49 protein-coding genes are annotated in these 57,008 nt (G+C 46.2%); 28 read left to right on the top strand and 21 right to left on the bottom strand.

The genetic code is table 11. From position 1 onward, the window contains the following. Window positions 1–155: 155 nt before the first annotated feature. Window positions 156–521, bottom strand: coding sequence for a phage holin family protein (locus QT987_RS19260; protein ID WP_333242998.1), 366 nt, complete (start codon window positions 519–521; stop codon window positions 156–158). 21 nt (window positions 522–542) lie between these two features. Continuing rightward, window positions 543–1,634, bottom strand: coding sequence for a redox-regulated ATPase YchF (ychF, locus tag QT987_RS19265; RefSeq protein ID WP_333243001.1), 1,092 nt, complete (start codon window positions 1,632–1,634; stop codon window positions 543–545). A 121-nt stretch (window positions 1,635–1,755) separates the two neighbouring features. Between ychF and QT987_RS19270 the strand changes: the two genes are divergently transcribed. After that, entirely contained in the window at window positions 1,756–2,115 is a 360-nt protein-coding gene (locus QT987_RS19270) for a hypothetical protein (protein WP_333243004.1), read from the top strand. Between the two features lie 137 nt (window positions 2,116–2,252). Here QT987_RS19270 and QT987_RS19275 read toward each other — a convergent pair whose 3' ends face one another. After that, a complete protein-coding gene (locus QT987_RS19275) occupies window positions 2,253–2,501 on the bottom strand; it encodes a gamma-aminobutyric acid A receptor, epsilon-like protein (RefSeq protein ID WP_333205858.1) in 249 nt (82 codons plus the stop codon). A gap of 358 nt (window positions 2,502–2,859) precedes the next feature. Here QT987_RS19275 and QT987_RS19280 point away from each other — a divergent pair, with 358 nt between their 5' ends. Further along, the gene (locus QT987_RS19280; protein ID WP_333243007.1) at window positions 2,860–4,422 is read left to right on the top strand and encodes an aminotransferase class I/II-fold pyridoxal phosphate-dependent enzyme; all 1,563 of its coding nucleotides are present in this window, start codon (window positions 2,860–2,862) and stop codon (window positions 4,420–4,422) included. 8 nt (window positions 4,423–4,430) lie between these two features. On the opposite strand, the gene QT987_RS19285 is transcribed toward QT987_RS19280, so the two are convergent. After that, on the bottom strand, window positions 4,431–5,642 hold the full coding sequence (locus QT987_RS19285; RefSeq protein ID WP_333243009.1) for an RNA-guided endonuclease TnpB family protein: 1,212 nt from the start codon (window positions 5,640–5,642) through the stop codon (window positions 4,431–4,433). A gap of 296 nt (window positions 5,643–5,938) precedes the next feature. On the opposite strand from QT987_RS19285, the gene cbiT reads away from it, so the two are divergent. Further along, window positions 5,939–6,532: a precorrin-6Y C5,15-methyltransferase subunit CbiT gene (cbiT, locus tag QT987_RS19290; RefSeq protein ID WP_190659397.1), complete on the top strand. Its 594-nt coding sequence runs from the start codon at window positions 5,939–5,941 to the stop codon at window positions 6,530–6,532. Window positions 6,533–6,867: 335 nt separating this feature from the next. Next, the gene (locus tag QT987_RS19295) at window positions 6,868–7,785 is read left to right on the top strand and encodes a phosphatidate cytidylyltransferase (protein ID WP_333243012.1); all 918 of its coding nucleotides are present in this window, start codon (window positions 6,868–6,870) and stop codon (window positions 7,783–7,785) included. 146 nt (window positions 7,786–7,931) lie between these two features. On the opposite strand, the gene QT987_RS19300 is transcribed toward QT987_RS19295, so the two are convergent. Next, window positions 7,932–8,795 (bottom strand): DUF2993 domain-containing protein, encoded by an 864-nt coding sequence (locus tag QT987_RS19300; protein WP_333243015.1) that lies wholly within the window; start codon window positions 8,793–8,795, stop codon window positions 7,932–7,934. A 546-nt stretch (window positions 8,796–9,341) separates the two neighbouring features. Between QT987_RS19300 and QT987_RS19305 the strand changes: the two genes are divergently transcribed. Further along, on the top strand, window positions 9,342–10,136 hold the full coding sequence (locus QT987_RS19305) for a pseudouridine synthase (protein ID WP_333243108.1): 795 nt from the start codon (window positions 9,342–9,344) through the stop codon (window positions 10,134–10,136). Further along, the gene (locus QT987_RS19310) at window positions 10,133–11,014 is read left to right on the top strand and encodes a RodZ domain-containing protein (RefSeq protein ID WP_333243018.1); all 882 of its coding nucleotides are present in this window, start codon (window positions 10,133–10,135) and stop codon (window positions 11,012–11,014) included. Before QT987_RS19305 ends, QT987_RS19310 begins: the two co-directional genes overlap by 4 nt. A 519-nt stretch (window positions 11,015–11,533) precedes the next feature. Here the strand turns inward: QT987_RS19310 and malQ are convergent. From malQ to QT987_RS19330, 4 genes are all read right to left on the bottom strand, one after another. Then, window positions 11,534–13,042 (bottom strand): 4-alpha-glucanotransferase, encoded by a 1,509-nt coding sequence (gene malQ, locus QT987_RS19315; RefSeq protein WP_333243021.1) that lies wholly within the window; start codon window positions 13,040–13,042, stop codon window positions 11,534–11,536. Between the two features lie 464 nt (window positions 13,043–13,506). Then, window positions 13,507–13,632: a photosystem II protein Y gene (locus QT987_RS19320; protein WP_333105443.1), complete on the bottom strand. Its 126-nt coding sequence runs from the start codon at window positions 13,630–13,632 to the stop codon at window positions 13,507–13,509. Window positions 13,633–13,807: 175 nt separating this feature from the next. Continuing rightward, window positions 13,808–14,566: a MinD/ParA family protein gene (locus tag QT987_RS19325; RefSeq protein WP_333205872.1), complete on the bottom strand. Its 759-nt coding sequence runs from the start codon at window positions 14,564–14,566 to the stop codon at window positions 13,808–13,810. 74 nt (window positions 14,567–14,640) lie between these two features. Next, complete coding sequence (locus QT987_RS19330; RefSeq protein WP_333243024.1) at window positions 14,641–16,431, bottom strand: CHASE2 domain-containing protein; 1,791 nt, start codon at window positions 16,429–16,431, stop codon at window positions 14,641–14,643. Window positions 16,432–16,767: 336 nt separating this feature from the next. Between QT987_RS19330 and QT987_RS19335 the strand changes: the two genes are divergently transcribed. The 5 genes from QT987_RS19335 to QT987_RS19355 all read left to right on the top strand — a co-directional run bounded on the left by QT987_RS19335 (window position 16,768) and on the right by QT987_RS19355 (window position 21,529). Continuing rightward, complete coding sequence (locus tag QT987_RS19335) at window positions 16,768–17,508, top strand: DUF928 domain-containing protein (RefSeq protein ID WP_333243027.1); 741 nt, start codon at window positions 16,768–16,770, stop codon at window positions 17,506–17,508. Between the two features lie 282 nt (window positions 17,509–17,790). Next, window positions 17,791–18,525: a DUF928 domain-containing protein gene (locus QT987_RS19340; RefSeq protein ID WP_333243029.1), complete on the top strand. Its 735-nt coding sequence runs from the start codon at window positions 17,791–17,793 to the stop codon at window positions 18,523–18,525. Between the two features lie 230 nt (window positions 18,526–18,755). Further along, window positions 18,756–19,550, top strand: coding sequence for an HAD family hydrolase (locus QT987_RS19345; protein WP_333243032.1), 795 nt, complete (start codon window positions 18,756–18,758; stop codon window positions 19,548–19,550). Between the two features lie 401 nt (window positions 19,551–19,951). Next, window positions 19,952–21,169 carry a DNA double-strand break repair nuclease NurA gene (locus tag QT987_RS19350; protein ID WP_333243035.1) on the top strand — a complete coding sequence of 406 codons (1,218 nt, stop codon included), beginning with the start codon at window positions 19,952–19,954 and terminating at the stop codon, window positions 21,167–21,169. A 141-nt stretch (window positions 21,170–21,310) separates the two neighbouring features. Continuing rightward, window positions 21,311–21,529, top strand: coding sequence for a hypothetical protein (locus QT987_RS19355; protein ID WP_333053030.1), 219 nt, complete (start codon window positions 21,311–21,313; stop codon window positions 21,527–21,529). Between the two features lie 277 nt (window positions 21,530–21,806). On the opposite strand, the gene QT987_RS19360 is transcribed toward QT987_RS19355, so the two are convergent. After that, window positions 21,807–23,861, bottom strand: coding sequence for an ABC transporter ATP-binding protein (locus QT987_RS19360; protein WP_333243110.1), 2,055 nt, complete (start codon window positions 23,859–23,861; stop codon window positions 21,807–21,809). Window positions 23,862–24,013: 152 nt separating this feature from the next. On the opposite strand from QT987_RS19360, the gene QT987_RS19365 reads away from it, so the two are divergent. Together QT987_RS19365 and QT987_RS19370 are read left to right on the top strand one after the other, a co-directional pair. Then, window positions 24,014–24,592, top strand: coding sequence for a GNAT family N-acetyltransferase (locus QT987_RS19365; protein WP_333243038.1), 579 nt, complete (start codon window positions 24,014–24,016; stop codon window positions 24,590–24,592). Window positions 24,593–24,903: 311 nt separating this feature from the next. Further along, window positions 24,904–25,191, top strand: coding sequence for a hypothetical protein (locus QT987_RS19370; RefSeq protein ID WP_333243041.1), 288 nt, complete (start codon window positions 24,904–24,906; stop codon window positions 25,189–25,191). 180 nt (window positions 25,192–25,371) lie between these two features. Here the strand turns inward: QT987_RS19370 and QT987_RS19375 are convergent, their stop codons facing one another. After that, entirely contained in the window at window positions 25,372–26,706 is a 1,335-nt protein-coding gene (locus QT987_RS19375) for a tetratricopeptide repeat protein (protein ID WP_333243044.1), read from the bottom strand. Window positions 26,707–26,967: 261 nt separating this feature from the next. Here QT987_RS19375 and QT987_RS19380 point away from each other — a divergent pair, with 261 nt between their 5' ends. The 4 genes from QT987_RS19380 (at window position 26,968) to hisC (ending at window position 30,949) form a co-directional block, all read left to right on the top strand. Beyond that, a complete protein-coding gene (locus QT987_RS19380; protein ID WP_333243047.1) occupies window positions 26,968–28,029 on the top strand; it encodes an esterase-like activity of phytase family protein in 1,062 nt (353 codons plus the stop codon). 178 nt (window positions 28,030–28,207) lie between these two features. Continuing rightward, complete coding sequence (locus QT987_RS19385; protein WP_333243049.1) at window positions 28,208–29,062, top strand: alpha/beta hydrolase; 855 nt, start codon at window positions 28,208–28,210, stop codon at window positions 29,060–29,062. Further along, window positions 29,059–29,772, top strand: a complete 714-nt coding sequence (locus QT987_RS19390) for a glycerophosphodiester phosphodiesterase family protein (protein WP_333243052.1) — start codon at window positions 29,059–29,061, stop codon at window positions 29,770–29,772. Before QT987_RS19385 ends, QT987_RS19390 begins: the two co-directional genes overlap by 4 nt. Before the next feature lie 130 nt (window positions 29,773–29,902). Then, a complete protein-coding gene (hisC, locus tag QT987_RS19395; protein ID WP_333243055.1) occupies window positions 29,903–30,949 on the top strand; it encodes a histidinol-phosphate transaminase in 1,047 nt (348 codons plus the stop codon). 90 nt (window positions 30,950–31,039) lie between these two features. Here hisC and QT987_RS19400 read toward each other — a convergent pair whose 3' ends face one another. From QT987_RS19400 to QT987_RS19430, 7 genes are all read right to left on the bottom strand, one after another. Beyond that, window positions 31,040–31,507, bottom strand: a complete 468-nt coding sequence (locus tag QT987_RS19400) for a type II toxin-antitoxin system VapC family toxin (protein ID WP_333243058.1) — start codon at window positions 31,505–31,507, stop codon at window positions 31,040–31,042. Next, on the bottom strand, window positions 31,501–31,797 hold the full coding sequence (locus tag QT987_RS19405) for an antitoxin family protein (RefSeq protein WP_333243061.1): 297 nt from the start codon (window positions 31,795–31,797) through the stop codon (window positions 31,501–31,503). The genes QT987_RS19400 and QT987_RS19405 overlap by 7 nt, the downstream gene beginning before the upstream one ends. A gap of 46 nt (window positions 31,798–31,843) precedes the next feature. Beyond that, window positions 31,844–32,644, bottom strand: coding sequence for a class I SAM-dependent methyltransferase (locus tag QT987_RS19410; RefSeq protein ID WP_333243064.1), 801 nt, complete (start codon window positions 32,642–32,644; stop codon window positions 31,844–31,846). A 143-nt stretch (window positions 32,645–32,787) separates the two neighbouring features. Next, a complete protein-coding gene (locus tag QT987_RS19415) occupies window positions 32,788–34,428 on the bottom strand; it encodes a 2-isopropylmalate synthase (RefSeq protein ID WP_333243069.1) in 1,641 nt (546 codons plus the stop codon). A 329-nt stretch (window positions 34,429–34,757) separates the two neighbouring features. Continuing rightward, window positions 34,758–35,279: a LabA-like NYN domain-containing protein gene (locus QT987_RS19420; protein WP_006633075.1), complete on the bottom strand. Its 522-nt coding sequence runs from the start codon at window positions 35,277–35,279 to the stop codon at window positions 34,758–34,760. Between the two features lie 338 nt (window positions 35,280–35,617). Further along, entirely contained in the window at window positions 35,618–36,268 is a 651-nt protein-coding gene (locus QT987_RS19425; protein WP_015174512.1) for a response regulator transcription factor, read from the bottom strand. Between the two features lie 650 nt (window positions 36,269–36,918). Beyond that, window positions 36,919–37,344, bottom strand: a complete 426-nt coding sequence (locus QT987_RS19430) for a ferredoxin (RefSeq protein ID WP_333243072.1) — start codon at window positions 37,342–37,344, stop codon at window positions 36,919–36,921. 451 nt (window positions 37,345–37,795) lie between these two features. Here QT987_RS19430 and groES point away from each other — a divergent pair, with 451 nt between their 5' ends. The 8 genes from groES to QT987_RS19470 all read left to right on the top strand — a co-directional run bounded on the left by groES (window position 37,796) and on the right by QT987_RS19470 (window position 42,966). Continuing rightward, window positions 37,796–38,107 (top strand): co-chaperone GroES, encoded by a 312-nt coding sequence (gene groES, locus QT987_RS19435; RefSeq protein ID WP_332945088.1) that lies wholly within the window; start codon window positions 37,796–37,798, stop codon window positions 38,105–38,107. Between the two features lie 145 nt (window positions 38,108–38,252). Next, window positions 38,253–39,893: a chaperonin GroEL gene (groL, locus tag QT987_RS19440; protein ID WP_333046934.1), complete on the top strand. Its 1,641-nt coding sequence runs from the start codon at window positions 38,253–38,255 to the stop codon at window positions 39,891–39,893. Window positions 39,894–40,107: 214 nt separating this feature from the next. Continuing rightward, entirely contained in the window at window positions 40,108–40,473 is a 366-nt protein-coding gene (locus QT987_RS19445; RefSeq protein WP_333243074.1) for a Tse2 family ADP-ribosyltransferase toxin, read from the top strand. 176 nt (window positions 40,474–40,649) lie between these two features. After that, the gene (locus QT987_RS19450; RefSeq protein WP_333243077.1) at window positions 40,650–41,030 is read left to right on the top strand and encodes a hypothetical protein; all 381 of its coding nucleotides are present in this window, start codon (window positions 40,650–40,652) and stop codon (window positions 41,028–41,030) included. An 87-nt stretch (window positions 41,031–41,117) separates the two neighbouring features. Continuing rightward, window positions 41,118–41,606: a hypothetical protein gene (locus QT987_RS19455; protein WP_333243080.1), complete on the top strand. Its 489-nt coding sequence runs from the start codon at window positions 41,118–41,120 to the stop codon at window positions 41,604–41,606. Continuing rightward, the gene (locus QT987_RS19460) at window positions 41,566–42,075 is read left to right on the top strand and encodes a hypothetical protein (RefSeq protein WP_333243083.1); all 510 of its coding nucleotides are present in this window, start codon (window positions 41,566–41,568) and stop codon (window positions 42,073–42,075) included. Before QT987_RS19455 ends, QT987_RS19460 begins: the two co-directional genes overlap by 41 nt. Before the next feature lie 46 nt (window positions 42,076–42,121). Continuing rightward, window positions 42,122–42,781 (top strand): glutathione S-transferase family protein, encoded by a 660-nt coding sequence (locus tag QT987_RS19465; RefSeq protein ID WP_333243086.1) that lies wholly within the window; start codon window positions 42,122–42,124, stop codon window positions 42,779–42,781. Further along, window positions 42,781–42,966, top strand: a complete 186-nt coding sequence (locus QT987_RS19470) for a hypothetical protein (RefSeq protein ID WP_333243089.1) — start codon at window positions 42,781–42,783, stop codon at window positions 42,964–42,966. The genes QT987_RS19465 and QT987_RS19470 overlap by 1 nt, the downstream gene beginning before the upstream one ends. Before the next feature lie 142 nt (window positions 42,967–43,108). On the opposite strand, the gene QT987_RS19475 is transcribed toward QT987_RS19470, so the two are convergent. Together QT987_RS19475 and QT987_RS19480 are read right to left on the bottom strand one after the other, a co-directional pair. After that, entirely contained in the window at window positions 43,109–44,050 is a 942-nt protein-coding gene (locus QT987_RS19475; RefSeq protein ID WP_333243091.1) for an SH3 domain-containing protein, read from the bottom strand. Between the two features lie 176 nt (window positions 44,051–44,226). After that, a complete protein-coding gene (locus tag QT987_RS19480) occupies window positions 44,227–44,481 on the bottom strand; it encodes a hypothetical protein (RefSeq protein ID WP_333243094.1) in 255 nt (84 codons plus the stop codon). Between the two features lie 319 nt (window positions 44,482–44,800). On the opposite strand from QT987_RS19480, the gene QT987_RS19485 reads away from it, so the two are divergent. Beyond that, the gene (locus tag QT987_RS19485; RefSeq protein ID WP_333243098.1) at window positions 44,801–45,682 is read left to right on the top strand and encodes a glycerol acyltransferase; all 882 of its coding nucleotides are present in this window, start codon (window positions 44,801–44,803) and stop codon (window positions 45,680–45,682) included. Window positions 45,683–46,145: 463 nt separating this feature from the next. Here the strand turns inward: QT987_RS19485 and QT987_RS19490 are convergent, their stop codons facing one another. Next, entirely contained in the window at window positions 46,146–47,555 is a 1,410-nt protein-coding gene (locus tag QT987_RS19490) for a 2-polyprenyl-6-methoxyphenol hydroxylase-like oxidoreductase (RefSeq protein WP_333243100.1), read from the bottom strand. Window positions 47,556–47,954: 399 nt separating this feature from the next. Here QT987_RS19490 and QT987_RS19495 point away from each other — a divergent pair, with 399 nt between their 5' ends. Beyond that, entirely contained in the window at window positions 47,955–51,059 is a 3,105-nt protein-coding gene (locus QT987_RS19495; protein ID WP_333243103.1) for an MFS transporter, read from the top strand. Between the two features lie 857 nt (window positions 51,060–51,916). Further along, window positions 51,917–56,458, top strand: a complete 4,542-nt coding sequence (locus tag QT987_RS19500) for a response regulator (RefSeq protein WP_333243105.1) — start codon at window positions 51,917–51,919, stop codon at window positions 56,456–56,458. Window positions 56,459–57,008 lie beyond the last annotated feature (550 nt).

Consider the following 57,008-nt stretch of genomic DNA (forward strand, 5'->3'; position numbering starts at 1 on the left):
CGCCTGAGTGACAGCTCGATCGCCTGAGTGACAGCTCGGTCGCCTGACTGACTCTTTTAAGATACAAGGGGCGGGTTTCACCCGAAATATTTGCTATAACTAACAGGATGAATAAACCCGCCCCTTCCTTCTTCCGCCCAGCGCGTTACCCGGCTCTACCTTACACTAGGCAGAGTCCGCAACAGCTCATAGAGCAAAGAGTTGATAAAACCGAGGGCGATAGCCCCCAGCAAAGCACTCCAAATTCCCCACCGCAAGCGAAATCCTTCGACTAGCCAAGCCGCCAATCCAAAGATAATGGCGTTGATAACAATTATCCACAAACCAAAAGTTACCAACACCAAAGGAAAACCCAAAACCACAAAAAGCGGCCGCACCAAAGCATTCAGCAATCCAAAAACCGCCGCCGAAATCATCGCTTTTCCAAAAGTGTCAATATCCACCCCGATGGGCAACTTGGAAATGATAAAAAAGCTCACGGAAGTAACTAGCCAAGCAATTACCAGCGAAATAATATCCATGTGCCAATCTCCTTAAAAAAGCTAAACATTAAATCGGAACAACAGCACATCCCCCTCTTGTACAACATACTCTTTACCTTCACTGCGAACTAAGCCTTTTTCCTTAGCCGCATTCATCGCGCCCGTAGCAACCAAATCTTCATATGCTACAGTTTCGGCCCGGATGAAACCCCGTTCAAAGTCCGAGTGAATCACCCCCGCAGCTTGCGGTGCTAACATTCCGGCGATAATTGTCCAAGCGCGAGTTTCCTTCGGCCCGCTAGTAAAATAAGTCCGCAAACCCAATAATTCGTAAGTAGCTCGAATCAGAGATTTCAAGCCACCTTCTTTGACCCCCAGAGATTCTAGGAAATCCGTTCGTTCTTCCTCAGATAACTCCACCAATTCTGACTCAACTTGCGCCGAAACAATAACAACCTTAGCATTTTCTTTAGCTGCTACTTCCCGCACTTGTTCGACATAGCTATTTCCTGTTGCTAAGTCGTCATCAGATACGTTAGCAGCATAGATAATTGGTTTGTTGGTCAGTAATTCCAAACCTTTAACTAATTCAGATTCTTCATCTGTGAAATTGTACTGCCGTGCTGGTTTCCCGGCATTCAAAACTGCGACCAATTTTTCGAGTACATCCACTTCTGCCTGAGCTTCCTTATTGTTGCGGGCTAGCTTGCGAGTGCGATCGAGCCTGCGTTCAATTTGAGCTAAGTCTGCTAAAATTAATTCGAGATTGATAATGTCAATATCTCGCTGGGGATCGACAGAACCGGCAACGTGAATAATATCATCATTGTCAAAACAGCGGACAACGTGGACGATCGCATCCACAGCCCGAATGTGAGACAAAAACTGATTTCCTAATCCTTCCCCCTGACTCGCCCCCTTCACCAAACCCGCAATATCCACAAATTCCATCCGCGTCGGCACAGTTTGCGCGGAATTGGAAATATTGCTCAGCACCTTCAACCGTTCGTCTGGCACTGCCACGATACCCGTATTTGGCTCGATCGTACAGAAAGGAAAATTAGCAGCAGTCGCCTTGGCATTAGCAACCAGAGCATTAAACAAGGTAGATTTGCCAACATTAGGCAGTCCGACAATTCCGGCAGTAAGCATAGCTATTTAGAAACATATCACTGTTTCAAAATATCATAAGCAATAGCAATATATATGACTTGTGTGTTTTAACTTCCACTGCTAAGCTTGAGTAAATATACAACTTAAGGTAGATGGCTCAATGGTTAACCGATGGTTAAGCAAAGTGACGATCGCTGCGGTGCTCTCGCTGCCTCTGTTAGGACTCACAGCAGCTAGCGTTTTCGCTGAGAGGGTCAAACTTTCGGTGATTAACAACAGCGGCAAGACGATGACAGTCCTCCAGTCGAGTAATTCCGACGATGATTGGGGAGAAAACCTGTTAGACGGTCCGCTTGCCGATCGGGGCACTGTCCCTTTTGAATTTGATTCAGCTGAGTACGAGGATGATATCTCGGATGGCTGTGTTTTTGATATCATGGCCACATACTCTGACGGCACACAGTCTGATTTGCGTGGTATTAACTTTTGTACAGCGCCGTCGATCAACTTCAGTAAGTAGTTAATCGATAATTTAGGCAAAAACCGAGTTTTTTCAAGTCTGATATTCCACAAAAATATTGGGGACTTTGGGGAAACTCGGTTTTTGCGATCGGCCTGACAAACAATCTTAAATTTCGCGATCGACTAAAACATAATTTAAACAGGTTCAGGGATTGTCTGAGGAATAGGTTCCGGCACTGTTTGAGGAATCGGAGAGGGTACAGTTTCCGGCACCGGTTCGGGAATTGGCTGCGGAATTGGCGCAGGTACGGGTTCCGGTACGAAGCCGGGAATCGGTTCGGGTACGGGGCCCGGCACTGGTGGCGATGCGGGTATAGTCGGCAGCCCCGGTTCGGTACTGGGAATCTGGGGGCCTGGAAACGGACTAGGGTTGGGAAAAATCATGTTAGTGTTTGGCTCGCTAATAGAGATGTTCCAAAAACATTTGGTCGCCACTTCTAGCTATATTTTTCAACAAAAATAACTGAGTTGTGGTATTGTTTTATCTCATAATTTTAAACTCAAGATTGCGACGGACACATCTATCTAAATAGCTATAATTAACTATTAAGTCAGCATAAAATTATACCTTTGGCATTAAACTAAGTAAGTGGTTACAAATAAACATTAGATGGGGAGGGCGCGTGAGTACAGCAAGAAACTGCCTGAGAGTAAAGGTACTCGATCAACCCGTCCCTACAAGATATTATGGTTTTTTCATATCGCTCTACTTAGATATCAAATACAGCAATCAAGATTAAGCGTGTCACCAGCAAACTCTCAACAACAAACGCCCCTATTAGATGCTTTGCGCGATCGCACAAATCATCCGCACGCCCCATTCTACGCCCCCGGACATAAACGCGGACAAGGAATCTCTCAACCCCTAATTGACTTATTCGGTGCGGCAGTATTTCGATCGGATTTGCCCGAATTGCCAGAATTAGATAATCTCTTTAACCCAGAAAGTGCAATTGCCGAAGCTCAAGACTTAGCCGCCGCAGCATTTGGAGCTCAATCAACTCGGTTTTTGGCTAACGGTTCAACTTGCGGAATAATCGCCGCCATCTTAGCAACTTGCGGCCCAGGAGATAAAATTATCCTACCTCGAAATATCCACTCCTCGGCGATTTCTGGTTTAATTTTATCGGGTGCAATTCCGATTTTTGTCAATCCAGAGTACAACTCGGATTGGGATATTGCCAACAGCATCACCCCAGAAGCCACAGCCTTCGCATTAGAACAACATCCCGACGCCAAAGCAGTAATGATGGTTTACCCAACCTATCACGGTGTCTGCGGGGATTTGCGGGCGATCGCCCAAATTACCCATCAATACAATATACCGTTATTAGTAGATGAAGCCCACGGCGCGCACTTTAACTTTCATCCAAACTTGCCAGAACCGGCACTATCAGCAGGTGCCGATTTAACAGTACAATCAATCCACAAAACCCTCGGTGCAATGACACAAGCATCGATGCTTCACGTCAAGGGTGATCGCATAGATATCCAAAAAATAAATAAAGCATTGCAGCTAGTACAATCCACCAGCCCCAGCTACTTATTATTAGCATCCCTAGACGCAGCCCGCCAACAAATCGCACTCCACGGCAAAGAGTTAATGGCGCAGACTTTACAGCTAGCAGAAAAAGCGCGATCGCGCATCAGTCAAATTCCCGGCTTATCAGTTTTAGAACCATTAAATACTCCGGGTTTTGCAGCATTAGACCGCACCAGGCTAACAGTAAAAGTATCAGATTTAGGAATCACAGGATTTGCCGCCGATGAAATTTTGCACTCTCAACTCGGCGTCACGGCAGAATTACCAATGGCCAGACATTTAACATTTATTATCAGCTTGGGAAATACAGAATTAGATATTGACAATTTAGTTAAAGCTTGTACTCTTTTAGAAGGAAGAAGGAAGAAGGAAGAAGGAAGTTCGGCAACGAGCACTGTACAAGATGTAACGGATGTCAGGAAGAAAGAAGAAGTCCGAGAGAAGAAGTCCGAGAGAAGAAGTCCGATGTCCGATGGAAGATTTGCCCACTCTCCCACTCTCCCACTCTCCCACTCTCCCCCTCTCCTCTCCCCCCGCGAGGCTTTCTTTTTTCCAGCGGAAACAGTACCAGCAGACAAAGCAGTCGATCGACTCAGTGCCGAACTCATCTGTCCCTACCCCCCAGGAATACCAGTCCTGATGCCCGGTGAAATCATTACCCCAGAAGCCGTTGACTACCTGCAACAAATCCTGGCCGCCGGCGGAAAAATCACAGGTTGTAGCGATCCCGGCCTCCAAACTCTCAAGGTTGTGCGACAGTAAATAGTGAACTACCCACCAGCAATCGGAGTACCGATATACTGGGGGCTTCCAACTTCACGGGGGATTGCGCCCGACAAAACCGAAGGCTTGCCACCACGACTTACATCCCCTCCATTGGCAGAAGCACTGGTTCCCAATGCCCAAATCCGCAAGGCTTCATCCCTGATATTTTTTGCTGCATTGATGTCTCTATCGTTGCAGCTACCACATTTAGGGCAATTCCAATGGCGAACGTCTAAAGGCATGGACGATACTTTATGGAGACAATTATTGCAAGTTTTAGAACTAGGAAAGAATCGATCGATCTCGATATAGAGTTTCCCGACTTTCTCAGCTTTATACTTGAGCATTGTCCCAAACATCCCCCATCCAGCATCGCTAATTGCTTTTGCTAGGCAGTGATTTCGTATCATGCCCTTTACGTTGAGATTTTCTACTGCGATAACTTGGTTTTTGTTGACTATCTTGCGGGATAGCTTGTGCAGGAAATCTTCGCGCACTCTTTTAACTTTAGAGTGAACTTTAGCCACTAATTTTCTAGCTTTATTTCTCCTGTTACTACCTTTTTGTTTGCGGCTGAGTTTCTGCTGTTTCCGCTTCAAATTGCGGCTATGCTTCTTGAGATGTCTGGGATTGGCATATTTACTACCATCGCTGGTCACGCAAAAATCTCTCAGCCCAACATCCAAGCCAATAGCTTTACCATCAGCATTCCCTTCAGGTGTTTCTTGCCCATCATCAACTAAGACAGAAGCATAGTATTTGCCGTCGGTATTTTGGGAGATAGTAACTGTTTTGATAGTACCTTCTATTGACCGATAAATACGACAATTGAGTTCACCAATGATGGGAAGCTTGATTATATTATCACCTAGCTTGACATTCTGAGGATAACTAATCGATTGCCTACCATGCTTTGATTTGAAACTAGGATAGCCCGCCCGTTTGTCAAAGAAGTTTTTGTAGGCAGTTGACAGGTTTAGAGCCACCACTTGTAAGCACTGAGAATAGGCTGACTTTAGCCAAGGATATTCCTTTTTGAGATGAGGAAGTAAACCTTGAATAGCACCTCTTGTCAAGCCCTTTCCAGTAGTTTTATAGGTTTCTTTGCACAGATTCAAGCTATAATTCCAGAACCATCTACAGCAACCAAAAGCACCAGCAAAATATATCTGCTGTTCGGCTGTGGGATAGATTCGGAGTTTATGAGCTTGGTACATTACCAGGAACTTAGGTTAGTGATAAATATCCTAACACGATGATTGGACAATGGTAAGGAATTTGCTCGTTTTCTCATGCCCCGCCTCATGCCGTCTAGGTACGAAGAGTCAGATTATTGGGCGGGGCAATCTTCAACTCGCTGGCCTTTCATCCCCCACTAAGCGGGTACGCTATAGTGGGGGAATTCCCGTCTGTCTTGTTAAGGCTTTGAGGAAATTGGCAGAATTTCTACTTCTTCCGCGAGTTCCAACTGCCGTCTTGCTTCAATCAAAAATCAAAAATCAAAAATATAACTATGCTTTGGCCCTACGTCACTCCAGGCATCCCGGATGACTTATTTGAACGTTTACCGGGCATTCCCATGAGTAAGCGAGAAGTCCGACTGCTGTTAATCTCCCACCTGCGGCTGCAAGCAGATTCAGTCGTGTGGGACATCGGTGCAGGTACTGGTACGATCGCCGTAGAAACAGGTTTGCTGTGTCCTAAAGGTCGGATTATTGCCGTTGAAAGGGACGAAGAAGTAGCAAGCTTGATTCGCAGAAATTGCGATCGATTCGAGCTCGACAACGTAGAAGTCATAGAAGGTAGTGCCCCGGAATGCCTGGAAAACCTGCCCCAACCCCCCCACCGAGTCTGCATCGAAGGAGGTCGCCCCATTAAAGCCATTCTCCAAGAAGTCTGGCGGTACTTGCAACCCCACGGTAGAGTTGTCGCCACAGCATCGAATTTAGAGAATCTTTACGCCCTTTCCGAAGGTTTCGCCGAGTTACAAGTCCGCAACATTGAAGTAGTCCAGTCCGCCGTCAACCGCTTGGAGACTCGCGGCCTCAGTCAAACCTTTGCCGCCGTCAATCCCATATTTATTCTCAGCGGCGAAAAGCTGGATTAGAAGTTAGTTGACAGTTGACAGTTAACTTTAACCTGGTTCCTCGGCACAGCCTGGGAATACATACCCAATGCCCCATGCCCTATGCCCTATGCCCATTCCTAAATGTAATTCTTAATCTTTTTTAAGTTCACTTAACCTTCATACTTAAGAATAGGGGCCACCATAGCTGGATTGACCGCCTGACTTGAGATATTGGATGACCGATGGGGGATGGGGGTTAGTTGTGCAAGGGATCAACTCGTGCTCTAGAAAAATCCCAAATCTCAAATCCAAAATCCAAAATCCAAAATCCAAAATCGAATGATCCACCGCCGTCTGCAAGAGAAATTCATTTTATGCCTTGGTCTCGTATCCTGAGTGGAATAGTTGCGATCGCCCTTGCTTTGGGAATGATTATTATGGGCGGATGGTACTTCACCGTCGGCTTTGGAGTCATCGTCTACCTAGGCCAATTGGAATATTTTCAATTAGCCAGGGCTAAAGGTATTGCACCCGCTGCCAAAACTACCTTAGCCGTCAGTCAAGGGCTATTAATTACTGCCGCCCTAGCACCGGAACTCGTAGATGCCATGTTCCCCTTAGCGGGAACCTTAATCTGTTTCTACCTGTTATTCCAACCTAAATTATCGACGATCGCCGATATTGCCTCCTCAGTTTTAGGATTGTTCTACGGCGGTTATTTGCCCAGCTATTGGGTACGGCTGCGAGTCGGCCTCGACCCAGCCAATCTTGCTACAACCCAATTTTCGCAAGCAGTAGCAAGCAATTTGCCCGTTAACATTTACTCGCCGCCGTCTTGGACAACTTCCAGCCATATATCTTTAGGATTGACTTCGCTGCTGCTGGCTTTCTTCTGCATCTGGGCCGCTGACATTGGGGCTTATTTTGTCGGCAAATTCTTCGGGCGCACTAGCCTATCCCACATCAGCCCCAAAAAAACCGTTGAAGGTGCCGTATTTGGAGTTTGCGGCAGCATCGCCGTGGCAGTCGCTGGTTCTTGGTATTTACACTGGCCGGGGTGGCAGTATACTGGGGCTGCTTTTGGTATGTTGATTGGGGTTGCTAGCCTGTTGGGAGATTTAACTGAGTCGATGATGAAGCGAGACGCCGGCGTTAAGGATTCGGGACAGTTGATCCCCGGTCACGGCGGCATTCTCGATCGCACCGACAGTTATGTTTTTACCGCACCGTTAGTCTACTATTTTGTCACTTTACTGTTGCCCGCGATCGACTCTTTTTTAATTAATCGGTAATTGGGAATTGGGAATTGGGAATTGGGAATTGGGAATTGGCCAAACAGGGCATTGGCCAAACAGGGCATTGGGTATGTATTCCCAGGATCTACCGAAGAACCAGGTTAAAGCCAACAGCCAACAGTCAACAGTCAACTGTCAACTAACTAAGGCAAAACTCTAATTCCCCCCCGACAAACAATCTCCCCCGGACTCAAAATCAATTCTTCTATCTCAACTTCCGGCCCAAAATCAATTTTAAAACCATTGAAATCACTGCTCTTTAATTCTCCATCCATTTCGATTTCTGGTGCTTCAAACATCAACTCGCGACCGCTGGCTATCCGCAAACCAGTCCGCAATACCAAAGGAATTTTCCTACCGCCAGCGCGCAAAATTGTCGCCGAAAGCGTTAACAAACCCGCCTCAATTGCAATCTGCGAATTTTGCAACTTCAGCGACTTTTCCCTATCTGTTAGTGGCAGCATTGGCAGCAAAAATTCGCTTAAAGCATCAGCCAGCAAAGGCGCTTTCAGCGACGCATTCAAATCCGCTTGGCTGACCCTCAAAACGCCTGTCACGGGAACGGATTCCAGGAGGCGCAGGGGTTGGCCTTTGAGAGCTTGACCGAGGTTGATGCGAATGCCACAGCCCTCTATGGCAACGTCAGTTAGGTGTAGTCCTTTATACACAGCACCGATCGCTGCCGCCGTGACTTTGGGGATCGCACCGCTGAAGATTTGTCGATCGCTCCCCTCAATTTTCACCTTCAACTCGTCCACATGCTGAACTTGCGATCGCAGCCACAACTGCACCGCCGGAGACAGCACCGCGCTCGCGATCCGGCTGCCTTGACTCGGCGAAGCTCTCCCCGGTTCCTCGCCCAGATTAACAGTCTCACCAGAGCCAGCAGCGCCATCTCTATTGTCAAATTGAAGAGAGTTTCGATCGACAGTCATAAACAATTTCAGAATATAAACCTTAATATTCAAGCACAGAAATTTAACTAGAACTTGCACATCTGGACTCAAAAACCCGATTTCTGCACAGATGTACTGCTGTCAACCTTTGATTTTTCTTAGAAACAGGGTTGATGAAAACCAGTCAGATTAACTCCAAAACCAAGCAGAAATCTGGCATCAGCAACGCCAGAAGCAGAAAAATTCTCACCTTTCCCCCCTTGGGATCTTTGGGTAGTTCACGAGTTGTGCGATCCCGATGAAAAATTCGCGATCGAGCGTATAAATTTAACCAGTAGTACGGAATTTATGGTAGTGTTGGTTTATGGTCGGGTCAGACCCACACCTTTCAAACCAGCCGCAAACCAACGGTGCAAACCTGTGCCTGCCGCGAGTCTTTTCGTCGTAGTTTTTGCACAGCATTCAGGGTAATGCCATCAGGACAATCTGCACCGGGCACAAGGACAATCTGCACTCTTGCCGGACGTCCTGTAATAATTGGTCAGCATTATAATTTATTCCCAACCAGGAATTGAGCATTGCTAGTACGGTTAATCAATTAACCGTGTCGTGTTTCCTCCCCACCGCTGGCTCGTTGGGGATTTCCACACTCCCGTCATGTCTGATGAAAGGCTGCAAAAAATCCTCGCCCAGTGGGGCATTGCCTCTCGCCGTCTTGCAGAACAGATGATTGTAGCTGGACGAGTCCGAGTTAATGGCAATATTGTTCACTTAGGAGAAAAAGCGAATCCCGATCGCGATCTCATCCAAGTCGATGGAGTCCCGGTGAAACCAACGGATAAACCCGCAAAGGTGTATCTGTTGCTCAACAAACCGGCAGGCGTAGTTTCTACTTGCAGCGATCCAAGATCCCGATCGAAAGTTCTCGACTTGCTGCCACCCCAACTGCGTTCGGGTCAAGGCATCCACCCCGTAGGACGCTTAGATGCAGATTCCACCGGCGCCCTCTTGCTCACCAATGATGGTAAGCTGACATTTTGTTTGACCCATCCGCGTCACTCGATCGCCAAAACTTATCAGGTTTGGGTGAGCGGCGATCCCCCGGAACCCATACTACAAACGTGGCGTCAGGGCATCATCTTGTCCGGCAGAAAAACTTTGCCCGCGAAAGTTAAAGTTATCGATCGCGCGCAAGACCAAACTCTGTTAGAAGTCATTCTATCAGAAGGCAGAAACCGACAGATTCGGCGAACAGCCGAGCTCTTGGGATATCCCGTGGTGCGCCTGCACCGCACAGCCATTGGCCCGATTCAATTGCAGCGGCCCGGTTCGCCAATATTGCCACCAGGCTGCTGCCGACCCCTAGAAGATGCGGAAATTATTTATTTATGGAATCTAGTCAACCTAACATCAATAAGCGTGCCAGTAAATTCCCAGGAGCACAGCATATGACAAAGAATTTATTGTTTTTATTCTTCAAAACCACTAAGCAGAAACTGCACTCCCAAGAGCCAGAACCAGCTCAGAAGAAGCTAGCGGAAATAGGAGCTAAACTCCGTCAGTACCGCGAACAGCAGTCGATTTGTTTGGACAAAGTAGCCGTGGTAACAATGATTCGGCGGAATCTGCTACAAGCAATCGAGGACGGTCAACTCGACCAACTTCCCGAACCCGTCTACACTCAGGGTTTGATCAAGCGCTACGCTGAAGCAATGGGTTTGGACGGAACTCAGTTTGCCGAATTTTTTCCGATCGAACCGCCGCCCCGATCGATAAGCAAGCTATCTTGGCAAGATGGGCCTCAGTTGCGGCCGATGCACCTCTACCTCTTTTACACATTTCTAATTATCTGTTCGGTCAATGTCTTATCTCAATTGATGAGCGGTTCTGTTACCGCAAAAAACGGTGCGGGAGCCGAAGAACTAGCGCTTGGGCAGCAAGAACAAGCTCGCGCCGCTGCTGAGGCATCAAGAGCCTCACAAAATCAGAAACCGGATAGTTACGAGGCTGTCGAAGCAGTAAGAACCGGTCAAAATTTAAATAAATCTGGCAATAAACCAGTAATGGTTAGCGTCACTTTTAAAGCAGAATCGTGGATGCAGGTTGAAGTCGATGGTAAAACAGAGTTTGAGGGAACTTTGCCGACCGGGACTGTTCGCACCTGGGGGGCTCAAAAGCAATTGGTAGTGGTAGCAGGTAACGCCGGCGGGGTAATGGTTGCTGTTAATAACGGACAAGCCGAACAACTCGGAGAGCCTGGAGTCGCTAAAGAAGTTGTTTTTAAAGCAAGCGAACTTAAGCCTTCAGCACCGCCCCAGAATGAAGGTTGAGTGTTAATGGGTAATTGTTAATGGGTAATAGGTAATAGCGGGCAGTCCATACATTTTAATTAGAATGTCCGTCTTGATGCACTCATTACCAATTACCAATTACCCATTCTATCAAACCCGGTTGCATCGGAATAGTCATATCCAGTCAACAGTCAATCGATTTTAGATTTTAGATTTTAGATTTTAGAATTGAAGCATTGACCCCACGGATAAATACGTTCGGCAAGTTTCATGGGATACAGGTTTTTTATTTCTGGACGGATGAATCCGGGGGCTTGTATCCTGGATGCTTTCGGTTAACAATCACGGATGGTGCAACCGGAATTGATAGAATTCATCTGCGTTAATCTGTGTTGCATCTGCCTGTATCTGCGGTCAAGAAAAGATAATTTCTGAACCGCCCCGGACAAGGGATTGACGCTGATTCACGCAGATAAAGAGAAGAGAGATAGGAATAATTCCGATGTTAACAGATTTGATATTACCCATTAACAATTACCAATTACCCCTTCCCGACAATCAATGTTTATTAGGAGCGCGCCCGGAGATGTAAGTCATAGTTTTTAGCCGATCGCGCACTTCCCAATTCACAGCTTCGGGCCGATACCGCCAGCCCCAATTTCCCTCTGGTTTCCCCGGAAAATTCATCCGCGCGTCAGTACCTAAACCCAACAAATCTTGAAACGGCACAATTGCCATATTAGCAACAGAAATCCAGCCCATGCGGATTAAAGACCAGTGAATTCCTTGGGGATCGATGCAGCCCAAATAACGCAAAACCTCGTCTCTTTCGTAGTTTTGCAGTTGATTGAACCATCCAACAGTCGTGTCGTTGTCGTGGGTGCCGGTGTAGACTACGGAGTTGCGATCGTAATTGAAAGGCAAAAAAGGATCGCCCGGACCAGCGCCAAAAGCAAACTGCAAAATCTTCATTCCTGGAAACTCGTATCGATCGCGCAAAGCTTCCACTTCTGGAGTAATTACCCCTAAATCCTCAGCGATAATCGGCAAGTTGCCAAACTTTTCGTTAATTACATCCAACAAAGCTGTTCCCGGCGCTTTAATCCACTCTCCCTCGATCGCAGTTTCTTGTCCGCGCTTCACCGCCCAGTAAGCGTCAAATCCTCGAAAGTGGTCGATCCGAGTCACGTCTACATAAGAGAAAATCGCTTCAAAACGCTGCACCCACCACTCGAAATTAGTTGCTTGCAACTTCTCCCAATTGTATACGGGGTTGCCCCACAATTGACCTGTTGCACTGAAGTAATCCGGGGGAACTCCGGCCATTAAAGCTGGTTCTCTGCTGGCTTCATCCAAGCAGAATAAGTGGGGATTCGACCACACATCCGCGCTGTCGTGAGCTACATAAATCGGAATGTCACCAATAATTTGAATGTGACGCTGGTTGGCATAGCGTTTCAACTCCGTCCACTGGCGGAAAAACTCAAATTGAACGTATTTGTAGTAATAAATCTCAGCATTTAGCTGCTGGCGCCACTTTTCTAGGGACTTGGGTTCTCGACGGGCAATTTCGGGTTCCCAATTGTTCCAGCTAACACCGCCAAAGTGATCCTTGAGTGCCATAAAGAAGGCATAATCTTCCAGCCAACTCTCTTTGCTTTCGCAAAAAGCTGAGAAGTCTCTTTGCTGCACCGGCGATGCTTTGGCTTTGAAGTTTTCGCAAGCTTTTTTGAGCAAAGACACTTTCAGGGCGATCGCCCGCTCGAAGTCTACATAATCCAGCGGAAATTCTGGCAAATTAGCGAAGTCTTCATCTGCGAGCAATTGATCGTTCCGCAGCAGTTCAGGGTTAATCAGCAGCGGATTTCCCGCCATTGCTGAATAGCATGAATAAGGAGAATTGCCGTATCCTGTCGGGCCCAGCGGCAATATCTGCCAGTATAGCTGGTCGCTCTCTACTAAAAAGTCAATAAAGCGATATGCTTCCATTCCCAAGTCCCCAATGCCAAATCGACTGGGAAAGGATGTGGGGTGGAGTAATATGCCGCTCGATCGGGGAAAAAGCATAATCTATCTAAAGATATAGGAATTTAACATTGACAATTTGACCTATCTTCCCTACCAGTTAAACTTCGCAGTTTTTAGGGCGATTTTCAGGGCAAATACTTTTGTGATTGTCTCATATTTTCTGCGATAACGTACTTACCAAATATTTTTATGGAACTCTACTCATAAATCCTCAGTAGAGTTCAAAACATCAAAATCCGAACTTACACGATCGCCCTGCTTTCACAGCTAGGTTTTTTTTACCCAGGATCGTTTGCTGCAACAAAGTATGTTGCTTGAGCCTAGTCGGTTTCTGCCTAACCTTTAAACTTAACTTTTTTTGGGTTTTTGCCCCATCTCTCTGCAGTCGTAAATTGCCCACAAAAAATCAGCCATCACTTAAGCAGAGCCCATGCACAAATCAGCCGGCTGTTTTGTATCTCAAAAAACAGCCGGCTGCGAAATTACTGGTGATAATGCTTAGTTCATGCTTGCTTGTTCAACATTTTCTGCACTTGTTTGAGAGCTATAGCGCCGACGTTGTAAGCCGCCCAGCCGCCCGCCAACAATACGGGCATCAATACTATTAGTATGCGGAAGTCAAAATCCATGAGTTCTCCTCCTAAAGTTTTTTAACAAATTCTCATAATCTATTTGTATCTCATTTTGTCGCCATTCTCCTGACTCTCTAAGCAAATATTCGGGATACGCAGGAGGACATCGCTCCCCAAGAATTGAGAGCGAAAGCGAAACTCCTGGGCGGGATCTCGGCATTCGCTGCACCAATTATCCCACAATCTGTTTGGCAATCCCTTCCACAACCTTAGTTAGAGGGTCGTTAGGGAAGTGCAGCGCAAACACCCCCTTGCTGGCGAGCAGCATCATCTGGTCGCTGTGGGGCAGTACCCCTGCCACTGGGATGTTGTAAATACTCTCTACTTGCTGCTTCAAATCCTCGAAATCCAGCGATTCTGGGGCTTTGTTAATCGTCATCAAAATCTTGGGAACTTCTAATTTGCGGGCCACATCTACCGTGACAGCAGTTCCCTGAAAATCTTGCTGATCCGGACGCAGAATCAGCAGCAGGATGTCGGAAATGGTGATGCTGAGGAGGGTTTCTTCGTTGAGCCCCGGGTGCGTGTCTATAAATAGGTAGTCTAAGTTCAAAACCTCGATCAGTTCTTGAAAGCCGTCGGTAAGCAGTCCCACATCGTAGCCTTCGCGCAAAACTCGCGCTATCTCCCCTGCTTTAATGCTCGAAGGAATCAGGTAGAGGCTGCCGTTACTGGCTAATTTTGGCAGCAGGGAACTCACATTGTAGGCCGTATCCGCGATCGGACATCGGCCCCACAGGTAATCGTTCAAGCAGCGATCCATATTGCTCTCGCTGAAACCGAACAGCACGTGAATCCCCGGCGATTGAATGTCTGTGTCCACAATGGCGACTCGATTTCCGCCGCGAGCGATAATAGATGCCAGGTTTGCTGTCGTGTTCGATTTGCCAGTTCCGCCCCGGTAAGAGTGGACAGAGATGATTTTGGACATGATCTGCGTATGAGGGTAAGAAACGGGGAGAACCCATTATGATGCAATTCTCGATGATACAGTCGAGTTGTCGGTCATTCTTCCTTGTCCCCCAAATCCTCCTTGTCTGCTAAACTATCAATTTTTTCATCTTTTATCATCTTTTGGCCGCCCCTGCGCTGCCGCATCTGTTTGGCTTTGGTTTGCAAATCGCTGAACTCGTCATCAGGTTTGGTTTCGGCTGAACTAGCACCGCCGCCCCCATTGATGGGGACACCTGTTTGAGAGCCGCTTTCCGATTCAGTCACGGCGGCGCGCTGCTTCTGCTGTTTGGCTTTTTCCTGCAACTGAGCTAAGTAATCGTCTGTCTGACTTTCGACCTTGGGAAGCTCTGGGGTAATGGCAATTATTTCTTGGGGTTCGGAAGATGCTTTTTCAGAGGTTTCTTGTTTGCTAATCCTCAGTTTATCTTTCTTTTGCTGCAATTCTTTAAAGAAATCAGATTCTGTGATTTCTGCGACTTGCTGTTCTTTTTTGGCTTGGTCTATTTCGATTTTGAAGACTTGTTTTACTCGATCGCTAATTGCTTTCCCGTATCCGGCTTTATTAAATCTCTCTGCTGATACAATGCTACCGCCAGTTACGATTAATGCTAAGGCTGGCGCTGCCACAGGCACCCACCCTCCCAACAGAAAAATCCCAAAGCCGATCGCGCAACACCCGGACAGCATTGCTCCGAATGTCACCGTCAACTTCGCTGGGTGAGCCATCCGCGATGCCAAGGTTCCTCCCACAATTGACCATGCCGAAATCCACAAGATTTCTGCCCATTCCGGCCAAAACCAAAACATCGGTCTGTTGTCTAAAACAGCACTCAGAATTTGGCTGACTACTTGTGCGTGTGCCACGATACCAGGCATGAATTGGTTGCTTTGCTGTCGCCCACTGTAAGGAGTATAAAATAAATCTTTAACGGTTTCTGTGGTGTAACCGATGAGAACTATTTTATCTTTAACTAAATTTGGGTCAACTTTCCCTTCTAAAACATCGGTAATTCTGACTTGGTTTGCGACTTGCCGCCTGGAACGATAGTTAATTAATATTTGATATCCCCTGACATCGGCATTTTTGTATCCTCCGTCATTGCTTGCTAGTTGTTTTAATTGAGTTTCTCCCAGCCATAAAGATTGATCTGGTGCCAGTTTGGGATAGATTTTTTGCCCTTGCAGGTAGCGGAGTGCTAGCTGGAGGTTGAAGGAATATAAAACTTGAGAATTGTCATTGCAAAGATGTTTTTGGGCAGAAGAGTTGCCCTCAATTTTCGGCGGTTTCATAAATAATAAAGCCCTGCGGAGTATGCCACCGGGATCGACTCCGAAATCTGCAAATCCCACCCGGTTTTGTGGCAGCCCCGGCGCAGGCGGAGAACCGGGATTGTCCGGGCTTCCGTCGGTGACTAAACATACCCCGATCGTTCGATCGCTTTTTTGTAAAAATTTAGTCAATTCCTCGCGCCCGTCTCCTAAAGGTACGTCTCGCAGTACATCTAAACCGATGACTGCCGGCTGCATTTTTTCCAGTTTTTGTAAGATTTCGGCTATTTTGCGATCGGATATTGGCCACTGATTCAGTTTCTGAATGTCTGCTTCGGTAATCCCCACAACTAGCAAACGCGAGTCTGGCTGTTCATCGGGACGCCACCTCACCATTTGGTCATAAGCGCTTAATTCTACTGGTTCGAGTATTCCTAGCTGTCTGGCTCCCATCAAGGATAATGTTACTGCCGCGCTGGCAATTAATACAGACTTAGCCAATGCTAGTGATGGTTTATACCTTTGACTCACTTGAGCCACTGCCGATCGAATTTTGTTAGATATTTTACTCATTATCCGAGCATAAAAGTTTGACTCGTTTCTGGAACAGCAGTTGTTTCACATTCCCCACCTGCCGGAGACTTCCTCCATCTTAGAACACTCGGAAACTCCGACCACTTTGTTACAAAAATTTACCTTACGTAGCGACCAACTGTATCCAATGATACTTCCGACCTAGGCAACCGGATTTTTCCGACAGAGAATCCACTTGCCGCTCGAATTAATTAATGTTATTGATGATATGTCAAGGTATAAATTGTGTATCTGCGCCCTCGACTAGCATCTCAAAAATATTTATCGCCATCAGCGAATGCCTGTGTTTGCAATTATAGTGAAAGGTACAACAAAATGAAATGTTTTCTACATCGGGCTACACTTGCCGTCGCCGTATCTGCGATCGCAGCTACCCTACCCAGTTCACTTGCACCGATGCGCGCACAATCCCAGCCGCTTCTGCTGAGTCAAAATGTTAATTTCCAGCCTCCCGATGTAACAGCCCCCGCCAACCGACAAGGAGGAACACATCGCGGCAACAAGCTTTGTCCAGCGGGTTTATCTATTACTCCTTTAGTACCTCCAACTAATATCGGTTTAACCCTAACAGAGTCTCCCACAATTTTTGTCTATGTTCCTCAAACCTCTGCAAAAATAGAGTTTACTGTGCTCAACGACAAGGAAGAGGAAGTCGTCTACGAAAAAACATTTAAACTAGACAAATCTGGGATTGTTGGAGTTACTATTCCTGCTACCGTGGACAACAACAAATCCCTTGAAGTTGGTAAGCGATACGTGTGGTCATTTTCGCTAGTTTGCGACCCCGAAGACCGAGCTGCGGATTTAGTTGTTAAAGGGTTCGTGCAGCGAATTGAACCGCAGGCAAATCTCAAGAGCGAGTTGGCAAATCCCGACCCCATGACTAGGCTCAACGTTTATGCTCAAAATGGGATTTGGTACGAAACTATCGCTACTTTAGCCCAAATGCGGCGCCAGACACCGGGGGATGTGAAGCTGACAGCCAAGTGGACGCAATTATTGCAGTCCCAAGGACTGGAATCAGTTGCAGCTCAACCACTGGTTGCGCCTCTTTAAATCTCGCTATTTCTTGAAGTTTTGTCGATCGGCCGATGGCGATGTGAAAATTGACCACGAATTTCAAAGGTGGTACCCGCCACGTGATTTATCCGTGGAATGAATCCAAAATCCAAAATCGAAAATCCTCAAGAAAGAGCATTTATCCGTGGGGTCGCCTCTAAAATCTAAAATCTAAAATCTAAAATCGATTGACAAATTCACTCGATCGCGCCCGGAGCTAAAACTCCGGGTTAACATTAGAGATGTACTCTATAAATATTTCTACAAGTTGGTGGAAAAATGAAACGTTTTATAAATTTTACTGCACTGGTGATGACTGTATTGGCGATCGCCGTTACTCTCCCCAGTTTGCTGACACCGATGCAGGCTGTGCCCGCACCAATCCTGCTGAGTCAGAATGTTAATTTCACACCTCCCGATGTAACAGCCCCCGACAATCGGCAAGGGGGAACGCATCGAGGCTGTAAGTTACGGGATGGTTTATTCATTACTCCCTTAGTACCTGAAAGCAATATTGGCTTAACGCTAACAGAGTCGCCAACATTTTTTGTATATGTTTCTCAACCGGCAGCTCAAGTAGAGTTTATTTTGCTAAACGCAGATGAATCCGAAGTAGTTTACGAAACTACTTTAAAAAATGACAAAGCCGGAATAGTTGGAGTTAACCTTTCTGAGAAAGACAAGACAAAAAAAATTGAGGTTGGTAAGCGATATGTGTGGTCGTTTGCCCTAGCCTGCGATCCTCTGGAGCGTTCTGGAGATTATATTGTTAAAGGATGGATGCAGCGAATTGAACCCCAGGCAAATCTCAAGAACGATTTGGCAAATCCCGACCCTATGGCTAAGGTGATTGCTTATGCTAGAAATGGGATTTGGTACGAGACTCTTGCTACTCTAGCCGAAATGCGACGCCTCGCACCCAATGATTCGCGGCTGACGACCGAGTGGACGCAATTGTTGCAGTCCCAAGGACTAGAATCGATCGCAGATCAACCGCTAGTTCAGTCTTTTTAATAACGACTCTTGACCAATCATTGCTGAGTGTTTGCATAGTCAATTCTTCAATTATTCAATCCAGTGACCGAAAGCAGCCAGGGTACAAGCCCCCGTTCTTATCCTGGTACAACCCAAAAATACTATCCGATAACCAGTCCCCGGATTCATCAGTGATATCGCTTTCTTCAATTCTCCAATTCTTCAATTCTTCAATCCAAAATCCAAAATCTAAAATCTAAAATCGATTGATGGCTAATAACTTTCCGACAATTCTAGCTCTTGATTTTGACGGTGTGATTTGTGACGGACTAATCGAATATTTCCAAACCGCTTGGCGTACCTACTGTCAAATCTGGAAACCCGTCGAAACAGTGCCCGATCCAGATTTAGCTTTGAGTTTTTACCGAGTGCGGCCCGCCATCGAAACTGGTTGGGAAATGCCGCTGCTGATCCGCGCACTACTGACAGGAATTTCCCCAGAGCAAATTTTGCTAGAGTGGCCGAATATAGTACCGTATTTGTTGACCGAAAATAATTTAAAAGCGCAGTCTGTCGGCGCTATGTTAGACGGATTGCGCGATAATTGGATTGCTGAGGATTTAGCGGGGTGGCTGTCTTTGCACCGCTTTTATCCAGGGGTTGCTGATCGCTTGCACTCGTTGCAGGAGAGGGGAGTGAAAGTGGCGATCGTCACTACAAAGGAAGGCCGTTTTGTGCGGGAACTTTTGCAACTAGCAGGCGTACAAATGCCGTCAGAGTTAATTTTTGGCAAGGAATACAACAAGCCAAAACACCAAATTTTGCGGGAATTTTTGGCTGCGTCTGGCAAAGATTCGACTATTTGGTTTGTGGAAGACAGGTTAAAAACTTTGCTGTCGGTGAAGCAGCAGCCGGATTTATCTCAGGTGAGGTTATTTTTGGCTGATTGGGGTTACAATACTTTGCCGGAACGGGAATCTGTGGCTCAAAATCCACCAGTTCAATTGCTTTCTCTGTCGCAGTTTGCCGGAGATTTTGCCGATTGGCTGCCGATCGACTGTTGATGTTAGATTTGTTTACAGTGGTGATTTTTTTCGCTTCTCAGAGTCAAAAAAAAATCACAAAAATTTACATCTTTTTTGTTGACTTTGGCGGCGTAGACATGGTATTTTAATATAATGGGATGGTGGCAAAAATATTATTTTTGTCACCATCCCATTATAAGATAAATATAACAGAAATTCCTCAAAAAAGCAAGCCGATCGACAAAAAAAAAGGTTTTTTTTTTCAGGTACTCTTGACATCAAAAACCTGGTTTTTTTACTATTTCTGGGGGCGGGTACGAAGTATTTTAGTTAATCAAACCGCGTATATCACAAAAAAACCAGATTCGGAACCAAAAATTTGAAAAGTGTTTTGATAATTTCTCAGCTTGAAAGCTTTCTAATATTGAGACTTAAAACCCATGCTCGATTTAACTAAAGCAGCCAAGGCAATGCAGGGAATGAGCCAACATTTGAATGTGGAAGCGGCTGCCGCTCGCCAACGTTTGGAAGTGGCTCAGAATTTGCTGGTAAAGGCTGCAGCGGAACAGGAAAAATTGGTGGAATTGCAAGAGAATTGGCGCGATCGCACTTTATTTAATGCTGCCACCCCGATCGAGCCCTTAGACGATCGCACCTACATCACCGCACCCCCCGCCTCTCACACAGTCTTTGCCACAGACGGATCGCAAATTTCCCCCAACCATCACGAAATAGCCTACTGCTACCTGCTAAACGTCGGCACAGTCATGCTACACTACGGCCAAAGTCGCCACCCAGTTTTAGACAGCGTACCCGAGGTTTTCTACAAACCCGAAGACTTGTACGGTTCGCGGCAGTGGGGAATTAGAACCGAAGAATGGATGGGATATCGGCGAGCAGTTTCCGAAGCAATTGCCTTAGCAGAAATGGGCTGCAATTGGGCAAAAGTTAACGACAATAAATTACCCGCGCCAGCTTTAGCAATGGTAGACGGTTCCCTGATTTATTGGTTTTTGGAACAGTTACCCAGCGAAGCGCGCGATCAAATTTTGCTGCCAATTTTAGAATCTTGGGACAAGTTGCGTTTAGCAGGAATTCCCCTTTTAGGATACTTAAGCGCTTCTCGCAGCAGCGAAAGCTTATCTTTTTTGCGGTTTGAAGCTTGCACCCACGAAGTACCCGACTGCATGACAAATTGCCCCAACGTCGGATTTGCCGCCACAATTTCTTTCGCCGAAAAAGCACCTTGTCAAGAATTTGAACCCTTGCGGGATGCCATATTGTGGGCAACAATCCTGTCACCGGGACAAAGAAGCCCTTTGTGGAAATCCCAAGCTCGAATTTTAGATTTGTACGGCATTAATTCCGTCTATTTCTGTTACGTTCACGTTGGCACAGAAATTGCTAGAATAGAAGTGCCGGAATGGGTAGCACAAGATACAGCACAGCTAGATTTAGCATTGGGAATGATGCTGGCTCAAGTACACAAAGGCGGCGGCTATCCGGTGACGCTAGCAGAAGCTCATAATCAAGCGGTAGTCACGGGGGGCGATCGAACTCGCTTTTTCGCTTTGTTAGAGCAGCAAATGATTAAAGCCGGCTTAAAAAATGTCGGAATTTCTTATAAGGAAACACGGAAGCGCGGCAGTATTGCTTAAAGTAATAAGTACAGTCCTGGACGCAGAAAGCGGGTTTTTTACGGAAATACTGAAATTGAGCTTTTAACACAGAGAAAAAACCCGCTTTCTTTGGTATTGATACGTAATTTATGTAGAGTTAAAATAGAGTTAAAATGTTATATGCCAATAGAAATAATTATCTTAATTGCTTCCTTACTTGTATCTTGGCTAGTCTTTAATTGGGCTTTTAAAGTATTGAAAGCCAGCATCGGGACAGCGATTGGTTTAGCAGCAATTGTGCTGGCGATGCAGTTATTGTTTGGCATCGGCCCAAATCAGCTTTTCCAACATATAATTCACTTGCCGGAAACCCTGGGGAAAATAATTTCAGGCAAGTGAGCCGATTTTAGATTTTAGATTTTAGATTCTTTTAGATACCCGACTTCTTCAAGAAGTCGGGTATCTGGGTATTCGGATAATTTTCCCTCTTATCGATAATTCATCCGTGTATCCGTGTCAAAATCCGTGTCGTGCTTTCCTTCATATACTCACATCTTGCACCATTCTCAAGAACAGGCTTTTCGGCCTGTTCCACAAAGAGTGAATTGTCTTGTGGAACAGGCCGAAAAGCCTGTTCATAAAAAGCTTATTGAGAAGGGTGCAACATCTCAGTATATTAACTTCCCAGCATTTGCAAATTGTACAAACTGGCATACAAACCTTCTAGCTGCAACAACTCTTCGTGGCTGCCAGACTCTACTAACTGCCCGCGTTTGAGCACTAAAATACGATCGACATTTCGGATAGTCGAGAGCCTGTGGGCAATAATTATCGCCGTTCTGTCCGCCATCAAACGCTCTAGAGCTTCTTGAATTAAAGCTTCCGTCCCCACATCCAAACTAGCAGTTGCCTCGTCTAGAACTAAAATACTGGGATTGCGAATAGCGGCGCGAGCAAACGCTAATAATTGCTTTTGTCCCCCCGAAAGATTGGTTCCCCGTTCCCGCAATTGCGTATCATAACCTTGAGGCAACTGTTCGATTAAACGGGCAACATTTGTCTTTTCTGCTGCTGCTTGAATTTCCTCAATCGAGTAACTTTCTCCCAGGCTGATATTGCTCTTCACGTCACCAGCAAATAGAAAGCCATCTTGGATAATCACGCCTATGTGCCTGCGTAACTCTGCTTGAGGCAAATCCCGAATATCGACATGATTAACCAGAATCCTTCCTCGGCTAGGTTCGTAAAGGCGGCACAGGAGACGGATAATTGAACTTTTGCCCGCACCGGTGGGGCCAACTAATGCTACTTTTTCGCCGGATTTGATGGTGAAATTGAGGTTTTGCAGCACATATTCGTCTTGTTTGTAAGCAAACCACACGTTGTCAAATTGGATTTCTCCCGATTCTGAATTCTGGGATTTGGCATTTTCTCCTCCCCTAAGCTTCGGGGGGTTGGGATTGTTAGGCACTAAACGATATTCTGAACTTGCTGGATTTTGATGATTATCTGCCAATTCTCGATCGAACGGAGACAAGTTGTAAGCCGTTGCCTCTGGATGTCCAGTTATCAACAACGGTGAATAACCTGCCCTTCTTCCTTCTTCCCTCTTCCCTCTGGCTTCAAACATCCGTGTATCCGTGTCAAAATCCGTGTTGTGCCCTTCCTTCTTCCCGCTAGTTGGATCTTTAATTTCGATCGGTTCGTTGAGAATATCGCTAATCCGTTCGACAGCGGTAAATCCTGCTTGAATTGCCGTGAATTTCTCCGCAAATTGCCGCAGCGGATCGAAGAGACGCTGAGCAAATAAAATGAATGCAGAGAGAGTACCGAAGTTAAGATTCCCGGCTAAAACCCTTTGACCCCCCATCCACAAAACGGCTGCAATCGCTACTAAAGCAATCCATTCTAATGTCGCAGATACGGCTGAGTCGTAAAATATAGTTTTGTCAACTGCTTTAATGTAGCGTTTATTTGTCACGCGAAACAATTGTGAGTTGAATCTTTCGCGGCGGAATAGCTGCACTACGCCAATACCAGTCAGGTTTTCTTGCAGTTGTGCGTTGAGTTCAGAAAGTTCTTCTCTGGTATTGTAATTTGCTATGCGATATTGGTACTGAAAATAAACTATGACAGCGGTAATTGGTATCATCATCAGCACCAACATTAAAGCTAGTTGCCACTGCATAGTAAACATGAAAATGGCAATTACTAAAATTGAAAATAAATCGCTGACAATGCCGATCGCCCCTGAAGAGAAAACCTCTCCCAAAGCTTCCACATCGCTGGTGAGGCGAGTCATCAGTTTACCGACAGGAGTGCGATCGAAAAATCTCACTGCTAGCGATGTGACGTGGGCGAACAAATCATTTCTAATATCTGTAGTAATTATTTGCCCTACTTTCGTGACTAAATAGCCTTGAAGTGATTGCAATGCTAATCTAAGTGTTATAGTTAGCATGAGCAAAACTGCCAAAACATTCAAGGCAGCAGATAAAGGCACTCCCCGCAAGAATTCGTAGGTAGGTTCCGAGCGAATTACCGAAATTGCCTGCCCGATGAGAATGGGTTGAATTGCTCCTGAGACTGCTAGCGGTACTAATAGTGCGATCGAAATAATCAGCAAGCGTTTGCTGCGGGTTGCGTAAGATGCCAACCTCATGAATAACCGCCAGTCTGTTTCCTGGCCGGATTTGTTTTTGGTGTCTGCTACTGGTGAGGAAATAGTCATTGATGGCAAAAACTGTACAAAATATCTAGTTAATAATTGTAACAAATAAAATAAATATTTGGCGATACTATCAGTAACAGGCAAGATGCCTGTTTCACAAAGAGTGTTTTCTTGTAACAGCAGGTTGGGTTTAGGAACGAAATCCAACCAAAATGTTTGTAGGCAGACAAAACTGGTATTATAATCTACTGGTAGAAGTTATATTTATTATGCAAGAGATAGAGACAGCCCGATTGTATCTGAGACAATTTACGCCAGACGACTTAGATGATCTGTACCGCATCTACAGCGATCCGGAAATAATGAAATACCTCACAGGAGTTAGAAGTAGAGAAGCAACAGAAATAGCCATTCATACCATGCTCAAACGTTGGGAAGAAAACAACTTTGGAATGTGGGCTGTAGTGCATAAAATAGACCGTAAAATGATTGGCCGCTGCGGACTTGGTTTTCTGGACAAAACACCGGAAATTGAGCTTGGCTATGCGCTAGACAAAGTTTATTGGAATCAAGGATTGGCGACAGAAGCATCTTTTGCTAGTCTAAACTATGGATTTGAAATATTACAGCTTGATAGAATAGTTGCGATCGCCCGCCCAGAAAATATCGCCTCCCAGCGGGTGATACAGAAAGTTGGCATGAAATATGAAAAAAATGCTCATTACTACGAAACAGATGTACTATATTACTCTATCTCGCGAGAAACCTACGAGTCAAAAGTAGTTTTGTAGGGTGTGCGTTGCACACCTTAAGTAGGTAGGCGCTGTAAAACGCAACTATGTAAACGATTGTAAAGTCTCCTTAGCCCTAAGCGTGGCTGACAGAGCAATGTTTACATACTGTTACATGGTTCAGTTTAATCCTGCCTACCTACTTACCACTGGCACACTATTTTGATATAGAAGGGGCATTGCCGAAAAGTAGGCAATATCAAGGGTTTTGGGGAGTGGGAGAGGCAAGCTTCTATTTCTGCTGATACAGCGATTTAAAGACATTCTGAATGCAAAGATTATAATTGTAATTTTCTCACAAGAGTTAATCAATGGTTGAACAAGATGATTGGATTGTAACTCCAGAGACATTGGCGTGCAGCAAGAATTTCTCACCCAAGGTTCTCGCTGAAGGTGCAGAGCTAATAAATAAGGCAAGGGAAAAATTTTGCAAAGATGGCTTTGTTCCCTTAAATATAGCGCAGAAGATGATGAAAGCCGAAGGAATTCAAAAACATTTAACCGTAAAAGGAACAGTATACGTGAGAAATATAGATTCTCACCAATGGTTCAGAATAGACAACGGGGTTATTCAACCCAGGGGATATATAGATATCTAAAATAAGTAGGTAGGCGCTGTAAAACGAAACTATGTAAACGATTGTAAAGTCTCCTTAGCCCTAAGCGTGGCTGACAGAGCAATGTTTACATACTGTTACATGGTTCAGTTTAATCCCGCCTACCTACTTACTGCATTTAAATTCCTCACATTGCAAATTGTCATTATTGTCGGCTGACAACTACGAAGTCCTTTGCAATTGCTTGTTAACTTTTTCAATTTTCTTAGCAAAATACTCTTGTCTGTGTCCCAATTTTTTAGCCACGTCCAACCCTTTTTGATAGGATTCCAAAGCTTTATCGTAAGCCTTCATCTCTTGGTAAACTTGACCGATATTGTCATAAGTGTTCATCAATCCGTAGAAATTGTAAGCTCGCTCTTCTAACAGCAACTGCATTTGATAAATTCGCAAAGTCGGCTCCCACTGCTTTTGCGCTCGATAAAGTAAAGCTAATTTATCCAAAGCTTCGCTAGCTTGGGCATACTGTTGAATGGGGACAGCTAAATTGTAGGCTTCCTGATAGTATTGAGCTGCTAAATTGATTTGACCTATGGTTTGGTAATCGCTGGCGATCGCAATTTTGAGCGGAGGTATAGCGCTGGGATTTTGCAAGTTAAGATACACTGATGCTAGTTTTTCCCTAGCTGCGATCGCCTTTAGGGGTTGTTTCGACTGCTGGTAAACATAGGCCAACTGTCTCAGAGTATCTACCTCAGTTGGAGGAGTTACAGGCTGCGGCGGCGCACCGTTTCCCGCAACAACAGCAGAATTTTGCACAGCAGAATTAGCAGCAAATAAATCGCGGTTTTCCTGAATTAAAGTAGCCAATTCCTCATACACGGGAGCAGCTTTATCGTAACTCAACCAATTGATGTGAATTAGCCCGATCGCCTTTAAAATCTGACCTTCAGCCAATATATCTTGGTTTTGGCGCGCATTTTCGAGAATTTCTTGGTAAACTTCTACAGTCGGGCCTTTAGCGCGCACCTGCTGAAAAGCCGCAGCGAAGGCGGGGAGCAACTCAGTATTAAGTGGTACTTGGGATTTGACTTCTTTTTGAATTGCTTGTAACCGTTTAGTAATAAGCTGTAGTTCGAGGTTTTTACCATTACTCCAAGCAACACTTCCCACCCGACTCAAAGCAGCAATTTCCGCCGCCGGGCCCAGATACCTCCGCAGCCGCAATTCTCGGAACCAAATTTCAAAAGCACCCGCGCCGTCTCCAGCTTGCAGTTTAGTCGCTGCTTCTAAGTTTAACTCTTCCAAAGCCGCTGTCAGTTCCTCCCGCTGAGTGCTGCTCAAAGATTCGTTAGCGGGGGCTAGGGGATCGGGTGTGGTAATTTCTAGAGGATTAGGAGAAAATTGATCGAGGGCTGGTGGATTAGTTTGGGCGCTAGCAATAGAACCAGCACACAGCCACAGGAAAAGCAAGCACCCAATTGGTACAAAACTTCTCATTCTCAAAATTTGGTTGCCGCGATTCGGCATTCCTTCTCGAAACATCAAGTTTTGCATATCTACAAAACGGTATAAATTATGTCACAAAGATGGCACAAAAGCAAACTGTTCAACAAGAGCAACAAAATAAAAATTACCGCACTGAGCAATTATGGGGATTTAAAGACGCTGGGCGATCCTCTTCGTTGGCGTAGCCCCCGTAGGGGCGGGCTTCGCCAACGTATTTTACGCTTATTCAGTCTCGCCCTAATTCTCTTAACTGTTTGCACAGCTTGCGCCCCCCCTCCCGCAGTTGCAAAAGACCGCTCTTTTCCGGAAATGTCCCTCGAATTTTTGGGCGAGTACGAATTGCCAAAAATGAATTTTGAAGGAGTACCCGTCGGCGGTTTGTCAGGAATTACCTACGATCCCAAAGGTATTAGCGCAGTCACTTCCAAAGCTTATCGCTTTTACGCTCTTTCCGACGACCCCAGCGAAAACGGAGAAGCCAGATTTTACAGTCTCCGACTCGACCTCACATCAAGTGACCCCGGCAACATTCGCCTGAAAAAAGTTACCGTTGACGGCGTTACCTCCCTCAAAAAATCAGACGGTGAAACCTTCTCTTGGGGTTCCATAAATCCCGAAGGCATCGCCCTTTCTCCCCGCAATTCAGTATTTGTCGCCAGCGAAGGTGTTACTCATGTTGGCATCCCTCCTTTCCTCGGAGAATTCGACCTCAAAACAGGGCAAATGCGGGGAAAATTGCCGATTCCCAAGCGCTATATTCCCGATGCCAGCGATGAAAAACAGCAGCAAGGAGTGGTGGACAATTTAGGTTTTGAATCTTTAACCATCGACCCAGAAACCTTTAGTCCGGGTGGTCTAGATCCGTTTCGTTTGTTCGCAGCTACGGAAGCGCCGTTAATGCAAGATTTCGACCCGGAACAGGCAAGCAAACTCCGTATTTTACATTATATCATCGTCGATAAAACGCCGCAATTAGTCTCAGAAAATCTTTACAATCTCGACCAAGTTCCCATGACTATTTTGAACGGTTTAACAGAATTAGTAACTGTCGGTGGCGGTCAGATTCTGAGTTTAGAACGTTCTTTTGGGCTGTCGGGATACAGCGCTAGGATTTATCAAGTAGCAGTTGGGGCGGCTACAGATACTTCGAGAATCCAGAGTTTTAAAGGGCGAGTGGCGGTGGAACCTGTTAAGAAAAAGTTGCTCCTAGACTTAAGCGAACTCGGAATTCCGCTGTATAATTTAGAGGGGATGACCCTCGGCCCGCGCTTGCCAGATGGCAGCCAGAGTTTAGTTTTGGTCAGCGATGACAATTTTGATGAAGCGCAGAAAACTCAGTTTATCTTGTTGAGTTTGAAGGGCAAAGGTTAAGTCAGAAGGGCGGGCTAGAAGCCCACCCCACCCCACAAAAAGATTTATTCTTTGTGAAACAGGCCCGCAAGCCTGTTGAGGAAAACCGTACAATAAAATTCACTCTTTGTGGAACAGGCATCTTGCCTGTTGATAAAAAAGTTAAATCAAATTTATCCAAATATAAAACCCCCTAATCATGCCAAGTCGTAACACTTTGCACTTACCAGAAATCGAGCTTTCATACCTAGAATGGCAGCCAGAAACAGGGAAAACCAAAGTTCCGCGTTTGCTATTGTTACATGGTTTAGCAGATAGTGCGTGTGTCTGGACTAGCTTGGGCAATTACTTGTCCAACCGCTATCATATTGTAGCGCCAGATATGCGCGGTCACGGAGAGAGTAGCAAACCGAAAACAGGCTATACTTTTGAAAGTGCGATCGCAGATTTAGAAGCTTTGATGGCACATCTCAACTGGCCTGACGCCCACATTTTAGGACATTCTTGGACGGGAAAACTAGCACCGATTTGGGCGAGGCAAAATCCCGATCGCTTTTGCAGTATGATTTTAGTAGACCCCATTTTCATCACCAAACTGCCCGCCGCGATGAAACTCACCCTGCCAATTGTTTACCGAAAATTAGACTGTCTCAAATGTGTGGGCCCGTTTGCGACTTTATCCCAAGCAGAAGCAGCAGCCAAACAATCGGGAGAATTCGCAGATTGGAGTGACGTGCAACAAATGATATTCCAACAGCAAATCGAACCAAAATCAGACGGAACTTGGGGCAGTAAATTTGCGATTGCAGCCAGAAATCAGATATTTTCAGAAGTGATGAAAGTGGCGGGATTAACTGAAAATATTGATATCCAGACTTTGTTTGTACAGCCGGAAAAAGGCGTAAATCGCATGGCTTGGCAAATGCAGCCATACAAGAGATATTTGAAAAATCTTACTGTTGCAAAAGTACCGGGGAATCACTGGTCTTTTTTGACTGAACCGGAAACTTTTAATCAAACTGTGGCAGATTTTTTAGAGGGCACAAGACAGTGAATTTAGAAATTATCGCACATCGGGGATTTTCGGCGATCGCCCCTGAGAATACTTTAGCAGCTTTTGAACTGGCGATCGCCCGTGGAGCTCATTCGATCGAATTTGACATCCAGCTATCCGCCGACAACGTACCAGTGATTTTTCACGACGCCACATTAGATAGAATCACTGGAGTTTCTGGCAAAGTTAGGGAAACAACCCTGTCTCAATTGCAAACACTTAATGCCGGAAAATGGTTTAGCGATGAATTTTCACAACAAAAAATTCCTACCTTAAAAGAATCATTAGCTATACTCAAAAATGTTGATAAATTTCTTTACTTTGATGTCAAGCCACACTGCGAGTGGTCGGATGCAGATGTCGCGGATTTTGTCAATAGTTTGAAGGGCGAAAAAATCCAACACAAATGCGTTATTACTTCCTTTAACGATGGATTTCTGGAACAAGTGCGGCGGCTATCTGGCGATTTGGCGATCGGACACATTGTTGCTAATCTAGAAGCATACAAAACTCAATTTGCTCAAGCTGTGGCGCATCGGGATAATTTGATTAGCAGCCAGTACCGCGTGTTGCTGGAAAACCCCGCACTAATTCCAGAAAGCCGGAGTCAGGGAGTTGACATTGTAGCCTGGACGGTGGACGATCGAGCAGATATGCAAAAGTTAATTGATTTGGGTATAACGCGGATAGTCACTAATTGTTTGATATAATTTGTTTAACTTGATATCTTGCACCATTATCAATAACGGGCTCTCCGGCCCGTTCCACAAAACTCAATATATCTTGCACCATTATCAAGAACGGGCTCTCCGGCCCGTTCCACAAAACTCAATTATATAGATGAATTACTTTCGCAAAAGCATCCACGAAATGTCTGGCTATGTGCCGGGAGAACAGCCACCGCTAGGCACAAAAATTATTAAATTAAATTCTAATGAAAATCCCTATCCGCCTTCTCCCAAAGCCTTAAAAGTGCTTGAGGAAATAGACGGAGAAATGCTGCGGCGCTATCCAGATCCAACGGGCAAAAGTTTCCGCATTGCTGCTAGTAAAGTTTTAGGAGTACCTGACGATTGGATTGCGGTAGGTAACGGCAGCGACGATTTATTAAACTTGATAGTTCGCGCTGTCGGCGAATCTGGTAAACCAGTTGTTTGTCCTGCGCCTACCTACGTTTTATATCGCACTTTGGCAGAAATTCAAGAGGCAGAATTTGTCGAAGTTCCTTATCCCGACGACTACAAGTTACCAGTCGATTTGCTAATAGCAGCCCAGGGTGCAGTGACATTTGTAGCTTCGCCAAACAGTCCATCGGGAACAGCCATATCTGTTGCAGATTTGGAGAAGCTGGCTAAAGAGTTATCGGGCATTCTTGTCATCGACGAAGCTTATGTAGATTTCGCCGAAGAAAATGCTTTGAACTTGACAGAAACGTACAGTAATGTTATAGTTTTGAGAACGCTTTCAAAAGGTTATTCCCTCGCAGGGTTGAGGCTGGGTTTTGCCATAGCAAATCCGGCGCTGCTGGCAGAATTAAATAAAATCAAAGACAGCTATAATGTGGATGCTTTAGCCTATGCAGTGGGGGCAGCGGCGATCGCAGATCAAGACCACAAAATAGCCAACGCCGAAAAAATTAAGGCTTCCAGAGCAAAACTAGCCGTTAGCTTCCAGGAATTAGGCTTTGAAGTTTGGCCCTCGCAAACCAACTTTTTGTTAGTTAGGTCACCAAACGGCGATGCAGAAAGAATTTATCAAACACTCAAAGTACGGGGAATATTGATTCGATACTTCAATCAGCCCCGATTAGAAGACAAATTGCGGATTAGTGTAGGTACTGATGAACAGAATCAAATCTTAGTTAAAACTTTGAAAGAAATCCTATAAAGAGCGATCGTACTAAAATTAGTTTGTAGTGAGGAATGCCAGTCCTCTGATTTTTATGGAGACTGGCATTCCTCACTACAAACATCTTGATTACTTATAATTATTAGGATTATCCGTCGCCAACCCTGCCGACTGAGCAATATCCAGCAATCTGTTGTCCGCCGAAACAAAAATCAGCCGAGTTTCTGGCATTGATGTTAAAACAGATTGAACGCGCAAAGCAGCCGCTAATTGCACAGCATCATAAGCCCGCAGCGGATATTGAACAATCAGTTCACCCGCCCTTTCAACCAGTGCCGGATCAACTTCAATAACTCTATACCGACTATTGAATTCAGAGCGAAACTTTCCAATAAGTGCAGCAACTTCCGCAGCAGTTATACCGCCTTCACGTTGTCTGCGTGCAAAAGCACTAAGAACTTCCACCCAGGTGATGCGGACTACAAGCAGCGAGTTACCAGTCTGGGAATCCGTGAGCGTTTTTATCCAAGGGCTGCCAATTTCAACCACATATCTTTTGATGAGGGCGCTGCTATCCAAAAAATAAATGTTTACCACGGGCCGCGATCCTCGATAATCATTTCTGATAGAGGCTTGCCCGGTTTGGCCCCTAACCTTTTAGCCAATTCATACACATCTTCATCAGTGACAGCCTCGACGTTATGGGGATTGTTAGGTAGTGGAGTCACCAATCCTCGGTCAACTAAAAACTGGATTGCCAATTCTGCCTGCTTTTTTGGATCATTTGGCCAGAGTTGAATCTGCACAGTTTCCCCATCATTTAATGACAAAGGACTCAAGGGACGAAAAACCCCGTTTTCGTAGATAGCAGTAATAGTTTCTGGCATAATTAGCCTCTTAATTAAATGCTTTGACTTATTGTACTTCTTTTAATTACTTCGTTGCCACCACAGCCAAATTCCAAGCCAAGCGCTTCATCAAAGGCAACTTCTTCAAAAACCCATCCCACCCTTCTAATCGAGAATATTCCGGTTTCAATCTCTCTTGTTCAATGATAATCTTTTTCCAATAACGCTCCTCATTTGGATGCACTTTTTCTATCAAATAAAAGCGCAAAAAAATCCACAGCGATGTCAGCCAAAACGTATCATAAGCCGTCTCGGAAAACAAAGATTGAACAAGTTTCACAATATTAATATCCAAAGGACTTTCATCCTCAGTCCGCACCTCAGTCGCCATCCTGCGGTAAACATTAATCACCGGATTGTGCTTCATCGGGTCCCAAAAACAAGCTTTACCCCCAGGCTTCAGCACGCGGTGCATTTCGCGAATTGCCTTTTCAGGTTCCGGCAAATGGTGCAGCAAATTAGAAGCGTAGACAATATCAAAACTGTTGTCGGGGAAATCCATAGCCATTGCATTTACAGTGCAGCCGTCTATTTTGACGCCGTTTTTCTCTGCCAATTTCAGAGCAACTTCTACCATACCCTGAGAATAGTCCGCCGCCACACAATGCGCGCCTTTTTTAGCAAAATAAACGCTATTTTCTCCCGCGCCACAGCCTAAATCTAACAGGCGTTTGCCTGTAATATCGCCCATTTGCTGGACTATAAATCTATTTTCTGGGGCGGTACAAGCTTCAAAGTAATCATTGACTTGAATGCCGTCAATATCGATTGTGGATGCCCAAGCATCGTGGAATTGCCGCTCTTTTTTTAAGGTTTCGTCTTGCATTTTTCAAGATTTGGTTATTAGTAAAAAAAAGTAATTTTAAACCGCAGATAAACCCGGATCAAGGCAGATTAATTGAGATTTATCTGCTTCGATCTGGGTTCGTCTGCGGTTGGTTTCAAGAAAAATGGCTGACAATAAATTTATCAGCGCTGTGCTTTTGCAACAACTTCATTTCTGATCAGATTTGGCTGTTCCGAAGATTTTTCAGTAGTATGCTGCAATGCCTGATACAGGCGATTTAAAGCGCTGATGTATGCTTCTGCAGACGCTACGATAATGTCGGTATTTGCTGAGTGACCGGAAAATACTTTGCCTTCGTGGCGCAAGCGAATTGTTACTTCGCCGATCGCATCAATTCCTGCTGTCACCGACTGTACAGAAAACTCGATCAACTCGTTCGGTACGTTTACCACCCGGTTAATTGCCCTGTAAATCGCATCCACAGGCCCAGTGCCGATCGCAGCATCGGTCAATTCTTCGCCCGCCGGATTCCGCACAGTGACTGTTGCTGTCGGCCGCGATTTGTCGCCGCAAGAAACCTGCACCAATTCTAACCGGAAAAGTTCCGGTGCTTGGTGGGCTTCGTTGTTGGCGATCGCCTCTAAATCCCAATCAGTAATCTCTTTTTTCTTGTCAGCTAAATCTTTGAACTTGACAAAAGCCTTATTTAGCTCATCGTCGGCCATTTCAAAACCCAACTCTTTCAAGCGAGTGTGAAAAGCGTGGCGGCCGGATAATTTGCCCAAGACGATTTGATTTTCAGTTAAGCCGATCGACTCAGCGTCCATAATCTCGTATGTCCGCTTATTTTTCAGCACTCCGTCTTGGTGAATTCCCGACTCGTGAGCGAAAGCATTTGCTCCCACAATCGCCTTATTTGGCTGCACCAACATCCCCGTCAAATTGGAAACCAAGCGCGATGTTTTGTAAATTTGGCGCGAGTCAATATTTGTCAGCGGTTCCTCAGAATCCGCAGGCCGGCCCAAGAACGGATTATAATATTGGCGTCGCACGTAAAGCGCCATTACCAACTCTTCGAGAGCTGCATTTCCCGCCCGTTCGCCAATCCCGTTAATCGTGCATTCTAACTGTCTAGCGCCATTTTTCACAGCTTCCAAAAAGTTAGCAACAGCCAATCCTAAGTCATTGTGACCGTGCACCGAAATAATTGCGCGATCGATATTCGGCACATTTTCCTTAATTCCGCGAATCAAAGCCCCAAACTCGCTCGGAGTCGTGTAGCCGACAGTATCGGGAATATTAACAGTAGTCGCACCCGCTGCGATCGCCAGTTCTAGAACCTGATACAAAAACTCCGGTTCCGAGCGACAAGCATCTTCCGGCGAAAACTCCACATCATCCACAAAAGACTTAGCGTAAGCCACCATTTCCGGCACAATTTCCAGAACCTCAGCCCGCGTCTTTTTCAGCTTATACTCCAAGTGAATATCGGACGTAGCCAGAAACGTATGAATTCGCGAATTTACGGCGGGTTTGAGAGCCTCGGCTGCTGTTTTAATATCCTCCTTTCTCGCCCTTGCTAAACCGCAAATTGTCGGCCCATTTTCCGTGCCAACCGATCGGGCTATTTTTTGGACTGCCTCGAAATCTCCTGTGCTGGTGAAAGGGAAACCCGCTTCAATCACATCCACGCCCAATCTCGCTAACTGGCGGGCGATAGTTAGCTTTTCATCCACATTTAGAGATGCACCCGGAGATTGTTCTCCGTCCCGCAAAGTCGTATCGAAAATAATAATCCGGTCTTGACTTGGTTGAGTTTTCATAGCTCTACAAAAGTGTTTTCCTGATTTTTACTTGTCCGTTTTTATGGATTTTTAGTCTCCAGTCAGTCGATTTTAGATTTTAGATTTTAGATTTTAGATTTTAGATTTACTCCACAGATGAATCTGGGAACTTGAACCTTAGTCTAAAATTTTGGGCTACTGGTGGCTCCTATCGGAAAGCAAGTATGCGTTTTTTGGCGGGAGCACCAGTCCCGTGTTTCGCGCCAATAACGAATAATTAATAACCCATAACCCATAACCCATAACTGCTGACTAATAACTACTAACTAATGACTAATGACTAATGACTAATAACTACTAACTACTGACTAATAATCCATCTTCTCGATATGTTCCCTAATTTCATTTAGGTCTATATACCTATCTGTAGCATTTCGTAACTCTCTAGCAATCATTCCTTCGGTGGATACCACAGTAATATGAGTATTTTTCGAGCGGAGCAGCTCGATCGCCCTCTCAAAATCCCCATCCCCGCTAAACAGCACAACTTGGTCGTATTGATCCACGGTATTAAACATATCAACCACAATTTCTATGTCTAAATTAGCCTTTTGAGAATATCTGCCCGAAGCATCGTCGTAATATTCCTTAAGAATTTTAGTGCGAACCGTGTAACCTAGACTGATCAAAGCATCTCGAAATCCCCTTTGATCTTGGGGGTCTTTCAGACCCGTATACCAGAAAGCATTGATCAAGATGACATTCGGCTGCGAAGTTTTGAAATATTCGAGCACCCTGCGAGGATCAAAAAACCAACCGTTCTTTTGTTGAGCGTAGAACATATTGTTCCCGTCCACAAAAATAGAAAGGCGGTTCATTAAGTTTGTCATAGAAACTTAGACCTAATAATTGTAGAAAGAAGTTAATCTAAATATCACATTTTAGCAACATGGAGCTAACTGAGGCAATAGATTAGACTTCAGAAAACTCCATCTCCCCAGTATTTCATATTTTCGGCTCTACCGCCAGAGGGTTCTTTTAACCCTGCTTGCTTTTGAGCGAGGGGCCCTCACAAACTATACGCCTAGTAACTCAATACCGACTGCCGTGTCAAGGTTAAGGGCGTCTTCAAACTACCGCGCCCACCGCCCTACCGCCAAGCAGGCATACGCCCAGCGCATAGCAGTAGATGTTGCTCCCCTGATTTCATAGCGCAGACTACCTCCGCTCAAGCCTTTTTGCTTTCAAGAGCCCAGCGAGCTAACTCTGTCCGGTTGTGCAGACCTGTTTTGCCCAGCATATTGCTGACGTGGCTTTCGATAGTCCGCTGGCTGACATTCATCACGTCTGCGATCTGGCGGTTTGCCATACCCTGCGCTAGCAACTGTACCACCTTTAACTCAGTGGGAGTCAATTCGACATTGCGGCGCGCCTTAATTTTTGGGCCACTCTCCATACCGGGATTTGAGTGACGAATCAAGCGGGATGCTGCTTTCAGAGAAGATTCCACTTGGGCTACCAGTTCTTCTGGTTCAAAAGGCTTGACTATATAAACGTCAGCGCCCGTGCTCAAGCCTTTTACTCGGTCTGAACTTTGACCTTTTGCGGACAAGAAAAGAACCGGAATCCAGCTCGTGCGCGGGTCTTCTCTGATGTGTTTGACTAAAGTGTAGCCGTCCATTTCCGGCATCATCACGTCGCAGATCATCAAGTCGGGAACTTCTTGTTCTAGTTTTTCCAGAGCGTCTCTGCCGTTTTCTGCTGTAATGACGTTGTAACCCCGAAACTCCAAGTAGTCTTTGACCAGCAAGATCAAATTGGGGTCGTCGTCAACCAGCATCAGCCGTTTTTGTTCTCCTGAATTATTGTCCTTTGTCATGTTTATTCCCGCTAAAGTATCCCGCACACTTCCTTGTTTTCACTTCTGTTTTTTCGGTCAGTCCCCCGCCACCCGGCTGGGAGTGGAGGACGACGATCGACTGAAGGGATGGCGGTGAGGGAAAGCGGGGCGGGTATTACCGCTTTCCAACCTATAATCGACGGCTGTTTGTGAGTGTCTTACGACCTGGAACGCAGCCCAAACCTGTAATCGACGATCGCCCTGTCAAGATCAGCCTTGATTGATTGCAGATTCCCTAACAGAGCGCAAGTTAAATATCTTTAATCTCGATGGTTCAATTTCAGGTTAATGCCCCGGTTTTAAATGATACTTCTGATATAGAGAAATTTAAGCAGACTCCCTACTTACGTATTTAACTGTTTCTAGTGTAGTTTGGCAACCTGCTTAGTGTCTGCCACTGAGAAATTTTTGCACAAAATTTCTCAGTTCCTGCGATCGATTTTTTTTACTGTACCTTTTGAGAAACACAAGGAACACGGGAAGCCGCACCAGCAAGACAAGAACCTAACTACAGTTTTATTGAGCTGTAGCAGGTGCGATCGCCAGGACGCGAAACTGTCTCAATTTTTCACCCTTAACCTTAAATTTAACACTTTACCTATAACCCTGTACTTTAAACAGCGCTACACTTAAATGTTTGGCTGGGTCTCAGCAGGCACAGGCAAAGGATGAGTCAAGAAAGCGTATTCTTGAACCACCTTTGAGTTTAGGAGATGTTCCTGAATAATTCTCTCAATCACGGGTGGAGTAACGTCGCGATACCACACTCCGTCTGGATAGACTACCATAATCGGGCCAGACGCGCACACTCGCAGGCAATTGGCTTTCGTGCGAAAGACGCAGGTTGGTCGAGTGGCACTTGGCTTGTCCAACCCCAATTCTTGCAAGCGTTTTTTTAAGTAATTCCACGCCTCCAGACTGGTTTGCCGATCGCAGCACTTGGGCACGGTTTGGTCGGCACAGATAAAAATATGCCGCTCGATTTGAGGGATTCCCAGGCTTTGGACGCAAGCGCTCAAGCCTTGGCTGCAAGATTCCATGTTATTTTCTGTCATTCTCTTCATCAATCAAAAATAATTGGTTAGCGATCAAAAGTCATCATCACAGCCTCCAATCCCAGGGCTGTTTCATTCTCACCAAAAACATGAATTTTGTAGGGGTAGTGCCCCCGTGCCTACCCCCCCGTGCCTACCCCCCCGTGCCTACCCCCCCGTGCCTACCCCCCCGTGCCTACCCCGCCACAGACGACTGCACAGACATGGGGGCAGCCACGGGGGGCTGCCCCTACAAAAGAATGAAACAGCCCTGCACTCCCCCCTCTCCTTCCCTTCAACTCATGCTCGGTTCGGGAACCCGTACTGACAACTAAGTTGCGATCGCCCCTTTCTAGAGCTAAATTAGCACTCAGGAGTCGAGAGTGCTAATATGTCAGTTGTAAGTAGTCCGCTGTTGCTTTCATCGTGACCCCTGACGACTGACGACAATCTGTAATCTGGAGATTTATTTATGGCAGCAGTATCACTGAGTGTTTCTACCGTTAAACCGTTAGGCGAGCGCGTGTTCGTAAAAGTAAGCGCTAGCGAAGAAAAAACCGCCGGCGGCATCCTTCTGCCCGACACAGCTAAGGAAAAGCCCCAAGTAGGCGAAGTCGCGGCCGTGGGCCCCGGCAAGCGCAATGACGATGGCACCCGCATTGAAATGGAAGTCAAAGTCGGCGACAAAGTTCTCTACTCGAAGTACGCCGGCACCGATATCAAACTCGGCACAGACGAATACGTCTTGCTTGCAGAAAAAGACATTCTGGCGATCGTTAACTAATTAATCATTAGTCATCAGTCCTTAGTCCTTAGTCATCAGTCATTAGTTTAAAGCGAACGCCGCCAAACAACTAATGACACGGGACAAATGACTAAAATCCATCATCCCCAATCCAAAATCTCAAACCCTCTCATCCCCAAAAACTATGGCTAAGCGTATCATCTACAACGAAAATGCACGTCGCGCCCTCGAACGCGGTATGGACATTTTGGCCGAAGCAGTGGCCGTAACCCTCGGCCCCAAAGGCCGTAACGTGGTTCTCGAAAAGAAATTCGGAGCTCCTCAGATCGTCAATGACGGTGTTACCATCGCCAAAGAAATCGAACTAGAAGACCACGTAGAAAATACAGGCGTTGCCCTGATCCGTCAAGCCGCTTCCAAAACCAACGACGCAGCAGGCGACGGTACAACAACTGCTACCGTTTTGGCTCACGCCATGGTCAAAGAAGGTCTGCGTAACGTAGCAGCCGGCGCAAATGCGATCGCCCTCAAGCGCGGTGTTGACAAAGCAACCACGTTTTTGGTAGAAAAAATTGCCGAACACGCCAAACAAGTAGAAGATTCCAAAGCCATCGCTCAAGTCGGCTCCATCTCTGCTGGTAACGACGATGAAGTCGGTCAAATGATTGCCAACGCAATGGACAAGGTGGGCAAAGAAGGCGTGATTTCCCTGGAAGAAGGGAAGTCTATGACCACCGAATTGGAAATCACCGAAGGGATGCGCTTTGACAAAGGCTACATTTCTCCCTACTTCGTCACCGACACCGAACGGATGGAAGCGATTCTCGAAGAACCGTTCATCTTGCTGACAGACAAGAAAATTGCTCTGGTACAAGATTTAGTACCCGTGCTCGAACAAGTAGCTCGTTCCGGCCGCCCGCTGTTGATCATTGCAGAAGACATTGAGAAAGAAGCTTTAGCTACCCTCGTTGTCAACAAACTGCGCGGTGTGTTGAACGTGACTGCTGTTAAAGCACCCGGTTTTGGCGATCGACGCAAAGCCATGTTAGAAGATATCGCCGTATTGACCGGCGGTCAACTAATCACCGAAGACGCCGGTTTGAAACTGGAAAATACCAAGCTTGACATGATCGGCAAAGCTCGCCGCATCACCATCACCAAAGACAGCACCACAATTGTTGCCGAAGGTAACGAAGCTGCAGTTAAGTCCCGCTGCGAACAAATTCGCCGTCAAATGGACGAAACCGAGTCTTCCTACGACAAAGAGAAGCTGCAAGAACGTTTGGCCAAATTGGCTGGCGGCGTCGCAGTCATCAAAGTTGGCGCGGCTACCGAAACAGAAATGAAGGATCGCAAACTGCGTCTTGAAGATGCGATCAACGCAACCAAAGCTGCTGTCGAAGAAGGAATTGTTCCTGGCGGCGGTACAACTTTGGCTCACCTGACTCCTCAATTGGAAGAGTGGGCTAACAGCAGCCTGAAGGGCGAAGAATTGACCGGTGCTTTGATTGTGGCACGGGCTCTGGCTGCTCCTCTGAAGCGGATTGCTGAAAATGCTGGTTTGAACGGCGCTGTGATTGCTGAGCGCGTCAAAGAAAAGCCGTTCAACGTTGGTTTCAACGCAGCGACAAATGAGTTTGTCGATATGTTTGAAGCTGGTATCGTTGACCCCGCGAAGGTGACTCGTTCTGCTCTACAAAATGCCGCATCTATTGCTGGTATGGTGCTGACAACCGAGTGTATCGTCGTTGACAAGCCTGAACCGAAGGATGGCGCTGCTGCAGGCGCTGGCGGCGGCATGGGCGGCGGCGACTTCGATTACTAAGTCGATAGTCGATAGTTTGATGGGGCGGGCTTTAGGGCCCGCCCTGTTATTTTGGTAACGGTTTTTAGCATAGGCATAACTTTAACTCTGAAGCGAAATTAACTAAACGCTCAATCCATAAGGCCCCCGTGCCTCTGTACTCAAACGCGAGGTTATAACGAAAAACCTAATCCTGCGTTACCAGTTAATTTTTTACAACTTCAGGAGATTAAAGATGCCTAAAACACCCGTTGCGCTGTATCGACAGGGGAATGCTAGTTCACCTAGAATGGATAATGTCAGACCCAATAAAGATATTACCGTTTATGAACAGCAAGATGAATTATGGGTTATGCCTACTTTAGAAGAAGGAAGGTTGTCAGGAGGAATGTCTCGGTCAGAAGGAATATCAACCTTTGAGAGGCCAGGCTCAGGAAAAAATTGGTATAAATTAGACCTCGGCACTGACATTCCACCAGAACTGGAATTAGTGAATGATCGTCCAGGTCATTGGTTATTCCAGCCCAGTAGACCGATGACTCTAGAAAAATACAAAGAGGCACTTCACCTCATAGGCACCTTGTTCCATAAACTAGAATAAGTTAGTCTGAGGTTGGGTTTAAGTAGAGAAACCCAACCTACTAATATAATTCATAGTATGTTTGATTACTTGTTTCTTCTATCTATCAAATAACCTGAAATCTTAAAAAATAGTATTTTGGGGATTTTTAATTAACTTTGGACGAGTGACTATTTATTTTTAGGAAGGTAACTAATATGAACTTATCATTTAAAGATTTCAGGTTTATTATAGAAGCGATTGAACACCAAATCAATGCCTATCAAGAACGTTTGCAAGTAATTGAAGAGATAGAAGAAGATGAAGATGAGGCTGCCGATCTAGGGAACGATATTAAATTTTTAGAACTTCTACTCGCAGACATGAAGGCAAGTTTAGATCGTAATACTTCAGTCAAGCATTTAAGTTCTGATGAGGTTTTTTCGCCCGCTCGAAATGATAATTCTTCCGAATATGCAAAAGAATTATCATTTCAAGAAATAATGAAATTAACGCTTAATTTGTCACTTAGCGAGCGACTATTCCTAGTAGAGGCGATTACCGCATCTGTGCGTCAGGAAGTCACAATAAGTAAATAATCAGCCAATTACAGGATTTCCAGAAGTTTGTTTTGATGATATACTGAGAATGACTGATTAATCGTAAAGTGAGCAGAGGTCAGGCCAATGTCAGCCACTATCACAATTAGCCCCAGCGAAATTCGGCAGATATTTCAGCCACGCACGTCCAGCGCTTCAAAGTTTTGGGAACTGGCTCAAAAAGCAAACAATTTAGCTGTAAAAATTGAAGACCGTTGGGAAAAAATTCCTGCTGAAACGCAAGAATTACTTAAAGTTTTTGCCTATGCTTTCATTGAACCCCCTCAAGGAATTAAAGACAGGTTGCTTAAATTTGTGGGGCTTTTTTCTTTGGCTATCGCTTTACCTTGGATGGTACTTAAAGGTGAACTCGATAGTTTTGTAGCTTATATTAACGCCTTTAATAGACTTATTAATGCGATTTTGAGTGGAGTAGAACGGGAAGATATGGCTTATCAAAAAGCACTATCCGAAGCTCTGGAGGAAACTTTGGCAGGGTGGGAAACTAGCGAGGCAATGACGGCGGAGGAGGCGTGTGAACGGATCAGAGCAATTTCAAATCAAGCTCTCGAATAACTTTGAGAGAAGTCAGCAAAAACTGATCCGCGATAGATATCGTAAAAATCAGGCAGGATTAGTAAAATTTGTCGAATTACTCCAAAAATTCCTCAGAATTTTGAGCGTTGACCCCCGTCCCCGTCCACCGTTGGGACATTTAGAACCTTGGCCTCAAGGCTCTAGCCGTGATGGATTAGAATTCTGGAAGCTGGAGTTTAAAATGCCTCAGCTTCGCGGAGCCGCTGAACAAGGGCGACTTATATATTTGTTAGATATTAGAAAAAAAGAAGTTGTGTTGCTGTGGATTTACACGCACGCAGAATTCGAGAAACGACCACCCGATAAGAATCTAAAGCATTTATTGATCGAAATTATGGATAATTATGAAGTTTCAGATGAAAGTAAAAATTTAGACGACAGTGGAGACGGTGAAACTGGAGAGGACAAAATTGGAGAAAATAAATCAAATGACAGTCAAGGTGCATAATCAAAATGTGGCTTTTATTACCTTTGAATAACCAGGCACAACATTTATGAAACTTTACCATACTCCCATTTCCGCCAACTCCCGCCGCGTGTGGATCGCCCTTTTAGAAAAAAACCTCGATTTTGAGTTAATAGAAATCCACTTGGACGGCGATCACTTGCAGTCTGAATTTGTGGCAATGAATCCTTTTCACCGCATCCCTGTTTTGGTCGATGATGACTTCACTGTCGTCGAGTCTCTAGCAATTCTTGACTATCTAGAAACGAAGTATCCCGAACCGGCAATGCTGCCAAAAGAACCGAAAGATTTGGCAGTTGTGAAGATGGTAGAATTGGTCACGGTTAACGAACTTCTACCGGGACTTTACCCCCTCAGCAGTGAAAAAATGGGATGGGGAACTCCCCAAGCGCAGGAAATCGCAAAGGCTAAGGAAAAAGTCGATACTGTGTTGAAATTCTTTGAAGGTTTGTTGGACGATCGCCCTTTTTTCGCTAGCAACAGTCTGACGTTTGCCGAGTGCGTTGCCGGCACCGTCGTGCCCTTGCTATCTTGGGTTGGTGTGTCCCTAGACGGCTATCCTAAAATTCAAGCTTGGTGCGATCGACTGCTTGCCCGCCCCTCATGGCAGCACACTCAATTCACCGAGGCAGATTTGGCGGCTTTTGCATCTCGGAGACAAAAGTTTCTCGCACAATCTCAAGCCTGATGAACCCATCAATTGTCAAGCGAGCGCTCTTTTTCCTAGCTGTCTTTACCTGCATCCAAATTCCCATCGCAGCAATGGGGCAGCCCGCCGCCCGATCGAACTACGAAGCAATTAACGCTAAACAGTTCGTTGCCGAGCGCAAAATTACCGTCTCCAACCCCAAAGATATCGCAGCAAAACTCTGACTCGCGACAGAAATCAGTTATTCCTGGGTAAGTCATCGAAGCAATCTGGGTTCCGCGTTGTTCGCTTGCTGCGCGACAATCTTAAAACTATTTTCGGTGTCGATCGCTCTTTTAGTCAAAAAGAGCGATCGAACTCACAAGTTTACTTGCACATGATCAAATTTCCAGCAGAGATGAATCCCGCCGCAGGGGCTGAAATCTCAACCCAATTGCGGTCTTCTCCATTCTTATCTCTCACTAACTGGAAATTCGGCACAAGCGTTACTTGACCGTTAGCCGGTACACCACCTTTAACCGCAGCAGTCCTTGAAGGTTCAGTGCGGATAGCTAGACCCCTCGGCGCTACGCGAGGTTCTACTTGGCGGCACAGACTTACTGGGCCCGTTGCGGGTGCGGGTGCTGGTGCGGGTGCTGGTGCGGGTGCGGGTGCGGGTGCTGGTGCGGGTGCGGGTGCTGGTGCGGGTGCGGGTGCTGGTGCTGGTGCGGGTGCGGGTGCCGGTGTAGGTGCGGGTGCTGGTGCCGGTGCTGGTGCCGGTGCCGGTGTAGGTGCGGGCGCTGGTGCGGGCGCTGGTGCTGGTGCGGGTGCTGGCGCTGGTGCTGGTGCGGGTGCGGGTGCGGGTGCTGGCGCTGGTGCTGGTGCTGGTGCTGGTGCCGGTGCAGGAGTTTGACTAATTGTGCACGAACCTAAATTACTTTCGTCGTTGGGATATCCGCTAGCTACATACCCTGTGACGGGAGCGGTAATTTGAATCCAGAGGCGACCGTCGGAGGCTTTAACAGAAGTAGCGCCTTGGGACAGCGTTACCTGAGTGTTAAGTCCTACCCCGCCAACTCTAGGGGATTTGGGGTCTGGGTTCTGGCGAACTGTCAAACCTTCTTTGGGAGTGACTTTGCGACAAAGGTTGCCAGCCTGGGCTATTTGAAAGGTGGCGCTATCTTCAAAGGCAATATTTTCAGCATCTTGACTGACAGTCGATGTTGATGGGGCGGCAACACCGATCGCATTCGCTTGCAAACTTCCGGTTGCGATCGCGATCGCGCCCAGCAATGCAGCGGGTTTATTCCAGCAATTCAAGTTTTTCATCCGTTCAAATCCTCACTTAACCACAATCATTATCTTAATTGCAGGTCAATATAGCAAAAAAATCGATTTGTCTTCCACAAAAAAGCTTTATGTAACTTTTTTTTACCGCAAGTCAAGTTTAATTTATATAATTTAATGTTTGGTGAGTTGAGCGAAGACACATAAAGCTGCTACGCCTATAAATTGCTCATTATGCCACAGTGGGGGAGGGGGAGAAGGTGGAAGTGTCCGAGTCTGGGAATGGCAGAGGGGAAAAGTAAACAGCGCCAATCGCTAGCATTGACCCGATGGCGGGCGTCAACTTGATAAAATCTTCCAAAACGGAAACTTATCGGCTTGAGGCACAGTTGTGTTTTTGTGGCTAAAGCCGCCCCGCCATCAGCGACAGTTGCTGTAGCTGTTTGCAAACGGTTTTGTTCCTGTGGAGACAACCAGCACAAAACCTCCGAACAAAAGCAGCCCGCTCAAATCAGAAACCAAATATTTGCACCAATTCTGATTTAATTATATTGCTATAGCAACCGCGCTCGATATTTATGAGGTTTTCAATTGCTGAAACTAATTCGGTAGATTCCTGCGGAATGGGAGCCTATTAATGATAGGAAAAATCTTTTGTTGGGAGGGCTATCGGGATGATCGCACGCACCAGGAGAGGAAAATCCAAACTAATATCCTTCCTTCTTCCTTATTTCCCAAATAACTAAAGCCTTCTGTCTTCCAGATTTAAAGCTTTCTTCCTTCTGCTATATAATGACCAAAGCGTTAAATATTTTTGCAGTGACGATAACTACTAACAAAAAAGACGGCAAATCCTCTAACTATCCCTTTGACGGTCTATCATTAGACGATCGCAATCCCGACTTCATTAAGCTTCTGTTGCCAATCTGGGAATGGCTGTACCGCTACTATTTTCGCGTACAAAGCGACGGTTGGCACAACGTCCCCGCGAGCGGAAAAATGCTCGTTGTCGGTTCTCACAACGGGGGAATCGCCGCTCCCGATATGTTTATGTTCCTATACGAATGGTTCCGCAGGTACGGAACCGAACGCTTGGCCTACGGATTGATGCACCCCAGGATTTGGGAAGTTTCTCCTGATATTGCTAGCATGGCGGTTCAGTGTGGTGCCCTCAAGGCACATCCGAAAATGGCGATCGCAGCTTTGCGAAAAAATGCCCCAGTTCTCGTCTATCCGGGCGGCGCCCAAGATGTTTTTCGTCCCCACCACTTGCGCGATCGAATCTACTTTGCGGGACGCAAGGGATTTATCAAATTAGCATTGCGAGAAGAAGTGCCAATTTTACCAATTATATCGCATGGTGCTCACGATACTTTGATAGTTTTGGCAGATTTGTACGAACAAGCAAAGCAATTGCATGAATTGGGAATGCCGTGGCTATTTGGCATCGATCCGGTGGTATTGCCGGTGTATTTGGGATTGCCTTGGGGATTGAGTATTGGGCCTTTGCCAAACCTACCTTTACCTGTGCAAATTCGGACTCGCGTGTGCGAACCGATTGTATTTGAGAGGTATGGTTCGGAGGCGGCGCGCGATCGCGATTATGTTGATGCTTGTTTCGAGCGAGTTACCGCCCAAATGCAAGGGGAATTAGATTGTTTGGCTGGGAATTGAGAATTGCACAACTCTATATTAGTCTAGGCGGCAGAAACCGATTTTTTTTACAACAATATAGCGTGAAGCGCGAGGGCTATGGGTAAAAAAAATGGTTTCTTGACTCCTGTGGGTAAGTCGTGACTACCAACATTTTTTGCCATCAATCTAATGATTTATTTCAAAAACAGAAATTTGGGGTGCAAAGTCTGATTTTATCCATCTTAATTACGTGAAATACCCGAAAATCGCAGTCGCACAAGTCACGCTTTTATAATTTAGGTTCAAGCAGACATAATATCAGCTTAAATAAATGCAGGTGAATAGATTTCATCTGCGTTTATCTCCTTTCATCGGCGGTGAAAAAAGAGAACTGGCAAAACTAAGGAATGAGAATTAAATAACTTCCACTCTTGAAAGTGGGACGGGCGGGACGCCCATCCCACAATAACAATTAAAATTGTAAGTTATTTAATTCGCGATCCTAACCTGATTCTGTATAAACTCTCGATCTTAATTCTGCCTTCTGCCGAACGGTGACTAATTGCCCGATCGCCTTCAGCGCAATACTGGGATGAAAAAGTACAGCCGGCGACTCAATCATGTGCAGAACTTCCAAAAAAGCTTGACAAACTTTAGCATCTCCGACCAGCACTTTTAACACCAGATCCATGTAATCAATTGTCAGCCGCGTAGCGAGGTTTAGTTTGGCACCTTCACTTCCCGGATAGCGGGAATCCTGACTGATGGCAAATGTCCAAGGAATTGTATGTAATTTTGCTAACTTTTGTTGAAATTGTCGAGAGAAACCTTTTAAATTGCCTTGCAGATAGCGAGGCCGCTGCTTTTGGAGGCATTCATCTAGCATCTGAGCATCCAGTGCAGCAACCGTCATTCCGTGTCCGTATATCGGGTTAAAAGCGCAAACTGCATGACCGATAATTATTAAGTTTTCAGGATAACGACGGAGGCGCTCGTAGTGGCGCAAACGGTTTTCTGTACCTCGATAACTATAAACATGTGTTATTGCTTCTGCGTCTTTAATTGCATCATAAATTGTCGGGGTTGGCAAAGTGCGGGCAAATTCTAGAAAACCTGCTTCGTCTGCGGGAGGATAATCGCGATCGCCCCCGATGAGAAGCGCCAGCCAGCGATTGCCTTCGATCGGGAAAATTGCACCGCCACGGGTGCGAAATGGCGGTGCGGTTGACACAAATACTGGCGCAGTGTCTGACAATTTACCGCTGCCTTCATAGATGCGGCTGGCATAGCCGACAAAAGCATTGATAACGGTTTCTTGCGGAGGTTCATAGCCCAAACTTTTCAACCATTGAGGTGTTTTGGAAACTTTGCCCCCAGCATCGACTACTAAATCTGCATACAAATTCTCTTCATGAATGTTAGCTGGGTTGTGGCGATCGCGAAAACGCACCGACACGCCACCAACCTCCGCGCGCGAGGCATTCGCTAGCAACCCCGTTACTGTGCCTCCTTCGAGGAAATGCACATTCGTATTTTCAGCCAACCGGCGGCGAATTTGCCAATCCAGTAAATCCCGACTGAACATAATTAAATCATTTAGATCCGGGCTGGATTGCGGGGCCCAACCCGCCGGACTAAACCACCCGCTCAACCTCGGATTTAACCTAGGAGCACCAGCAGCTACCAGTTCGTTTTCCAAGCCGGGAAAAAACTCTTCTAGGATGATTTTCCCCCGATTTAAAAGTATGTGAAGGTGACGGGATTGAGGAATCCCGGGGCGAGGTGCGGGTTGTTCAGGAAAAAAATCTCGTTCAACAATACTTACTCGATCGAAGTGTTTTGCTAATACTCTAGAGGCCAACAGTCCTGCTAAACTGCCGCCAATAATAATTGCATGACTTTCTCGCTGCACGATCGAATTCCTTGAAAGCTAATTTGCTATGGCATTGGTTGATGAATTGTGAACAATTTGTCTGGGCTTCTGTGCCGACTCTTAATATCGATCGACCAAAGATTTTCCTGTGCGATAGTTTTAATCAGACTTACCATTACTACTATCTATCTCGGAGGCGCCACAGCGCACCTTACTCATAACTGAGAACTAACAACTTCACAACTGCCAATTTACATACCACAAATAGCCCTAAAGTGACAGCCTGCCGCAGACATATTTCTACACTTCCAACTGTAGGGGGATGCTTTAGCTCGACAATAAGGCGATGCTTGCCATTGGGGGCATGAGTCTAAAACTATACATTGGTTAACTTGCGCCAATGAGCGCGCGCACCCACTCCTTAACGAGGAATATACTATGTATCAAAATTTGCCAATAAATCCACAACTGTATAAGATCGGGTTCTGGCTGGCCCAAGTGCCAGTAGAGCAGACTACTACAACAAACAGAGTAGAAGACGCAGCACTCCTCTATTCCGGGCCGCAATTTTTTATCGCCTTGATAGCTGGAGTCGTACTCGCCTGCGCTTTCCAACTCTTGCTAACAAATTTATCAGTAGCAGCCGGCCTTTCGTACATTGGACAATCCCACGACGACGACCACCACTCGGATAGCAGCAGCCCCCCAGTCCGCCACATCGGCCGAAAGGTAGGTACTTGGACGCTGATTACCGTCACCATCGCCCTATTCTTTGCTTGCTTGCTAGCAGTTAAGCTGAGCTTGATTAGCAGTCCCGGTTTAGGTGCGATCGTCGGTTTAGTCGTGTGGGCTACCTATTTCTCAATGCTTGTTTGGGTGAGTTCCACCACCGTCGGTTCCTTGATCGGTTCCGTCGTCAACACCGCCACATCAGGTTTTCAAGCGATTGTCGGCACTGCAGCCTCGGCTATCGGCGCTAAAGCAGCCAGCAACCAAGTAGTCGCCACAGCCAAAGCAGCAGCAGCAGCAGTGGGCCATGAACTCGGTAGCGCGATCGACCCCACAAGCTTGCGCGAAAATGTCGAAGACTATATCCAAAGCCTCAAACCGCCTGAATTAGACATCAAAGGGATGCGTAGCGAGTTTGAAAAATTGCTTAATGATCCGCAACTAAAAACTATTGCAGCCGAAAATTTGCCGAATCTCGATCGGCAAACTCTCGTAGATTTAGTAAGTTCGCGATCGGACTTATCAAAACGCGACGTAAACCGCATTGTAGACCAACTTCAAGATGCTTGGAAACAAGTAGGAAAACAAGGGCAGCAATCAGACGGCATCGCCCAATTAGTAGACTATCTCAAATCTGCAAAATCGGGAGATTTGGTCTCAGATACATTGGCAAGTAGGGTAGAAAAAGCCCTCAGCAATCTTGGCGGTGGTCAAAATTCGGGACAAAGCCCGACCATGATGAACCAAGCAACGACAATGGCAGTCAATGCTTTAATGGGAATAGTATTGGGTCGCACGGATATGTCCGACTTCGATGTGGAAAAAGTAGTTGGTCAGCTCAAAGAAGCTAAAGACAAAGTTACCCAGCAAACTGATAAAATTACCGCTCAAGTCAAAGGCGAACCCGTAACTTACAGCCCAATTCGTGCCGACGTAGAAAACTACCTACTCAACACTTATTCGTGGCAGATGAACCCCCAAGCCATCGAGCGCGAATTTCGGGACGTTCTCTACGATCCTACAGCAGACCCCGGAACTGTGCGGCGCGAATTAGAAAAACTAAAACAGTCTAATTTTGCCGAAATCTTGGCTAGTCGAGGTGTTTTTACCCAAGACAAAATTAAAGAAATTTCCCAGGAATTAGAAGCAATTAGACAGCGCGTTTTACAAACCGTGATCTTTGCAGAGGAGCAAGAAAAAGCTCGCGATTTGCAGTGGCGGTTGGAAACTTATTTGAAGCTGACGCCGAAAGAGGAACTGACCGCAGCAGGTATCGGGAGCGATTTCAAAAAAATCTTAGAGGATTCCGACGCTAGTTACGAACAGTTGCGCGATCGGCTTTCTCCTTACACCCGCGACAGTTTCGTGCAAATTCTCCGAGGTCGCGAAAACTTCGGATTCCAGGAAGTAGAACAGATTGTTCAAGAGTTGGAAAGGACGCGAGATGTAGTTTTAGCAGATGCTAAAGGTTTGCAAGAAGCAGCGCAAGCCCGACTAGACAACCAGTGGCAAAGAGTACAAGAATACTTGAAGTCTACGGGCAAAGAAGAACTTAATCCCGAAGGCATCAAGCGCGATTTGAAAACTCTGCTGGACAACCCGGAAGCGGGAATGTGGGCGCTCAGAGCTAGAGCTTCTAAGTTCGATCGCGAAACTTTGGTAAAATTGCTATCTCAGCGGAAAGACCTCAGCGAAGACCAAGTAAATCAGCTTCTCGACAGCGCCGAAGAAAATTGGCACAGCGCGGTGCATGCGCCGCAAAAGTTGGCCGAAAAAGCTAAGGATCAGTACGACCATACAACAACCGCCCTTGCAGATTACCTTCGCAATACTGGCAAATCAGAACTCAATCCTGAAGGGATTCAGCGGGATTTGACAAAACTGCTGGAAAATCCAAAAGAAGGAGCTTTGGCGCTGCGTGGCCGCCTGTCTCAAGTCGATCGCGATACTTTGGTAAAACTGCTTTCTCAGAGACAAGATTTGAGCGAGGAACAAGTCAATCAAATTATCGACCAAGTGCAGGAAACCCTTGGCTCGATTGTGAAAGCGCCCCGCCGTTTGGCAAAACGGGTGCAAAGCCAAGTGCACGATTTTCAGAGTGTTTTAGAAGATTATTTGCGTAATACGGGCAAGGATGAATTAAATCCCGAATCCATCAAGCGCGACTTGCAACTGCTGCTGCATGACCCGAAAGTCGGTGCATACAGTTTGGGCGAGCGCTTGTCACACATCGATCGAGCTACAATTGTTTCTCTGCTGTCTCAGCGGCCGGATATTTCTGAAGCAGAAGCCAATCGCATTGTCGATGGCATTTTGTCGGTGCGCGATGAGTTCGCACTGCAAATTCAGAAAATACAGGAGGGTATTCAGTCGGTAATTGACGGGGTTCTCGGAAAAATTCGGGATTACCTCAATTCGCTCGATCGCCCTGAACTAAATTACGAAGGCATTACGCGGGACGTGCGGAAGTTATTTGACGATCCGCAAGCCGGATTTGATGCTTTGCGCGATCGGCTGGGTCATTTCAACCGCGATACTTTAGTAGCATTAATGAGCTCTCGCGATGACATTTCCGAAGCAGATGCCAACCGCTTGATCGACCAAATTGAAAGAAGCCGCAACACCGTCTTGCAAAGAGCAGAACGCTTGCAGCAAGAGGCGCAGCTTCGCCTCGAAAGCATCAAAGTGCAAGCCGAAAAACAAGCCGAAGAAACCCGGAAAGCAGCAGAAGTTGCCTCTTGGTGGCTATTTTTCACCGCTCTTACTTCGGCCGCAGCAGCAGCCGGCGCCGGTGCTTTAGCCGTCATCCGATAAAAAAGACTCAAGTTGCGATCGGATTGCATATAGTGCCTGATGTGAGTTTCTACTGACATCAGGCACTAATGTTAGTAAATGATTTGATCGGGGATTGGGAACGGGTTTGTATTAATTTGTTAGTACGGTTGAATAATGTTATGGTAAACCAGTTCATACCCGTTTTTTGAGGCTGGTGCCAACGGTGAATCTATACATTTTAATTAGCAGTTTTGATGAATTTAAAATAGAAAAGTGAAAAGCCGATTTTATTGATTGTCGTATATTTTATTTGCAGATGTAATAAATAAAAAGTAGCCGGATCTTCATTGCCTCTGCTATCACAATTTTTGAACGGGGTTCAGGCTTGCAGGCTGGATTTGCTTTGAGGCAGATTCTACAACTGTTGCAAGGATTACTGAAGAATGACAAAAATCAAAACATTTATTGGAGTGAAAACCTTTTGGCAAAGCAAACTTCGCGGGCCAGTTCCCTCTCTCCTCAATATTTTTTAGGTACAATAATAGAGAGGGTTCTCCACCCAGCACGCCTGTTCTCCCAACCGCCCACCTCCCTGGCTGCGTCAGTATCAAACGCGAATTGTTTTGAGTTCGATCGCCCGTTTATGTTGAAGATGCCGATCGTCAGGTTTTGACTTGTAGGTCATAGGTTGTGAATAATATGGAACTAAAGCTCTGAAAATACTACACTGGCTGTGGGGGGCAACATACCGGATACCTTGGGAATACCAAGGGCTTTGCTTTCGTCAGCCCAGAAAAGTCCAAACACGCAGGCCCTGCGATCGCCAATGTTAAACAACCTACGTCTCAAACCTCTCCTGGCTAGTTGCCTATTAGCACCGTGAGGAGGGCGACGCCATGCAACTCCGAAAAAAAACACTATTAATCATCGGTGCAGCGCTGATCAGCCTGATTGTGGTTCTCTATGCCACTGCATCAACTATTTTGCTGCATGATTTTCACAACCTGGAGGCACAGTACGTCCGCCAGGATGTCGCACGGGCTTTGGACGCATTAGATGATGACTTGTCGAATTTAGACACCAGCGCCCAAGATTACGCCGAGTGGGACGATACTTACTCTTTCGTCGAAACACGGAACGAAAATTTTGTCAAGTCAAATTTCGTCGATTCGACATTTATTTACTTGAGACTAAACTTCTTGGTGCTGCTTGACTCCAACGGTAAGACGATCTTCAGCAAAGGTTTCGACCTTAAATCCCAAACCGAAATCCCGATTCGCGAAAGCTTAAAACAGCACTTGACCGAGGCACTAATAGACTCATCGACAGTCGAGGGCGATCGCCCCGTCGCCAAAACAGGCGTCCTCACCCTGCCAGAAGCCAGACTGCTGATTGCCGCCAAGCCCATCTTGAACAGCAACTCCCAAGGCCCGTCGCGGGGGACGCTGATCTTGGGACGCTACCTAGACAGCAGCGAAATCGGTTTGCTTTCAGAACTGACTCACCTGTCAGTGGATTTTAGATTGCCGAGTTTAGATTTTAAAGTGGGAGCCGCGAACTACTCCGGGCACAGCGCCAAGGCGATGGCTCGATCGAGGCAGGAGTTGGAAAATGTCAAACTCAAAATTTCCAACCTCAAATCAGCAGAAATTTTAGTCGAGCCACTCAGCGACACCTTAGTCGCAGGATACGCCCTGATTCGCGACATCCACGGCAACCTAGCGCTGCTGCTGCGAGTAGAGACCGATCGCATCATTTACAGTCAAGGTCAGGCTACCTTGGAGCTGTTTACCTTATCAATACTGGCAGTAGGTTTAATATTTAGCGCCATCACCCTGCTGTTGCTAGAAAAATTAGTTTTGGCGAGATTGGCTTCCTTGAGCACCAGCGTCAGCAACATCGCAGCCAACGGCGACCCAAGCTTAAGAGTTCATATGACCGGAGCAGATGAGCTCGCAAGCTTGGCCGACGGCATCAACCGAATGCTAGAAGCATTGGGCAATTCTCAAGTCGAACGTAATGAAAGCGAAGACCGCTATCGGTTGATGGCCGAAAACTCAACCGACATGATCACCAGACACGACCCCAAAGGCGTGTTTGTTTACGTCTCGCCCGCCAGCCGGGCTTTGCTGGGATACGAACCTTCGGAACTCATCGGCCGCGTCCCCAAGGATTATTTTCACCCCGACGATTTAGAAACCATTGCCAAAGCTCACTGGAAAGTCCTGGCCCTCCCAGTTACTTACACCGTCAGCTACCGCATCCGCCGCAAAGACGGCAAATACATTTGGTTTGAAACCACCGGCCGCACGATCAGTGATCCCAAAACCGGCGAAGTCCAAGAAATTATCGGCATTTCCCGCGACATCAGCGTGCGGAAGCAAACAGAACAAGAACTGCGAGAAAGCGAAGCTGCAATCAAAGCTTTGTACCAAGTGACTTCTGCTCCCCGTACAGACCCGCTCAACCACCTCTCTACCTTTGATTTGCGCCTCCAAGAACTGCTGGCAATGGGATGTCGGCATTTAGGCCTGTCGGTGGGAATTTTGTCCTGCATTCAAGGCGACAACTATCAAATAATGGCTGTTGAGTGTCCCGACGGGTCGATCGTCAAAGACCAAATCTACGATCTGGAAAAAACTTTCTGCGTCGCTACGTCAATGGCAAAAGAACCGATTTACTTTGAGTCGGTGCGATTTTCGGGTTTTTCGTTCAACACGGACGATCGAGCTTTCCCCATCGAAGCTTACATGGGCATTCCCGTCACGGTGGCAGGTGAAGTTTACGGCACTCTGTGCTTCTTTTCTCCGACTCCTGTAACAGAACCGTTCCGAGCTGTAGACAGAGAGTTGGTGAAACTGATGGCTCAGTGGGTGGGAAGCGAACTCGAACGCCAGCAAACAGACGTAGATTTGGCAAAAGCTCGCGATCAAGCACTGGCGGCTACTAGAGCCAAAAGCGAATTTTTAGCAACCATGAGCCACGAAATTCGCACTCCGATGAATGGAGTCATCGGCATGACTGGTTTGCTGCTGGATACGGGCTTAACTCGCGAACAGCGCGATTTTGTAGAAACTATCCGCAGCAGTGGCGATGCCTTGCTGACTCTGATCAACGATATTCTAGATTTCTCGAAAATTGAGTCGGGCAAATTGGACTTGGAGGAACATCCGTTTGACCTCCGCACTTGCATTGAGGAATCTCTAGACTTGGTAGCTGCTAAGGCGGCAGAAAAAAAACTGGAAGTGGGTTACTTGATCGATCGTACAGTACCCGCAACGGCGATCGGCGATAGCACCCGCTTGAGGCAAATTTTAATCAACTTGCTCAGTAATGCGGTTAAGTTTACCGACGCTGGAGAAGTGGTGGTTTCGGTGACTGCCAAAAAGATTTCAGTGCCGGCGGCTAATGCTAAAGAACCGCCATTAATTGCTGGCGAACCGGTAGCAATTAACCCAGCATACGAAATACATTTTGCGGTCAAAGATACCGGTATTGGCATTCCGAGCGATCGCATGGATCGGCTATTTAAATCTTTCAGCCAGGTGGATTCTTCAACGAGCCGGCAGTACGGCGGTACCGGATTGGGTTTGGCAATTAGCAAGCGTTTGGCCGAAATGATGGGCGGCCGGATGTGGGTGGAAAGTATGGGTAGTGTTGCGGGCAATCCTCCTGCCCATTTTAGATCGTCGGCAGTTATTGATTTGGGATGGGCAGAATCTTGCGAAATTGCCGAAAAATATGGGTATGCCAAATCTGTACTCAGCAACAAGCCGATCGCCCAAAATACGAAATCTGTTGGCTCTACTTTTTATTTTAGTACGATCGTTTCTGGCTGCAAGAATTCCTTACCACTTAACTTGAGCAATTCTCAACCTGAATTAGCTGGGAAGCGAGTCTTAATTGTCGATGACAATGCTACCAACCGCAGAATTTTGACTCTCCAAGCTCAGTCTTGGGGAATGGTGGCTAGGGCTTCAGCTTCGGCTCGTTTGGCTTTAGATTGGCTGGCTGCTAAAGAGATGTTTGACTTGGCAGTTTTGGATATGCAAATGCCGGAAATGGACGGGTTGGCTTTAGCGGCGCAAATTCGCCGGTATCCTGATTGCGAAAAGTTGCCGTTAGTGATGCTAACTTCGATCGGCAGGCAAGAAATTAACCCCCCTTCTATGGAGATGGATTTTGCTGCTTTTTTGAATAAACCCATCAAACAATCTCAGCTTTACAATGTTTTAATTAATATTTTTGGAGAACAGACAACGGAATTTAAAGGGCAGCGCACTAGCGGGTCTTTCTTGCAAACCATACCCGTGTTGGCAGAGAACTTACCCCTGCGGATTCTGTTGGCTGACGATCATTTGGTGAATCAGAAGGTGGCTTTGCAAATTTTACAGCGGATGGGGTATCGCGCGGATGTGGCGGGAAACGGTATCGAAGTGCTCGAAGCTTTGCGCCGCCAGCCTTACGATGTGGTGCTGATGGATGTGCAAATGCCGGAAATGGACGGACTGGAAACTACCCGCCACATCCGCGAGCAATTTTCAGCAGATTTAACTTTAGAAAATCTCACGGGAGAATCAGAACTTTCCGCAACTGATGAGCAATCTAATAATCGAAAATCGAAAATTGAAAATCCAAAATCGACAGAGGAATCTAACAATCGAAAATCGAAAATCGAAAATCGAAAATTGACTGAGGATGAATCTAACAATCGAAAATCGAAAATCGAAAATCGAAAATCGACAAGGCCTTGGATTGTGGCGATGACGGCAAATGCGATGCAGGGCGATCGCGAAGAGTGTATGGCTGCGGGGATGGACGACTATTTGAGCAAGCCGATCGCAATTGAGCAGTTGGTGCGAGCTTTGCTCGCTTGTAAATCTCGATCGAACTCCGCATTCGATCGTCTGCAGCCGATTGTTTGTTTGGATGCCCCGGCGGAACACATCGAAGGAACGAGTGAATTAGAAGTGCGATCGAATGTGGCTGTTGCGGGAAATCCACAACTGACAATTTCCAATTCGCCGGCAGTCGTCGATTGGGGTGCATCAAATCTCGATCGGGCTTTGTCACAGAGCCACGATTCCCTGAGTCCCAAGATTATAGAGGGATTGCGAGAAGTGGAAGCTTTGGACGAGGCGATCGAGATTTACCTCGAAACAGCTCCCGAACTGCTGCGAGGCATCTCTATGGCTCTGTGCAACGCCGATCCGCTGGCTTTGCGGCGATCGGCTCACTCTTTAAAGTCGATTAGCGGTACTCTCGGTGCTTTTCGCTTGTATGAGCTGTGCGAGGAACTCGAAATCATGGGCCGCATGGGAACGAATGCTAACCAGCCTTTACCCGATCCGGCCAGCGCGCTTTTAGAAGAGGTTGAGGCGGAGTATCAAAGAGTTGAAACGGCCTTAAAAATAGAAATGCAGTCTGTTGATTGTTAGCTGTTATATGCTGTCCGATTGATTTCTCATAAATTCAAGTCCGCTCCGGGTAAGGCTGTCCATCTGAAGCAACACTAGACAATCGAAAGTTATCTCACTCACCCCAATGAGGGGACTGTTAACTATTAAGGGACATCCAAGAAATAAACTCTTCCAGTCCCCGGAGAGGTAAACATCCGATAGTCAAACTCGTGACCTTGACTTACAGCATATTCCATTTATATGTGGTACACATAATCTGATGGCCCGTGTAAGGTGCGGATACACCCGTCAATCTGTAAGTTATATCCAATATCTCGTAGCGACGCACCCGGAGGATTAACAGCACACAATTAAGGTTTCTACTGTACTTCATAAACCACCGAATATGCTGTATCAAACTGGGGTTAAGCTCACAACTCTGGAAATGGCTGAAGTTGAAACTCAGATTCAGCGTCTTTCCCAACCGGTTGGGGATACCCTCCCCAATCTCGGTAAGGAATGAGAATTAAATAACTTCCACTCTTGAAAGTGGGATGGGCGTCCCGCCCGTCCAAAAAGGACGGGCGGG

Origin of the sequence: Microcoleus sp. SVA1B4, assembly GCF_036700545.1 — a bacterium.
In the GTDB taxonomy this organism is placed as follows: Bacteria; Cyanobacteriota; Cyanobacteriia; order Cyanobacteriales; family Microcoleaceae; genus Microcoleus.

Bases quoted from the DNA above. Each gene is read 5' to 3' on its own strand.
- QT987_RS19430 (WP_333243072.1), bottom strand. From the start codon at position 37,344: ATGACAGAAAATAACATGGAATCTTGCAGCCAAGGCTTGAGCGCTTGC.
- QT987_RS19285 (WP_333243009.1), bottom strand. From the start codon at position 5,642: ATGTACCAAGCTCATAAACTCCGAATCTATCCCACAGCCGAACAGCAG.
- QT987_RS19335 (WP_333243027.1), top strand. From the start codon at position 16,768: ATGAAATGTTTTCTACATCGGGCTACACTTGCCGTCGCCGTATCTGCG.
- QT987_RS19375 (WP_333243044.1), bottom strand. From the start codon at position 26,706: ATGCAAAACTTGATGTTTCGAGAAGGAATGCCGAATCGCGGCAACCAA.
- QT987_RS19485 (WP_333243098.1), top strand. From the start codon at position 44,801: ATGACCAAAGCGTTAAATATTTTTGCAGTGACGATAACTACTAACAAA.
- QT987_RS19275 (WP_333205858.1), bottom strand. From the start codon at position 2,501: ATGATTTTTCCCAACCCTAGTCCGTTTCCAGGCCCCCAGATTCCCAGT.
- QT987_RS19340 (WP_333243029.1), top strand. From the start codon at position 17,791: ATGAAACGTTTTATAAATTTTACTGCACTGGTGATGACTGTATTGGCG.
- QT987_RS19365 (WP_333243038.1), top strand. From the start codon at position 24,014: ATGTTTGTAGGCAGACAAAACTGGTATTATAATCTACTGGTAGAAGTT.
- QT987_RS19470 (WP_333243089.1), top strand. From the start codon at position 42,781: ATGAACCCATCAATTGTCAAGCGAGCGCTCTTTTTCCTAGCTGTCTTT.
- QT987_RS19405 (WP_333243061.1), bottom strand. From the start codon at position 31,797: ATGCCAGAAACTATTACTGCTATCTACGAAAACGGGGTTTTTCGTCCC.
- QT987_RS19415 (WP_333243069.1), bottom strand. From the start codon at position 34,428: ATGAAAACTCAACCAAGTCAAGACCGGATTATTATTTTCGATACGACT.
- hisC (WP_333243055.1), top strand. From the start codon at position 29,903: ATGAATTACTTTCGCAAAAGCATCCACGAAATGTCTGGCTATGTGCCG.
- QT987_RS19370 (WP_333243041.1), top strand. From the start codon at position 24,904: ATGGTTGAACAAGATGATTGGATTGTAACTCCAGAGACATTGGCGTGC.
- QT987_RS19425 (WP_015174512.1), bottom strand. From the start codon at position 36,268: ATGACAAAGGACAATAATTCAGGAGAACAAAAACGGCTGATGCTGGTT.
- QT987_RS19330 (WP_333243024.1), bottom strand. From the start codon at position 16,431: ATGAGTAAAATATCTAACAAAATTCGATCGGCAGTGGCTCAAGTGAGT.
- cbiT (WP_190659397.1), top strand. From the start codon at position 5,939: ATGCTTTGGCCCTACGTCACTCCAGGCATCCCGGATGACTTATTTGAA.
- groL (WP_333046934.1), top strand. From the start codon at position 38,253: ATGGCTAAGCGTATCATCTACAACGAAAATGCACGTCGCGCCCTCGAA.
- QT987_RS19345 (WP_333243032.1), top strand. From the start codon at position 18,756: ATGGCTAATAACTTTCCGACAATTCTAGCTCTTGATTTTGACGGTGTG.
- QT987_RS19475 (WP_333243091.1), bottom strand. From the start codon at position 44,050: ATGAAAAACTTGAATTGCTGGAATAAACCCGCTGCATTGCTGGGCGCG.
- QT987_RS19420 (WP_006633075.1), bottom strand. From the start codon at position 35,279: ATGACAAACTTAATGAACCGCCTTTCTATTTTTGTGGACGGGAACAAT.
- QT987_RS19305 (WP_333243108.1), top strand. From the start codon at position 9,342: ATGTCTGATGAAAGGCTGCAAAAAATCCTCGCCCAGTGGGGCATTGCC.
- ychF (WP_333243001.1), bottom strand. From the start codon at position 1,634: ATGCTTACTGCCGGAATTGTCGGACTGCCTAATGTTGGCAAATCTACC.
- QT987_RS19500 (WP_333243105.1), top strand. From the start codon at position 51,917: ATGCAACTCCGAAAAAAAACACTATTAATCATCGGTGCAGCGCTGATC.
- QT987_RS19380 (WP_333243047.1), top strand. From the start codon at position 26,968: ATGTCCCTCGAATTTTTGGGCGAGTACGAATTGCCAAAAATGAATTTT.
- QT987_RS19260 (WP_333242998.1), bottom strand. From the start codon at position 521: ATGGATATTATTTCGCTGGTAATTGCTTGGCTAGTTACTTCCGTGAGC.
- QT987_RS19320 (WP_333105443.1), bottom strand. From the start codon at position 13,632: ATGGATTTTGACTTCCGCATACTAATAGTATTGATGCCCGTATTGTTG.
- QT987_RS19410 (WP_333243064.1), bottom strand. From the start codon at position 32,644: ATGCAAGACGAAACCTTAAAAAAAGAGCGGCAATTCCACGATGCTTGG.
- groES (WP_332945088.1), top strand. From the start codon at position 37,796: ATGGCAGCAGTATCACTGAGTGTTTCTACCGTTAAACCGTTAGGCGAG.
- QT987_RS19355 (WP_333053030.1), top strand. From the start codon at position 21,311: ATGCCAATAGAAATAATTATCTTAATTGCTTCCTTACTTGTATCTTGG.
- QT987_RS19445 (WP_333243074.1), top strand. From the start codon at position 40,108: ATGCCTAAAACACCCGTTGCGCTGTATCGACAGGGGAATGCTAGTTCA.
- malQ (WP_333243021.1), bottom strand. From the start codon at position 13,042: ATGCTTTTTCCCCGATCGAGCGGCATATTACTCCACCCCACATCCTTT.
- QT987_RS19385 (WP_333243049.1), top strand. From the start codon at position 28,208: ATGCCAAGTCGTAACACTTTGCACTTACCAGAAATCGAGCTTTCATAC.
- QT987_RS19465 (WP_333243086.1), top strand. From the start codon at position 42,122: ATGAAACTTTACCATACTCCCATTTCCGCCAACTCCCGCCGCGTGTGG.
- QT987_RS19350 (WP_333243035.1), top strand. From the start codon at position 19,952: ATGCTCGATTTAACTAAAGCAGCCAAGGCAATGCAGGGAATGAGCCAA.
- QT987_RS19270 (WP_333243004.1), top strand. From the start codon at position 1,756: ATGGTTAACCGATGGTTAAGCAAAGTGACGATCGCTGCGGTGCTCTCG.
- QT987_RS19495 (WP_333243103.1), top strand. From the start codon at position 47,955: ATGTATCAAAATTTGCCAATAAATCCACAACTGTATAAGATCGGGTTC.
- QT987_RS19310 (WP_333243018.1), top strand. From the start codon at position 10,133: ATGACAAAGAATTTATTGTTTTTATTCTTCAAAACCACTAAGCAGAAA.
- QT987_RS19450 (WP_333243077.1), top strand. From the start codon at position 40,650: ATGAACTTATCATTTAAAGATTTCAGGTTTATTATAGAAGCGATTGAA.
- QT987_RS19455 (WP_333243080.1), top strand. From the start codon at position 41,118: ATGTCAGCCACTATCACAATTAGCCCCAGCGAAATTCGGCAGATATTT.
- QT987_RS19360 (WP_333243110.1), bottom strand. From the start codon at position 23,861: ATGACTATTTCCTCACCAGTAGCAGACACCAAAAACAAATCCGGCCAG.
- QT987_RS19295 (WP_333243012.1), top strand. From the start codon at position 6,868: ATGCCTTGGTCTCGTATCCTGAGTGGAATAGTTGCGATCGCCCTTGCT.
- QT987_RS19325 (WP_333205872.1), bottom strand. From the start codon at position 14,566: ATGTCCAAAATCATCTCTGTCCACTCTTACCGGGGCGGAACTGGCAAA.